Genomic DNA, 54,129 nt, shown 5'->3' with positions numbered 1-54,129 from the left:
TTTCGAAGATTTCTTCAACAACTTCAACCACTTGCGCTTCCGATCTCTCGTTAGCGGGAGGCGAATTCTACAGCGTTACACGCTGCTGTCAACACCTCTTTTTCTCCGCTTTCGACCGAGAAGATCGAACCGTCAAAAGAGCCAAACATCACCGCTCTTTCAACTCCTTCCAGGCTTCGATGAGCTGAAGCAGGCCGCTGTCGAAAACCGCATAACTCATTGAATATCAAGGAGTTTTCCGTTTCGACTGCGCCGGAAGTGGGGCGAATTATAGACTTCCTGAATCTGCCGTCAACCGTTAATTTCAGTTTTATTGCAAAACCTGCTTTTTAGCCAATAAACGCGGGATTCGACGGGCAACCGCAGGTACACGCAGCAACAGGAGCACCGCTCCTATACAGGCATAGATCGCCCACTCCTTGAGATCGGCACGCACGATCCACAGCATATGCAGCAATCCCAACCCCAGAATCACGTATACCAACCGATGCAATTTCTTCCAGCGCACACCCAGGCGGCGCTGACTGTAGCGATTGGACGTAACCGCCAACGCCAACAGACCAAGAAAACCCAGCGTACCCACAATAATGTACGGCCGCTTACGCAACTCCACGCCCAACTGTGACCAGTCGAAACCAAGGATGAACGCCATATAGCTGAACAGGTGCAGAACCACATAAGCAAAACACCAGAGCCCCAACTGACGGCGCACAGCAATCCACCCTGTCCACCCCGTCAATTTCTGCAGCGGCGTCATGCTCAATGTAATCAACAGCAATACCAGCGTCCCCAGCCCCAAGCGATCAACCAGCACCTTGCCTGGATCCGGGCCGAGCAAATCGGCAAACGCCTGATAAAACCAAAGCGATGGCCAGATCGCCGCCGCAATGAAAACGCCTACACGCCAGAACGGATTTCGCATCAGTAGTTCTTCCGCAGATCGAGTCCGGTATATAAAGAAGCAACTTCATCCGCGTAGCCGTTGAACATCTGCGTATCACGCACATTCGGCTTGAACAGACTGTTCGGCAGACGCCGCTCCCGTGCCTGAGTCCAGCGCGGGTGATCGACCGTCGGATTCACATTGGCATAAAAACCGTATTCATCTGCCGCGATGCTCTGCCAAGTGGTCTTGGGCTGCTCGCTGACCAGACTGATCCGCACAATGGACTTCACACTTTTGAAGCCGTACTTCCACGGCACCACCAGGCGCAGCGGCGCACCGTTCTGATTCGGCAATTCGCGCCCATACATGCCAACCGCCAGAATCGCCAATGGATTCATCGCCTCGTCCAGACGCAAGCCTTCTACATAAGGCCAATCGATCAGGGCAAAACCTGAGCGCTGTCCTGGCATGCTCTTGGGATCCTGCAGGGTTTCGAAGCGAATGTATTTGGCCTTAGAGGTCGGTTCGACCTGCTTGAGCAACGCAGCAATAGGAAAACCAATCCAAGGGATGACCATCGACCACGCCTCAACGCAGCGAAGGCGATAGATACGCTCCTCCAACTGGTACGGCTTCATGAAGTCTTCCAGCGCGTAACGCCCGGGCTTACCCACCTCCCCGTCCACGACAACGCTCCACGGTTCGGTTTTCAGCGAACCGGCATTGGCCGCCGGATCCCCCTTGTCGGTGCCGAACTCATAGAAGTTGTTGTAATGGGTCGCGTCTTTATAAGGCGTGATCGCCTCATCCTTGACGTTGACGGCGCCCCATTTGGTAGAAGGGAGCTTCTCGGCAAACCAGGCAGGCGCCTTGCCCGGCTCGACATCGGCATAACGCGCCGCCTCTTCTGCGACAGCCCAACGCGGCAGGCTGCTCACGGCGATACCGGCCGCGGTAGCTCCGAGCAATTGGCGACGGGAGAGATAAATGGATTCAGGCGTGACATCCGACTCATGGCAGTCGGACGCTTTGGGGATTTTGATCAGCATGGCAACTCCGCAGCTTTGGAGGACAGATGCACCCATAGACTGCGGAGTATGCGGGAAATTACATCACTCGGCGTTTTTGTGCCGACGAAGATGCAACAGGTATTGCACAGGGCCGGAAGCCGCGTAGGCGAGGAACACCAGCAGCAGAATCCGTGGTGGATCACTGAAGACCACGGCGAACACCAGAACTACGGCGAGGATCGCCACGAAAGGTACGCGCCCCTTCAGATCCAGCTCCTTGAAGCTGTTGTACTTGATGTTGCTGACCATCAGCATGCCGGCAGCCGCGACCATCAAGGCGACCAGGAACGACATCTTCGAACCCTGAATACCGTAATCGCTGAACGCCCAGACGATCCCCGCGACCACACCGGCAGCTGCCGGGCTGGCCAGACCGATGAAGTAGCGTTTGTCAGCCGTACCGACCTGAGTATTGAAACGCGCCAGACGCAACGCCGCGCCAGCTACATAGATGAAGGCAACCATCCAGCCGACCTTGCCCATGTCACCCAACGCCCAGCCAAAGGCCAGTAGCGCCGGTGCGACACCGAAAGCGACCATGTCCGACAGCGAGTCATACTCGGCGCCGAAGGCACTTTGCGTATTGGTCATGCGCGCTACGCGACCATCAAGACCATCGAGCACCATGGCCACAAAAATCGCGATCGCGGCAAAGGCGAAATACTTGCTCGCATTCGCAGAGTCACCGGCGCTCAACGCAGCCTGGGCACTCATCGAGTTGATGATGGAATAAAACCCTGCGAACAGGTTCGCAGTGGTGAACAGGTTCGGCAGCAGATAGATACCACGATGCCGGACTTTACGACCTTCTGCGTCGTGCCCTTCCTCGACGTGTTCATCGATGGGCAGCAGGCTTTCGGCGTCAGAAGCCTGGTTCGGCTCTTCGGGACGTTCGCTCATGGACATTACCTTGCAACGGTTTGGAAAAATTCGACAGGTGCCTGTGACGACGGTTCGGCCACAAACGATGCAGCTTTATACCAGAACCATCGGTTTCAAACGAAAAAACGCGGCCGAGGCCGCGTTTTTCGTACAAGAATGACGACTTAGTTTTTGGCTTTGTCGACGATCTTGTTGGCACCGATCCACGGCATCATGGAGCGCAGTTGCTCGCCGATGATTTCGATACCGTGAGCGGCGTTGTTACGACGCTTGGCGGTCATCGAAGGGTAGCCGGTAGCGCCTTCGCTGATGAACATTTTGGCGTATTCGCCGTCCTGAATACGTTTCAGGGCATTGCGCATGGCCTGACGGGATTCGGCGTTGATCACTTCCGGACCGGTCACGTACTCGCCGTATTCAGCGTTGTTGGAGATCGAGTAGTTCATGTTGGCGATACCGCCTTCGTACATGAGGTCAACGATCAGCTTCAGTTCGTGCAGGCACTCGAAGTAGGCCATTTCCGGCGCGTAGCCAGCTTCAACCAGGGTTTCGAAACCGGCTTTCACCAGCTCAACGGTACCGCCGCACAGTACGGCTTGTTCGCCGAACAGGTCGGTTTCGGTCTCGTCCTTGAAGGTGGTTTCGATGATGCCGGTACGACCGCCACCCACGCCAGCTGCGTAGGACAGCGCAACGTTTTTTGCGTTGCCCGAGGCGTCCTGGTAGATCGCGATCAGGTCAGGGATACCACCGCCCTTCACGAACTCGGAACGTACGGTGTGGCCCGGGGCTTTCGGCGCGATCATGATCACGTCGAGGTCGGCACGCGGAACAACCTGGTTGTAGTGGATCGCGAAACCGTGGGAGAAGGCCAGGGTGGCGCCTTTCTTGATGTTCGGCTCGATTTCGTTCTTGTACAGCTGGGACTGGAATTCGTCCGGGGTCAGGATCATGACCAGGTCGGCGCCGGCAACAGCGGCGGCCACGTCGGTCACTTTCAGGCCGTGGGCTTCGGCTTTGGCAACGGTAGCCGAACCTTTACGCAGACCGACGGTAACGTCGACACCGGAATCTTTCAGGTTGCACGCCTGGGCGTGGCCCTGGGAACCGTAACCGATGATGGCAACTTTCTTGCCCTGGATGATCGACAGGTCGCAGTCTTTATCGTAGAAAACTTTCATGAATTTCCCCTATATATCTAGGCCGTTCAGGCCATTCGCTAATTTGGTTTAGATGCTGAGTACTTTGTCGCCGCGGGCAATGCCGGTCACGCCGCTACGGACGGTTTCCAGAATCGATGCGGTGCCGATGGACTGAATGAAGCTGTCGAGCTTGTCGCTGGTACCGGTCAATTGAACGGTATACACGCTGGCGCTGACGTCGACGATCTGTCCACGGTAAATATCGGTGGTGCGTTTGATCTCGGCGCGCTGGGCGCCAGTGGCCTTGACCTTGACCAGCATCAGCTCGCGCTCGATGTGAGCGCTTTCCGACAGGTCCACCAGCTTGACCACTTCGATCAGCTTGTTCAGGTTTTTGGTGATCTGCTCGATGATTTCATCGTGGCCAACGGTGGTCAGCGTCAGACGCGACAGCGTCGGGTCTTCGGTTGGCGCCACCGTCAGGCTTTCAATGTTGTAGTTGCGCTGCGAGAACAGGCCGACTACGCGAGACAAAGCGCCGGGTTCGTTTTCCAGAAGCAGGGAAATAATGTGCCGCATGATTAAGTACGCTCCGTCTTGCTCAGCCACATATCGCGCATGGAGCCGTCTTTGATCTGCATCGGATAGACGTGCTCGCTGGTATCGACCGAAATATCGATCACCACCAGACGGTCCTTCATGGCGAACGCTTCTTCCATCTTCGACTTCAAATCTTTCGAATCGGTGATGCGCACGCCGACGTGACCGTAGGCTTCAGCCAGTTTGACGAAGTCAGGCAGCGACTCCATATAAGAGTGCGAGTGACGGCTGCCGTAGCTCATGTCCTGCCACTGACGAACCATCCCCAGAACGCCGTTGTTCAGGATGACGATTTTCACCGGCAAACCGTATTGCAGGCAGGTCGACAGTTCCTGGATGTTCATCTGGATGCTGCCTTCGCCCGTGACGCAGGCAACGTCGTCATCCGGGAAGCTCAACTTGATGCCCATGGCCGCCGGGAAACCGAAGCCCATGGTGCCCAGACCACCGGAGTTGATCCAGCGGTTCGGCTTGTTGAACTTGTAGTACTGCGCAGCGAACATCTGGTGCTGGCCCACGTCGGAAGTGATGAAGGCATCGCCCTTGGTCACTTCGCACAGGGTCTCGATCACGGTCTGCGGCTTGATCAGGCTGCCGTCGCCCTTTTCATAAGGGAAAAGGCCGCGATCACCGCGCCATTCATCGACTTGCTTCCACCAGCTGGCGACGGACTCCTTGTTCGGGGTCTCGCCGATTTCCTTGAGGATCGCGACCATTTCGGTCAGGACGCTCTCCACCGGGCCAACGATTGGCACGTCGGCCTTGATGGTCTTGGAGATCGAAGCCGGATCGATGTCGATGTGGATGATCTTGGCGTTCGGGCAGAACTTCGCCGCGCCGTTGATCACACGGTCATCGAAACGCGCGCCGACAGCCAGGATCACATCGGCATGGTGCATCGCCAGGTTGGCGGTGTAGCTGCCGTGCATGCCGAGCATGCCGATGAACTGCCGATCAGTGCCAGGGAAACCGCCCAGGCCCATCAAGGTGTTGGTCACTGGCAGGTTGAGCATTTTCGCCAGTTCGGTCAGCGGTGCGGAACCGTTGCCGAGGATCACGCCGCCACCGGAATAGAGCACAGGACGCTTGGCCGCGAGGAGCATTTCTGCCGCCTTGCGGATTTGCCCGGAGTGGCCGCGAACGGCCGGGCTGTAGGAACGCAGCTTGGCTTTTTTCGGGAAGACGTATTCGAACTTCTCGGCCGGGTTGGTCATGTCTTTCGGGATATCGACCACGACCGGGCCCGGACGACCGGATTGCGCCAGGTAGAAAGCCTTCTTCATGACTTCCGGGATTTCCGAAGCGTGCTTGATCATGAAGCTGTGCTTCACGATCGGCCGGGAGATACCGATCATGTCGGTTTCCTGGAACGCGTCGGTGCCGACCATGGTGCTTGGCACCTGACCGGAAATGATCACCATTGGAATCGAATCCATATAGGCGGTGGCGATACCGGTGATGGCGTTTGTGGCGCCAGGACCGGAAGTTACCAATACCACGCCGGCTTTACCGGTGGCACGGGCGTAGCCGTCAGCCATATGGGTAGCCGCTTGTTCATGACGAACCAGGATGTGGGTCACTTCCGGTTCTTTGAACAGGGCATCGTAAACATGAAGGAGAGCACCACCCGGGTACCCGTAGATATATTTGACGCCTTCGTCACGCAAGAAGCGGACGAGCATCTCACCGCCAGATAAAAGCTCCACGTTGTTCACCTCTAAAACGCCAGAATACCGTCCACACAAAAGGGGCGGGTCTTAATAGGTTTACTTCTCGGCAGAGCATGAGCGACGGTGGTCGCCGACTACGTCAGCACTGACTGAGCAAGTATTGGGATCGTCCCAAGTGTTGCGGGCCTTTCCCACCCAGCGCGAGGTAACGCGTTGCGGGTGTAACAGGTCGACGCGGATATGCGCCTCATGATCTACCGAGTGGGTCTGCTTCTGGCAGTCCCTCTACAGCGGACTTTGGATTCTTCTGTTTCGCCCTCTCCAAGTCAAGCCGTCAATGTGCTTAATTGTGGGTAAGCACATGAGAACGCAAGAAAAAACCTGAAAACAGCTACTCTGTTAGCGTCAATTGCGCAATTTTGCCAAGGAATCAGCATGCGAACGCTTCTGTTAACTCTGCTGATCGGCCTCAGCCCATGGTGCATGGCCGGTCAGATCTACAAATGGGTCGATGCCCAAGGCGTCACTCACTTCGATGCGCAGCCACCGCAAGGTCTGCCGGCGACGACCGTGCAGACGCCCTCCTCACCCCCACCGAAACCTGCCGCCATGCCTGGCAGCGGTGCGCTGGGCGATCAGAAAGCCATCGACGACAAGGTGAAGAAACAGGTAACCGAGCAGCAGGCGCAGCTCAAGGCGTTTTGCGAACAGGCGCGGACGAACCTGGCGCAATTGCAGAACAATCCGCGTTTGCGGGAGGAAGTGGAGGGAGAACTGAGGCGGCTCGACGATGCACAACGGCAAGAGCGCATTATCGAAGCGCGGAAGCAGATCGCGCAGAACTGCGAATAGACACCTGTAGGAGCTGCCGCAGGCTCGGGCCGCGACAGCTCCTACAGAGGCTTAGCGGGAGGCGGTGATCAGCAGGTCGAACTCTTTGAGCAGGACCTGCAGCTGTCGATCCTTGCCCTGCAGATTGCGCTGGGCGAAGACCATTTCGGCCATTTCCTGAATGCCCGAGGCATTGGGCAACGGCAAGTCCTGCTCAAGGATCATCTTCATCCGCGGCAGGAAGATCCATTGCAGCCACTGCTCGAAATCCAGCGTGTCGACCGAAAACGGTTCGACACTGCTCAGGGCTTCGGCCGATGGCGGGATCTCATCCCACCAACCCTGCGTGCGCAGTTCGCGCTCGATCAGCAGCAATTGATCGGCGATTTTCGGGAAACGGGAATCCATCACAGCGAAACCTTGGCCTTCTGACGAGCCAGTGCTGCGCCGGCGGAATCGCCTTGTTTCTCACGGGACTGAGCAATGATTTCCCACAGACTGGCCTGCAAGTCCGGACGACCGTTGGCCATGGTCAGTGCACGACGGGCGAACTGCTCCGCCTGTGGCGCGTCGCCTTGAGCCATGCGTACTTGCGCCAGACGATAAAGCACTTGGGGCTCACGCGGGGCAACGCGTTGAGCGCGCTCCAGACTGGAAGACGCACCGTTGAGGTCGCCACCGGCCTGCTGCTGTTGCGCAGTGGTCAGCAAGGCGAGCACCGGGCCATCCAGTTGCTCGTCCGCCGACAGACCACCGCCACTGCTGGCCGAAGGAATACCGCTTGGCGTCGAAGGCATGCTGTAGCTGCCGGAGTTGATCGGTGCCGACTCGACCGGTGACGGATTGTACGGCCCTGCGGTGATACCGCCGGAAGCCGGGCCTGGAACGATCGGCGAGGAGCTGATCGGTGCCGATGTCGTGGCGCCACCACCCGGCACCATCACCACCACGCCGGTATCGCCTTGCGGGATGGCCTGGGATTGCGCCTGGCCCTGAACCGGGCGTTTGACTGTCGTCTTGCGGAAACCACCGTTGGCCGACAGGCGCTCGCTGTTGGACACAGTCGTGCTGGAATCCACCACCGGGATCGAACCACGCTGTACGGTAGAGCAGCCGCTGAGCAAAGCCACGGCGGTCACCGCTGGAATCAACCACTTGTTCACTTGAAACCCTCTTTGCTTAATTCATCCAGCCCTTGACCCAATCCATCACCGACTCCGGCGAGGCAGGCGTTTCGCTTGCACACGCGGCGCCGGGTGGCGGTTCGCTGCCGCGAATATACGGCATCTGCACCGCCCCCGGACAGTTGGCATCGGAGCCTTGCCCGGTACGCGAATCGACCCACGCCTGCACGATGTTGTCCGGCTGAGGCATATCCAGCGGCAGCGGATCGGCCTTGCGCATGAAACTGGTCCAGACCTGCAATGCACCGGTCGCCCCGGTGAACGGGGTCTTGCCGTTGTCGTCACGACCCAGCCAGACCACCGCCAGCAGATCCTGACTGAAACCGGCGAACCAGCTGTCACGCGAATCGTTACTGGTACCGGTCTTGCCGGCCAGCGTCAGGGTCTTGGGCAGCACGTTGTAAACCGAGCTGCCGGTACCTTCACGCATTACCCGCTGCATGGCGTTCTGGATCAGGTAGATGGACGCCGGATCGAAACGCTGCTCGATCTGGAACGGATAACGCTTGAGTGGCTCGCCATCGGCAGTCAACACGCTGCGAATCCCGCGCATCGGCGTGTTGAAACCACCGTTGGCGAGGGTCTGATACATGGTCGCCACTTCGATCGGGGTCATGCCGCCAGCCCCGAGCAACATCGACGGGAACGCCGGGAATTCCCGGGTCACACCCAGACGCGCAAGAGTCTTGAGCACATTCGGCACACCGACTTCCAGACCCAGGCGGGAGGTCGACAGGTTGTACGAATGCGCCAGCCCTTGATAGAGGAAGACTGTGCCATGGGAGCGACGGTCGTAGTTCTGCGGCTTCCATACCTGGCCGTCCGCGCCCTTGATCGACAGCGGATCATCCGACAGCCAACTGGTCAGCGTGTAATGGCTCGGTTTTTCCAGTGCGGTCAGATACACCGCTGGCTTGACCAGTGAGCCGATCGGCCGCACGGCGTCCAGCGCTCGGTTGAAACCGGCGTAACTGGCCTGACGGCTACCGATCATCGCCTGCACTTCGCCGGTTTCCGGATTGGTCACGACCATCGCCGCTTCCACGTCATCGGAGCCCTTGCGTCCAGCCAGGCGTTTAAACGTGTCATTCACCGATGCTTCGGCCTTCATCTGCAGTATCGGATCGAAACTGGTGAAGATCCGCAGGCCTTCTTCGGTCAAGTCTTCGTCGCGATAGTCTTCGCGCAACTGGCGTTTGACCAGATCGATAAAGCCCGGGAACGAGCTGTCGGCGAGCTTGCCGCGGGTGGTTACACCCAATGGCATTTTCTTCGCGGCGGCAACTTGCTCGGCAGAAGCCACGCCCTGCTGCTCAAGCACATCGAGCACCAGGTTGCGGCGTTCCAGCGCACGCTCGGGATTGCGCCGCGGGTTGTAATAAGACGGGCCCTTGACCATGCCGACCAGCAAGGCGACCTGATGCAGCTTCAGCTCGGACAATGGCTGGCCGAAGAAGAACTGGCTGGCCAGACCGAAGCCGTGCACCGCACGCTGACCGTCCTGCCCGACAAAGACCTCGTTGAGGTACGCCTCAAGAATTTCCTTTTTGTCGTAGTGCAGCTCCAGCAGCATCGCCATCATCGCTTCGGTGAGCTTGCGGCTCAGGCTGCGCTCGTTGGTGAGGTAGAAGTTCTTCACCAACTGCTGGGTCAGCGTACTGCCGCCCTGGGTCATCTTGCCGCCAGAGGTGTTGACCCAGATGGCCCGGGCAATCGATTTCGGCGACACGCCCCAGTGGCTGTAATAGTCGCGGTCTTCCACCGCTACCAGGGTTTCCAGCAGGTACGGCGGCACCTGATCAAGCTTGATCAGGATGCGGTCTTCAAGGTTTTTCGGGTAGATGCCGCCGATCATCAGCGGCTCAAGCCGCACCACGGACAATTTCCCGCCATTGAGCCCCGAGAGCTCGGCCACATAGTCGCCAGAGAAACGCACGCGCACCGGCTGGGCTTTTTCCAGGCCTTCATAGAACTGGAAGCCGCGGGTATTCAGATCAACGGTATTGCCGCTGACGGCGGCAGCGCCGGGGCCATTGCTCACGGCTTCGCGGCGATAGCCCAAGGCATCGAGTTCGGTGAGGAAATCGTCCTTGCTCAGCTTTTGTCCGACGAACAGCTCGAGCGGACGCGCGTATACCTTGGCCGGGATGGTCCAGCGCTTGCCGGAGAACTTCTCCTGCACCACGGCATCGAGGTAAACGGCGAAGCCGGCCAGCACCACAAGGCCGACCAGGCTGAGTTTAATGGCCCAGCTCAACCATGGGCTAAGGCCCTTGGAGACTGGTTTTTTCTTGGTACGGGGGGATCGAGTTCGAGTCATGGCGGCGGATTATACGCACTTTATTCATCCTCAACAGGAGCGCTCCGAGGTTTGCGTCAGGCTGGCGAGCGGCCATAATGGCGACCTCGAATTTCCCAGTCTCTGAAGGATCGCCCGTGAGCCAGTCCCTGATCGCTGCCCTGCAAAACCCGGCCCTCTACCCGCACCCCGTCGAAGGGTTTCAGGTCATCGAAACCCATATCTCGTGGGTGATCCTCACCGGCCCGTTTGCTTATAAAGTGAAGAAGCCAGTGAATTTCGGCTTCCTCGACTTCACCAGCCTCGAAGCGCGCGAGCACTTCTGCGCTGAAGAACTGCGTCTCAACCAACGCCTGACCGAAGATTTGTATCTGGACGTGTTGCCTGTGACCGGCAGCGTCGAAGCACCGCAACTGGGCGGCGACGGCCCGGTGATCGAATATGTGCTGAAGATGCGTCAATTCCCGCAGACCGGCCTGCTCAGCACCCTGCAAGCCAACGGTGAACTGACCACCCAACACATCGATGAGATGGCCGAGCAGATCGCCAAATTCCACCTCAGCGCGCCAAAAGTCCCGGCCGAACACGACGCAGGTACACCGGACAGCGTAATGGCCCCGGTGCGTCAGAACTTCGAACAGATTCTGCCGTTCCTCAGCGACAAAAACGATCTGCTGCAACTTGAGGCCCTGCAAGCCTGGGCCGAGAGCAGCTTCGATCGTCTCAAGGCACTGTTCAGCCAGCGCAAGGCCGAGGGTTTCACTCGCGAATGCCACGGTGACATTCACCTGGGCAACGCCACTGTCATCAATGGCAAAGTGGTGATCTTCGACTGCATCGAGTTCAACGAACCGTTCCGCTTCACTGACGTCTGGGCCGATACCGGCTTCCTGGCGATGGACCTGGAAGACCGAGGCCTGAAATCCCTCGCCCGCCGCTTCATCAGCCAGTACCTGGAGCTGACCGGCGACTATCAAGGCCTGGAAGTGCTGAACTTCTACAAAGCCTACCGCGCGCTGGTTCGCGCCAAAGTTGCGCTGTTCAGCATGCCGGCGGACGCCACCCCGGTGCAGCGCGCCACTACCCTGCGCCAGTACCGCAACTACGCCAACCTCGCAGAAAGCTACAGCACCATTCCTTCGCGCTTCATGGCGATCACTCACGGCGTATCGGCTGTCGGCAAGAGCCACGTGGCAATGCGTCTGGTCGAAGCGCTGGGCGCGATTCGCCTGCGTTCCGACGTCGAGCGCAAGCGTCTGTTCGGCGAGCAGACCGTAGCCAACGACGTGCAGGCCGGGATTTACAGTGCAGATGCCAGCGTTGCCACCTATGCCCGTCTGCATGAGATTGCCGGAGTGATCCTGCACGCCGGTTTCCCGGTGGTGATCGATGCGACCTACCTCAAGCGCGAGCAGCGCGACAGCGCGGCGAAAATCGCCGAAGCCACTGGCACGCCGTTCCTGATCCTCGACTGCAACGCACCGCAAGCCGTCATCGAAAGCTGGCTGGCGATTCGTCAGGCCGACAAGAAGGATCCTTCCGACGCCACGCTGGCGGTAATCGAGGCCCAGCAGGCCAGCCGCGAAGCCCTGACGCCAGAAGAGATTCTGCGCAGCAAGCGCGTGCAGACCAATGAAAGCGGGACCCTCGACACCGTAGTCGCACAGATCCGTCAGCGCCTGCCAGGCCTGTAAGAAACTATTTCGGCCGTGAAGCCCTCGCTTGCTTCACGGCCGCCAAATAGTGGCACTATACTGGCGTCATAAAACCAACAGGTGATGTGACATGAGCCAGCCGAAACTTCTAGACACCCCGCTTTATGCCTTGCTGCACAAAGACGACATCACAGGCTTCAACAATGAACGTCCGAAAGACGGTCCGATCGACATGATCGGCGGCGACTTTCGTGGCCTCGATCTGCGTGAACTGAACGCCGATGGTGTGGATTTCCGGGACGCGTACTTCCGCTCTGCCGATTTGCGTGGCATCGATTTCCGTAATTCATCGCTCGAAGGCGCAAGCCTGGCGCATGCACAGATTTCCGGAGCGTACTTCCCGCCAGAGCTGAGTGCTGACGAGATTTTGATGTCGATGAATTTTGGTACGCGGTTGCGTTATCGCACACGCTGAGCACCATCGGCAGCCCCTGACACAACACCCTCCCCTTGTAGGAGTGAGCCTGCTCGCGATAGCCGACTGACATTCAAAATGGATGTCGGCTGTTACGCCGCTATCGCGAGCAGGCTCACTCCTACAGTTGTATGCGTCACATTCCTTACTAATGCATTCGCCAGATCTCATCGCCTTTCTTAGAAGCGTTTGCGTCTAATCCGACCAAACAACCACGCTTTTCCTACTGATGGCTACACTCCTGAGAAGATCGCCCACGCACCATTCGGCCGTCGCAAGGAGGCTTGATGAATGATGAACTGCAACACCTGAAGAATCTTGGCAAGACGTCGGCGCAGTGGCTGCATGCCGTGGGCATCCACAGCGCCTCGGACTTGCGTCGCCTGGGGGCGGTGGACGCCTATCGGGCCGTGCGTACCCGCGGGTTTCGCGCATCAAAGGTGTTGTTGTACGCGATCGAAGGGGCGCTGATGGATGTGCACTGGAACGACATCCCGGCCGAACGCAAAGACGCCTTGAACAAGCAGCTCGAAGCCATCTCCTCGCGTCACAAGAACTGAACAGGCGCTGACTGCCATGTATCTGCTCGGGGAACAATCGGCACCGGTCGATGCACTGATCAATCGTTTACAGAGCTTGCCCGCACGCTGGCTGGAGGGGCTTGCGCCGTGCGGGCCGGCCCTTGAGCCAGAAATCTCTGACGACCTGATGGCCCAGCTCCCACGTGATCAGCTGTTTCTGCTGACAGAAGGCGTAATCAACGGCTACATCGGTGGCCGTGCGCTGTTTTACTGGCAGGAAGGCGATCTGATCGGTCTGCAGCAAGGTGACGCTTGGGTCGATTGCCAACTGCGCAGCGACGGGCCATTGCGCTTGCTGCCCTATCGACGAACCGAACTGTTCCAGCATTTGTATGCCGAGCCGGGGCGGGCCGAGCAATGGCTTGAGTATCTGCTGGGGCAGATGGCGCTACTGGCTCATGCGGTGGCCGAACTGAAGCCACGGGAATTTCGCAGTACCAACGGCTTCAAACGGGTCGAGAGCGGTGAGGTGTTGATCCAGCAGGGCGATACCGCCGATCACGTCTTCGTGATCATCGATGGGCATGCCGAAGCGTTTGTTGACGGGAACAAGGTCGGCGAAGTGCCCAAGGACGAGATTTTCGGCGCCATGGCCGTGTTCACCGGTGAGCCACGTAACGCTACGGTCATCGCTCGCGAGCCGAGCACCGTGATGCTGATTCCCGGCGAGCAGTTTCTGAGCATGACCCGCAACAATCCGAAGATTGCCCATAGCCTGATTGAGAGCATGGCCCGGCGCATTGGCCAGCTCAATCAACAGATCACGCAACTGAGTGCCGTCAAACCTCCACATTGAGCCCCGTGTTTCCGGGACATTCCGGCCATTTACACGACTAAATCAAGCAAATGGAAAAACAGTGGTTGACTCGCTAATGAGAATCGCTATGATTATCACAACTGGTCGCGAGATCAGTCGATATTCTGAAAAGCCCTTGGTTCGGACTCTCAGATTATCTCCTCATCAGGCTAATCACGGTTATTTGACCCGGTTTTTACCGGGTCTTTTTTTGCCTGTGGAAAAGTCATTGACCGAACTGTTTGCGCATCTGTGCGCAGTAATCCTGCGCGGGCGTGGCCGGGGTGTACCAGACGTAATCGGCCATCACCGCAGTCACCTCGGCGCCTTGCCCGGCCAGCATCAGCACCGTTGGCGCCTGGGCTGCGCCCAGATCCAGAACATGCAGCGGCACGCCAGCATCCTTGCGCGCATGCCAGGCACCCGCCAGCAGCAAGGCCGGCGTCGGCGCTGCCAGCAAACGTTCGGCCATGCGTCGATCACGCTGTTGCTGAACCGCGAGCATCGCCGGCATCTGTGATTTGGGCAGCAAGCCGCAATGTGAATCGCTGATCTGCTCAAGCAGCCTGGCTTTCACCGAGGCCGCATTGCTGCGAACACCGCTCAGGGCTGGCGGCTGACGATAGGCAGCACGGATTTCACTGTCGTCCAGATTGGCCGCCAACAGCGGATAGGGCTGCGTGAAGGTAAACCGAACAATCGGTCCATAAAGATTCCAGTCCCAACCGTCCTGCCAGGCCAACGCGGCGGGAAGATCGGTGGGCGGCGTAGCAGCATGGCGAACCTGATCAACTTTCGGTTGTTGATCAGGCGTGAGCATCTCCAGCAACAGGCTGCCCTGGGGACGCTGCTCGCCAAGCGACCGCAACAGCCATAACTGCGCAGCGTGATGATCGGCATTGTCATGCTGCTCGCCAATGATCACGTGTTGCGCAGCGGCCAGACGCGTCAGCAGTTCCTGCGCCGTCAGCACCTGGCCGCTGCGCAGATCGCGAATCTCGCCGTTGACCGGTGGCGGCGCAGCAACATGCTGACACCCCGCAAGCAACAATACGGCTAACAACCAGATCCCGCGCATACCAACACCTCGATGAGAAATCAGCGGGCGATGATCAGCGGATGCCCACGCTCCGGGTGCGGCTGCACCAATACCTCAAGGCCGAACACGGCCTTGAGCGTATCCGGTCGCAAGACCTGCTGCGGCGTATCCAGCGCCACCGGGCGCCCACCCTCAAGCAGCAACACCCGGTCACAATAGCGCGCCGCCAGATTCAGATCATGCAGGATGACCAGCACTGCCGCGCCACGATCGGCAAATTCGCGCACCGACTGCAGCGTGGTGTGTTGATGCAAGGGATCGAGCATCGAGGTCGGCTCGTCCAGCAACAAGGTTTGCCCGGCCTGCCCCGGCCATAATTGCGCCAGCACTCGCGCCAGATGTACACGCTGGCGCTCGCCACCCGACAGCGCCAGGTAACTGCGCCCGCTCAGATGCCCGGCATCCGCAGCGTCCAGTGCTGCCACAATAATCTCGTCGTCGCGCACTCGACCGCTTTGATAAGGCAAGCGGCCCATGCCGACCACTTCTTCCACGCGAAAGGCAAAATCCAGCGTCGACACCTGCGGCAACACCGCCAGGCGCTGGGCGCGCTGCGTACCTGTCCAGTGATTCAGCGCTTTGTCGTCGAGCAACACCTCACCGTCACTGGCCGTCAGCTCACCGCACAAGGCACCGAGCAAGGTGCTTTTGCCGGCACCGTTCGGTCCGAGCACACCCAGCACTTCTCCGGGTTCAAGTTGCAGGGTGACGTCACTGAGGACGGTCTTGCGCCCGCGACGGATGTGCAGATTGTGCGCACGCAACATCAGGCACGTCCTCGCAACAGCAGGTAAAGAAAGAACGGCGCACCGATAAATGCGGTAACAATGCCGATCGGCAATTCCGCCGGTGCCAGCGCCAGCCGCGCCACCAGATCCGCCAGCAACAGCAGACTGGCCCCGGCCAATACCGAGGCGGGCAACAGCACGCGATGATCCGGCCCGGCCAGCAAGCGCACCAGATGCGGCACCACCAGCCCGACGAAACCGATCATTCCCGCCGCCGCCACCGCTGCGCCTACACCCAACGCCGTGCAGAACACCAATTCACGCTTTAGCCGTTCGACATCAATCCCCAAGTGCCCGGCTTCGGACTCTCCGAGCAACAACGCATTCAGTGCCTTGGCGCGGCGCGGCAACCACAGCGCAACGCCGGTGCTGATGATCAGCAACGGCCACAAACGCGCATAACTCGCACCATTGAGGCTGCCCAGATTCCAGAAAGTCAGCGTGCGCAAAGTCGCATCATCCGCCAGATAGGTGAACAGCCCCACCGCCGAACTTGCCAGCGCCGTCAGGGCGATCCCTGCCAGCAACATGGTCGCGACGTTGGTCTGACCGTTGCGCCGTCCAAGCCGATAGACCAGCGCCGTCACCCCCAGGCCACCGAGAAACGCGCACGCCGACAACAGATATGGCCCGAACCACTCCGGCAACCCGCCAAAAAACGAACCGCCGACAATCGCTACAGCCGCGCCCAACGCCGCACCGCTGGACACCCCGACCAATCCCGGATCGGCCAATGGATTGCGAAACAAACCCTGCATCGCCACACCGGACAGCGCCAGCACACCGCCGACGGCCAAACCGAGCAAGGTGCGCGGCAGACGAATCTGCCCGAGGATCAGTTCAGCCTGCTCCAGACCGTCCGGCGCCAGCGGCACACCGAGCATGCGCAAGGCCGCGCGCAACGTATCGAACAGCGGCAGGCTCACCGGTCCCATCGCCAACGATAACCAGATCGCCAGCAAACACAGGAACGTCAGGCCAATAAACAGGCTTCGTGGTTTGACCAGTACGGTCATTGGCTGCTCGCGGTCGGGTAGAAGCCGTCAGACAAATTCTTCAACGCCGCCGGCAAACGCGGCCCGAGCCCACCGACCAGCAGCGTCGGATCCAGCTCCAGTACCCGTCCGGTTTTGGCCGCGGGGCTTGATTGAAGAATCGGATTTTCCTTGAACAACGCCGCCTTCGCCGCATCGCCGCTTAACGCGCGATCAGCAAACACCAGCACCTCAGGATCGAGCCCGGCCAGCGATTCCACGGCGAACGGCTTGTAACCGGTATGCGTCGCCAGGTTGTGTCCACCAGCCCGTTGCAGCAGCCAGTCGGCGGCAGTGTCCTTGCCGGCAATCAACGGTTTGCCGCCGGCATGCCCGATCAGCACCAGCACACCAGGCGCTTTGTGTTGAGCCTGCAACTCGGCGACTCGAGCTTTCTGCGCGGTGAGTTGCTGTTGATAACTTTCCAGCAACCGAGTCGCCTGCGCTTGCGCGCCCAGCAACTGCCCGAGATGCGTGAGATTTTTTTCCAGAGTCGGCAGATCCGGCTGTGCCGAGAACAGTTCGACCTGTACCTTGGCGTTCCTCACTTGAGCGATAACCGGTGGCGGGCCCATTTCTTCGCTGCCGATGAGGATGTCCGGGCGCAGGCTGAGAATGCCTTCTGCCGAGAGACTGCGTTGATAGCCGATGCTGGGCAGCTTTTTCAGCGATTCAGGATGCTGGCTGGTGGTGTCGACGCCAACCAGCTTGGATTCGCCACCCAACGCGCTCACCCACTCCGATAGCGCGCCACCGGCACTGACCCAACGTTGTGGCAAATCGGCAGCCAGCACCTGAAGGCTGGCGAGCAGTCCGACACACAGCACGGCAACGCGGGTAATCAGGCGCATACGCAGCTTTCCTTGAACAGGTTTCCCGGGCAGCGAACCGGCAGGCCAAGTATTCTTGGCGGCGGTTGCGCACAGTGGGCGAAGGCGGCCATTTGATAATTGTTTGCATTTAAACGTCAAGCTCGGACATTTCCTGAAACGAGCCGACACTTGAGGATAGCCATGAAGTTTTTGTGCGCCGGCACCGATCTCACTGAGGCCGGCAGCCGTGGGTTCGACATCGACGGCAACAAACTGTTTGCCGTACGCCGCAATGGACAGGCCTATGTTTATCTCAACCGTTGCCCGCATCGTGGTGTCGGCCTGGAATGGCAGCCCGACCAGTTTCTCGACCCGAGCAACAGCCTGATCCAGTGCGCCACCCACGGCGCACTGTTTCTGATCGAGGACGGCGAATGCGTCGCCGGGCCCTGTGCCGGGCAATCCCTGACCGCCATCCCCTGCCGTGAAGACGCACAGGGGCTGTGGATAGATGTTTAACCGTTGAGCAAAACGTCCAGCCGCCGATCGATCACCATCTCTTCGTGGTTCAAGCGCACGCCGTAGGCCAGCACCTCGACCCCGCATGCAACGGCCTCGCGCAGAGCATCCGCGTAAGCCGAATCGATTTCCTCGGCCGGCCGCACCGCCTCGATCCCGCTGAGATTGACGCAATACAACTGCACCGCCCGAATACCGTCGCGGGCCAGATGCGCCAGTTCACGCAGGTGCTTGGCGCCGCGCTGGGTGACCGCGTCAGGAAACGCCGCCACGCTGGTTCCATCGAAGCCTAACGTGACGCTTTTTACTTCCACGTAGGCCGGACCACTCGGGTATTCGAGGCGGAAATCGATGCGGCTCTTTTCCTGGCCGTACGCCACTTCGCGCTTAAGCGCCGTGAAGCCGTTCAACTCGCTGATGACTCCAGCCTGCAGTGCCTCTTCAACCAGGGCGTTGGCGCGGCCGGTATTCACGCAAAACAGCCGTCCCTGCGGGGTTTCACCGATTTCCCAGGTGCCGGGCAGCTTGCGCTTCGGGTCGTTTGAGCGACTGAACCACACCTGCCCGCCCTCGACCTGGCAGTTGAGCATCGAACCGGTATTCGGGCAGTGCAGGGTCAACAACTCGCCATTGACCGTTTCGACATCCGCCAGAAAACGTTTGTAGCGGCGAATCAAGCGCGCCTCTTCCAGAGCCGGATAAAAGCGCATCAGCCTTGCCAACTCTTCAAGCCGCGAGCGATGCGCTCCACCGCTTCCTGTAAGCGAGGGAGGTTTTGCGTGTAGGCAAAACGCACATGGTGACCGGCCTGATAACGGCCGAAATCCAACCCCGGAGTGAAGGCAACGTGCTCGGTTTCGAGGAAATGTCGGCAGAACGCGAAGGCATCACCGCCGAACTGGCTGATATCGGCATACAAGTAGAACGCACCTTCCGGCTCGACGGCGATGTTGAAACCCAACTCGCGCAACGCCGGCAGAAGGAAGTCGCGGCGGCGGCCAAATTCGGCACGGCGCTCTTCGAGAATGCTGATGGTGTCCGGCTCGAAACAGGCTAGTGCAGCGTACTGCGCCATGCTCGGGGCGCTGATGTAGAGATTCTGTGCGAGTTTTTCCAGCTCACTGACCGCCGCATCCGGCGCCACCAGCCAGCCGAGACGCCAACCGGTCATGCCGAAATATTTGGAAAAACTGTTGAGGACAAACGCGCTGTCATCGACTTCCAGCACGCTGGCGGCATCGGTGCCGTAGGTCAGGCCGTGGTAGATCTCATCCACCACCAGATGCCCGTGGCGCGCCTTGATCGCAGTGGATAACCTGGCCAGTTCATCGCGGGTCAGGATGGTGCCGGTGGGGTTGGCTGGCGACGCCACCAACGCACCAACGCTGTCGTGATCCCAGTGGCGCGCCACCAGATCCGGGGTCAGCTGGTAACGCACGTCCGGCCCGACTGGAACCAGTTGCGCCGCGCCTTCGACCAGACGCAGGAAGTGCCGGTTGCACGGGTAGCCCGGATCCGCCAGCAGCCAGTGTTTGCCCGGATCGACCAGCAAGGCACTGGCCAGCAACAGCGCACCGGAGCCCCCCGGCGTGATCAGGATCCGCCGCGGATCGATGTTCAAACCGTAACGCGATTGATAGAACCCGGAAATTGCCTCGCGCAGTTCAGGAATGCCGCGCGCGGCGGTGTAGCGGGTCTTGCCCGCCGTCAGCGCCGCTTGCCCGGCGCGGATGATCGGCTCGGCCGTGGTGAAGTCCGGCTCGCCGATTTCCAGGTGGATCACGTCGTGACCTTCGGCCTGCAGTTCGTTGGCGCGCGCCAGCAACGCCATCACATGGAACGGTTCGATCGCACGACTGCGCGCACTGTAGGGCTGAGCCATTGACCTTCCTTCGACGGGGAAAAAGAAACGATTCTACCCATCTGCCGGAACGAGCGAGAACTCATCGCGGTCACAGCCTCAAGAACGCTGGACTGTAACGATATGAGCGTACGCTCCAGGATTGACTAAAATCAGTGATTGAACAGGCTTTCAACAGCGCCAGACACAGCTTGCCAGACTTCTGCAAGCGCCACCCGCCGGGGCCTCGACATCCGGGAGTAGCGCAGGCCGAATTGATCTGGTAAGTTCGCCCGCTTGCAGCCGCAGGGCCGGCAGGTGTCGGTGATGGAGCAATCCTGCGCAATGGATTACAAGAGTAGAGGCGGTCCATTTCATGCCCACCCAAGCAAAGCAACAGCAGCAAGCGACGATCAGCGGCTTCGAACCCTACGTTCCGAAGGCCGGCGAAGAGTACATGGGCGCCCCCATGCGCGCGCACTTCACCAAGATCCTGAACAAGTGGAAACAGGACTTGATGCAGGAAGTCGACCGTACTGTTGATCACATGAAAGACGAAGCGGCCAACTTCCCTGACCCGGCCGACCGTGCCAGCCAGGAAGAAGAATTCGCCCTCGAGCTGCGCGCCCGCGACCGCGAGCGCAAGTTGATCAAGAAGATCGACAAGACCCTCGAACTGATCCAGGACGAAGAGTACGGCTGGTGCGAGTCCTGCGGCATCGAGATCGGCGTCAAGCGCCTCGAGGCCCGTCCTACCGCCGATCTGTGCATCGACTGCAAGACCCTGGCGGAAATCAAGGAAAAGCAGGTCGGCAAGTAATCTCGACCTGAACGAAAAACGGAGCGTGCGAACGCTCCGTTTTTGTTTGTGCCTTTTGCCTTTTGCCTTTTGCCTTTTGCCTTTTGCCTTTTGCCTTTGTGGGAGCGAGCCTGCTCGCGAAAGCGGTGTGTCATTCAACATTTAATAGTCTGACACTAAGCTTTCGCGAGCAGGCTCGCTCCCACAAGTTGACCTGCGCACGCCCTGAAAAGTAGTTTGCCCCATGACTGCCAAAACCGCCCCCGCCTACATCGGCCGCTTCGCCCCCACTCCCAGTGGCCACCTGCACTTCGGTTCGCTGGTCGCCGCCCTCGCCTCTTATCTCGACGCGCGCGCGGTCGGCGGGCGCTGGCTGGTGCGCATGGAAGATCTCGATCCGCCCCGGGAAGAACCCGGCGCGCAGGCGGCGATTCTCAAAGCGCTGGAAAGCTACGGTTTCGAATGGGACGGCGAGATGGTGCGCCAGAGTGACCGGCACGACGCCTACGCCGAAGTTCTCAACAGCCTGTTCAACCACGGCCTGGCCTACGCCTGCACCTGTTCGCGCAAGCAGCTGGAGCCGTACCACGGGATTTATCCGGGACTGTGCCGCAATGCCGGCCATGAACAGCAAGACGCGGCGATCCGCCTGCGCGTGCCGGAGCTGGAATACCACTTCATCGACCGCGTACAGGGCGAGTTCCGCCAGCATCTGGGGCGCGATGTCGGCGATTTCGTGATTCGCCGCCGCGACGGCCTCTACGCCTATCAATTGGCCGTGGTGCTGGATGACGCCTGGCAAGGCATCACCGACATCGTGCGCGGCGCCGACCTGCTCGACTCCACGCCGCGCCAGCTCTACCTGCAAGAACTGTTGGGCCTGCGTCAGCCCCGCTATCTGCACCTGCCATTGATCACGCAGCCGGACGGCAACAAGCTCGGCAAGTCCTACCGTTCGCCGCCCCTTGAGGCCGATCAAGCCACGCCGCTGCTGTTGCGAGCCTTGCGTGCGCTGGGGCAAAACCCCGGTGCCGAGCTGGCGCATGCCACACCCGAGGAATTGCTCAAATGGGGCGCAGCCCACTGGGATGCATCGAAGATCCCGCGCACACTGAGCCTGCCCGAGGCGCAACTGCAATGACGACACTTGCAGTCGCGCCGCCATCCGTTACCATCGCCGCACGTTTTCGGGCACGCGCATAAAAAAGAGAGGCCGGGATGTACATCTATCGCTTGGTCCTGCTTCTGGTCGTGGGAATCTATCTGTTTTCGCCAGCCATCATGGATTGGTGGATCGACGCCACGGGCGCCTGGTATCGGCCGTATCTGCTCTGGTTGATCCTGATTGTCGTGACCTTCATCCTGCAGAGCCAAAAAGATGCCGATGAGCTTTAGCCTGACCCAGATGATCCTGATCAGTGCCGCGTACCTGGCGGTGCTGTTCGGCGTTGCCTGGATCAGTGAACGGGGCATGATCCCGCGGGCGATCATTCGCCACCCGCTGACCTACACCCTGTCGCTGGGGGTCTATGCCAGTGCCTGGGCGTTTTACGGCACGGTGGGCCTGGCCTATCAGTACGGCTACGGTTTTCTCTCCAGTTACCTCGGGGTGTCCGGCGCGTTTCTGCTGGCGCCGGTGCTGCTGTATCCGATCCTGAAAATCACCCGCACCTATCAACTGTCGTCGCTGGCGGATCTGTTCGCCTTCCGTTTTCGCAGCACCTGGGCCGGTGCGCTGACCACCATCTTCATGCTGATCGGCGTACTGCCGCTGCTGGCGTTGCAGATTCAGGCGGTCGCCGACTCCATCGGCATTCTCACCGGCGAGCCGATCCAGAGCCGCGTCGCGCTGGCGTTCTGTGCGCTGATCATCCTGTTCACGATTTTCTTCGGTTCCCGGCATATCGCCACCCGCGAGAAACACGAAGGGCTGGTGTTCGCGATTGCCTTCGAATCGGTGATCAAACTGATCGCCCTCGGCGGCGTCGGCCTGTATGCGTTGTACGGCGTGTTCGACGGCCCGCAACAGCTTGAACTGTGGCTGCTGCAAAACCAGACCGCCCTCGCCGCTCTGCACACGCCGCTGCAGGAAGGGCCGTGGCGCACGCTGTTGCTGGTGTTCTTCGCCTCGGCGATCGTGATGCCGCACATGTATCACATGACCTTCACCGAAAACCTCAATCCGCGCTCGCTGGTCAGTGCCAGCTGGGGCCTGCCGCTGTTCCTGCTGCTGATGAGCCTGGCGGTGCCGCTGATTCTCTGGGCCGGCCTGAAACTCGGCGCCACCACCGACCCGGAGTACTTCACTCTCGGCATCGGCATTGCCGCCAACAGCAAACCGCTGGCCCTGCTGGCGTATGTCGGCGGATTGTCGGCCGCCAGCGGCCTGATCATCGTCACCACCCTGGCACTGTCGGGCATGGCGCTGAACCACCTGGTGCTGCCGCTCTATCAGCCGCCGGCCGAAGGCAACATCTATCGCTGGCTGAAGTGGACCCGCAGGGCGCTGATCGTCGCGATCATCATGGCCGGTTTCTGCTTCTATCTGATGCTCGGCGCCGGACAGGATCTGGCCAACCTCGGCATCGTCGCTTTCGTCGCGACCCTGCAATTCCTGCCCGGCGTGCTCTCGGTGCTGTACTGGCCGACCGCCAACCGTCGCGGCTTCATCGCCGGCTTGCTGGCGGGGATTCTGGTGTGGGTGGTGACCATGCTGTTGCCGCTGGTCGGCAACCTGCAGGGTTTCTACATTCCCCTGTTGAACATGATTTACGTGCTGGACGACACCAGTTGGCACATGGCAGCCATCGCCTCGCTGGCAGCCAACGTATTGATGTTCACTCTGATCTCGCTGTTCACCAACGCCAGCCCCGAAGAGGCCAGCGCCGCCGAAGCCTGCGCAGTGGATAACGTGCGTCGCCCGCAACGCCGCGAACTGCACGCTGCCTCACCTCAGGAATTCGCCACGCAACTGGCCAAACCCTTGGGCGCAAAAGCCGCGCAGAAAGAAGTCGAGCAGGCCCTGCGCGACCTCTATCTGCCGTTCGACGAACGCCGCCCTTATGCGCTGCGCCGCTTGCGCGACCGGATCGAAGCCAACCTCTCTGGCCTGATGGGCCCGAGCGTGGCGCAGGACATGGTCGAAACCTTCCTGCCGTACAAGGCCGGCGGCGAAAACTATGTGACCGAAGACATCCACTTCATCGAAAGCCGGCTCGAGGATTACCACTCGCGCCTCACCGGGCTGGCCGCCGAACTCGACGCCTTGCGCCGCTACCACCGCCAGACCCTGCAGGAGCTGCCCATGGGCGTCTGCTCGCTGGCCAAGGATCAAGAGATCCTGATGTGGAACAAGGCCATGGAAGAACTCACCGGCATCGCCGCGCAACGCGTGGTCGGCTCGCGCCTGAGCACCATCGCCAATCCGTGGAAGCAATTGCTGCAAGGCTTCATCAACCTGCCCGACGAACATTTGCACAAACAGCACCTGGCCCTCGACGGCCAGACCCGCTGGCTCAATCTGCACAAAGCGGCGATCGATGAGCCATTGGCCCCGGGTAACAGCGGCCTGGTGCTGCTGGTGGAAGACCTGACCGAAACGCAGATGCTCGAAGACAAACTGGTGCACTCCGAGCGTCTGGCGAGCATCGGCCGACTGGCGGCGGGTGTAGCCCATGAAATCGGCAATCCGATCACCGGCATCGCCTGTCTGGCGCAGAACCTGCGCGAAGAGCGTGAAGAAGATGGCGAACTGACAGAAATCAGCGGGCAGATCCTCGAACAGACCAAGCGCGTGTCGCGCATCGTGCAATCGCTGATGAGCTTCGCCCACGCCGGCAGCCACCAGCACAGCGACGAGCCCGTCTGTCTGGCCGAAGTCGCGCAGGACGCAATTGGCCTGCTGGCGCTGAACCGGCGCAACTTCGAAGTGCAGTTCTATAACCTGTGCGACCCCGATCACTGGGTCGAAGGCGATCCGCAGCGCCTCGCCCAGGTGCTGATCAATCTGCTCTCCAACGCCCGTGATGCCTCGCCTGCGGGCAGCGCGGTGCGGGTCAAGAGTGAAGCCGGCGAACACACGGTCGATCTGATCGTGGAAGACGAAGGCAGTGGTATTCCGCAGAACATCATGGACCGATTGTTCGAACCTTTCTTCACCACCAAGGACCCTGGTGAAGGCACCGGTCTGGGCCTTGCACTGGTCTATTCCATCGTTGAAGAGCATTATGGACAAATCACCATCGACAGCCCGGCTGATGTACAAAGCCAGCGCGGCACCCGTATCCGGGTGACCTTACCGCGTCATGTCGAAGCGACGTCCGCTGTGAACTGAGACCGTCGAGAGTATCGAATCAATGCCGCACATTTTGATCGTCGAAGACGAAACCATTATCCGCTCCGCCTTGCGCCGCCTGCTGGAACGCAACCAGTATCAGGTCAGCGAAGCCGGTTCTGTGCAGGAAGCACAAGAACGCTTCAGTATTCCCACATTCGATCTGATCGTCAGCGATCTGCGCCTGCCTGGCGCCCCCGGCACCGAGCTGATCAAGCTTGGCCAGGGCAAGCCGGTACTGATCATGACCAGCTACGCCAGCCTGCGCTCGGCGGTCGACTCGATGAAGATGGGCGCGGTCGACTACATCGCCAAGCCTTTCGATCACGATGAAATGCTTCAGGCCGTCGCGCGGATCCTGCGTGATCACCAGTCGGCGCCTGCCGCTGCCGAAGCGGTTGCCGGCAAAGCGAGCAATGGCAGCGGCAAACCGTCTGTCGACAACAGCAACGGCGAGATCGGCATCATTGGCTCGTGCCCACCGATGCAGGATCTGTACAGCAAGATCCGCAAAGTCGCGCCGACTGATTCCAATGTCCTGATCCAGGGCGAGTCCGGCACCGGTAAAGAGCTGGTGGCCCGCGCCCTGCACAACCTGTCCAAGCGCGCCAAGGCGCCGATGATTTCGGTGAACTGCGCAGCCATTCCGGAAAGCCTGATCGAGTCCGAACTGTTCGGCCACGAAAAAGGCGCGTTCACTGGCGCCAGCGCCGGTCGCGCCGGTCTGGTGGAAGCGGCGGATGGCGGCACGCTGTTCCTCGACGAGATCGGTGAACTGCCGCTGGAAGCCCAAGCGCGTCTGCTGCGCGTGCTGCAGGAAGGCGAGATTCGCCGCGTGGGTTCGGTGCAGTCGCAAAAGGTCGATGTGCGCTTGATCGCCGCGACCCACCGCGACCTCAAGAGCCTGGCGAAAATCGGCCAGTTCCGTGAAGACCTGTATTACCGCCTGCACGTGATTGCCCTGAAACTGCCGGCGTTGCGCGAGCGTGGCGCCGACGTCAACGAAATCGCCACGGCGTTCCTCGCCCGTCAAAGTGCGCGTATCAATCGTACCGACCTGAAATTTGCCGCCGATGCCGAACAGGCGATCCGGCATTATTCCTGGCCGGGTAACGTGCGTGAGCTGGAAAACGCGGTCGAGCGCGCGGTGATCCTGAGCGAAAGCCCGGAAATCTCCGCGGACCTGCTGGGCATAGACATCGAGCTGAGCGACCTGGAAGACGACGAGTTCATCGGCTTGCCCGCGCAAACCGCGGGTAGCACCAGCAACAGCAGCCATGAGCCGACTGAAGACCTGTCGCTGGAAGACTACTTCCAGCACTTCGTTCTCGAGCATCAGGACCACATGACCGAAACCGAATTGGCGCGCAAACTGGGCGTCAGCCGCAAATGCCTGTGGGAACGCCGTCAGCGCCTGGGCATTCCACGGCGCAAGACCGGGGTTACCAGCGAGAGCTGAACGTTACCTGTCGAATGTGCGGGTAACGCTTGAAGACGTGAGAAAACTGTTACCTCAGTCCTTTCACGTAACAGAAGCCGGGGTTATCGGTAACGAAACCCCGGCTTTTTTTCGCCCCGAGAAAACCGTCATATCGATCTAACCCCTTGTTTTATTGGGCTTCGCAAAAGTTGGCACGGCACCTGCTATATGTTTGGTACAAGAACAATAACAAGCAATGCACAAGACAATAAAAATAAGACGAATCGACTCACGCACAATAAAAACAAGACGGCGAGAGGCGCAGCTAACTGATTCTTTTGGAGAGGCGTTGTATTTGGGGCTAGCCCCACGACCAGGCCGAGAACAACAAAAACTGTCCTAAGACAGAGCCTGTACTGGTTGGATCGCAAGATCACTGCAACACAGCGACCAAAGCAATCCGTTTGCTCTTGGCTCCCGATTGGGAGGGTCATGAAGGAAAAGCTTCATGGCGAGGGCACTCAACAAAAACAAGAAGCCCGAATCAATAATAAAAAGAGCACGCAACTACTTCTGGGGGAGCTTCGGCTCCCCTTGTAGTTTCTCCCGTCTGGCAAAAACCCTCTTTTCACCCTCGCCGACCCCTTGCAGCTTGCGGCTTACAGCTCAAATCTGCCGTGTCCTACACCATCCCCCGACTAAATGCTAGAATCTGCGCCCATCATGCGGTCATTCTTTGGTATGGCCGAACATTCCTTCAAACAGTGCATCCCATGCTGAAGAAGTTGTTCCAGTCATTCCGAACACCCGTGCGTCGTACGCAACACATCCGCAGCACCCCTGAAGTGCTCAACAGCGGGCAACATTCGCTGCAGAAGGGGCAATTCAGCCGCTATGCGGTCAATATCGTCGAACGCTTGCAGGGCGCCGGCTACCAGGCCTATCTGGTCGGCGGTTGCGTGCGTGACATGCTCCTGGGCATCACGCCCAAAGACTTCGACGTCGCCACCAGTGCTACCCCCGAGCAAGTCCGTGCCGAATTCCGCAATGCGCGGATCATCGGCCGCCGCTTCAAACTGGTGCATATCCATTTCGGTCGCGAAATCATTGAAGTCGCGACCTTCCGCGCCAATCACCCGGTCAATGAAGACGACGAAGACAGCAACCAGTCTTCGCGCAACGAGAGCGGGCGGATTCTGCGCGACAACGTTTACGGCACTCTGGAAGAAGACGCGCAACGCCGCGACTTCACCATCAACGCCCTGTATTACGATCCGGTCAGTGAGCGCATTCTCGATTACGCCAACGGCGTACACGACATCCGCAATCACCTGATCCGGCTGATCGGCGATCCGAAGCAGCGTTACCAGGAAGACCCGGTGCGCATGCTGCGTGCCGTGCGTTTCGCCGCCAAGCTGAATTTCGGCATCGAGAAACACACCGTGCAGCCAATCCGCGAACTGGCGCCGATGCTGCGCGAGATCCCGTCGGCCCGCCTGTTCGAGGAAGTGCTCAAGCTGTTCCTCTCCGGCCATGGCGCGATCACTTTCGAGATGCTGGTCGATCTGCAACTGTTCGCCCCGCTGTTCCCGGCCAGTGCCGACGCACTGGAGCACAACCCGGAATACACCCACACGCTGATCAGTGAAGCGCTGACCAACACCGACCTGCGCATCAAGCAGAACAAACCGGTGACCCCGGCGTTCCTGTTTGCCGCGCTGCTGTGGCCTGCCCTGCCGGCCCGCGTGTTGCGTCTGCAGGAACGTGGCATGCCGCCGATTCCGGCGATGCAGGAGGGGGCGCACGAACTGATCGCCGAACAGTGCCAGCGCATCGCCATTCCGAAGCGCTTCACCATGCCGATCCGCGAGATCTGGGACATGCAGGAACGCCTGCCACGCCGCAGCGGCAAACGCGCCGACCTGCTGCTGGACAATCCACGCTTCCGCGCCGGTTACGACTTCCTGCTGCTGCGTGAAAGCGCTGGCGAGCAAACCGACGGCCTGGGCGAATGGTGGACGGACTATCAGGACGCCAACGACAGCGAACGTCGCGACATGATCCGTGACCTCAGCGGCAAGGGTGATGACGCCAGCGGCGCGCCGCGCAAACGTCGTCGCAGCAGCGGTTCCAAGCGCAAGCGCGCCGGGGCTCCGAGCGCATCGGGCGAATAAGGCATGGAACGCATCTATATCGGCCTGGGCAGCAACCTCGCTGACCCGGCCGAACAATTGCGCAGCGCGCTCACCGCACTGGGGCAATTGCCGCAGACCACCCTCGCCGGCGTCTCGGCGTTCTATCAGAGCGATTCACTGCTGCCGGGGCAACCGCGTTACACCAACGCGGTCGCCGCCCTCGACAGTGATCTCGCACCGCTGGATCTGCTCGATTCGCTGCAAGCCATCGAGAACGATCAGGGCCGCGAGCGTCTGGAACGTTGGGGGCCGCGCACCCTGGATCTGGACATCCTGTTGTTCGGTGACCGCCTGATCGACGAGCCGCGCCTGAAAGTCCCGCATTATCAGCTTCAGGAACGTGCGTTCGTGCTCTATCCCCTGGCCGAACTGGTTCCCGAGGATCTGCGCCTGGCCGATGGCCGCGCCCTCGCCGATCTGCTCGCCGCCTGCCCGTTCGTCGGCCTCGAGCGCCTCGCCCACGCCTGACGCAAATCTCCCCTGCAGGAGTTGCCGAAGGTTCGGGCCGCGTTCGGACCTTCGGCAGCTCCTACACAGAGAGCGTGCAGCATTGCCATTTTTGTCGGACAAAAAACCCGCCAAGCAGCCCCGCCGCACCGCTGAATCGCATCAGTAACGCCGGTAACACTCCCCTCGTAACAATGCGGTAACACACGCAATTGACTTCCGCTTGGCTCCTCACGACTATAGGCGTCCCGCTGCCGCCAACCCGGCACATACGGGCGCAATCCAGGCCTTATAAGCACGACAAAAGAGCGTGCGCCTGAGTAGACGAAGAATCACGCGCGTTACTCGCAGTAGTTTCCAGAGCGCCTGAACGAGGATTTTTTACATGCCAGCCATCACCCTGACCACGCTCCAGAGCCTCAAGCAGAAAGGTGAAAAGATCACCATGCTGACCTGCTATGACGCGACCTTCGCCCACGCCTGCAACGAGGCCGGTGTCGAAGTGCTGCTGGTGGGCGACTCCCTCGGCATGGTTCTGCAAGGGCACGACAGTACCTTGCCGGTGACCACCGCAGAAATGGCCTATCACACCGCTTGCGTCAAACGCGGCAACACCGACGCCCTGATCCTGGCCGACCTGCCGTTCATGGCCAACGCCACCCTCGAACAAACCATGACCAACAGCGCCATGCTGATGCAGGCCGGTGCGCACATGGTCAAGGTCGAGGGTGCGCTGTGGCTGGCGGAATCGATCCGCCTGCTGGCCGAGCGCGGTGTGCCAGTCTGCGCGCACATGGGCCTGACTCCACAGGCCGTGAACATTCTCGGCGGCTATAAAGTGCAGGGCCGCAACGAGAACCAGGCGCGGCAGATGCGTGCCGACGCAATCTCGCTGGAACAGGCCGGGGCTTCGATGCTGCTGCTCGAATGCGTGCCAAGCGAACTGGCTGCGGAAATCAGCCAGGCCGTGAAGATTCCGGTCATCGGCATCGGCGCCGGTAGCGATACCGACGGGCAGGTACTGGTGCTGCACGACATGCTCGGCCTGTCGATCACCGGCCGCGTACCGAAATTCGTCAAGAACTTCATGCAGGGTCAGGACAGCATCCAGTCCGCACTGAAGGCCTACGTCAACGAAGTCAAAGGCGTTACTTTCCCTGGGATCGAACACGGATTCTCTGCATGAACACCGTTAAAACCGTACGCGAATTGCGCGCCGCCGTGGCCCGCGCCCGCAGTGAAGGCAAGCGCATCGGCTTCGTGCCGACCATGGGCAACCTGCATAGCGGCCACATTGCGCTGATCACCAAAGCCACTCAGCGCGTGGATTTCGTGGTCGCGAGCATTTTCGTCAACCCGCTGCAGTTCGGCGCCGGCGAAGACCTCGACAAGTACCCGCGTACCCTGGCGGCGGATCAGGAGAAACTGCTGCAAGCCGGCTGTCATCTGCTGTTCGCTCCGACCGTCGAAGAGATGTACCCCGACGGCATGGCCGGGCAGACCCGAGTCAGCGTGCCGCAACTGTCTGAAGGCCTCTGTGGCGCCAGCCGTCCGGGGCACTTCGAAGGCGTGGCGACGGTGGTCAGCAAGCTGTTCAACATGGTCCAGCCGGATCTGGCGATCTTCGGCCAGAAAGACTTCCAGCAACTGGCGGTGATCCGCGCGCTGGTGCATGACCTGAACATGCCGATCCAGATCATCGGCGAACCAACCGTGCGCGCGGCCGACGGCCTGGCGCTGTCGTCGCGCAACGGCTTCCTCAGCGAAGATCAACGTGCGGTGGCCCCGGTGGTCTATCGCACCCTGAGCACGATTGCCGAGTCGATCAAGCACGGTGAGCGCGACTACCCGGCACTGATCGCCGCCCAAGTGCAACAGCTGGAAGCCGCCGGCCTGCGTCCGGATTACCTGGAAATCCGCCACGCCCTGACCTTGCGCCCGGCAACGGCTGAAGACCGCGACCTGGTGATTCTGGTGGCCGCGTTCCTCGGCACCACGCGGTTGATCGACAACCTGCACCTGAACCTCGATACCCCCGTTTAAAGCAAGATCAAAAGATCGCAGCCTGCGGCAGCTCCTACACATGAGTCCATGTAGGAGCTGCCGCAGGCTGCGATCTTTTGCGTTGTATTGCCGCCTTAAAAGCCTTCGGGCACACTGCCCGACGTTTGCTTCCAACCCGGGAAATCCCTCATGCACGCCATCATGCTCAAGGCCAAGCTGCACCGCGCCGAAGTCACTCACGCGGTACTCGATTACGAAGGTTCCTGCGCCATTGATGGCGAATGGCTGGACTTGTCCGGCATCCGTGAGTACGAGCAGATCCAGATCTATAACGTCGACAACGGCGAGCGTTTCACCACCTATGCGATTCGTGGCGAAGAAGGTTCGCGGATGATTTCGGTCAATGGCGCAGCCGCGCATAAAGCCAAGGTCGGCGACCGCGTGATCATTTGTGCCTACGCCCATTACAGCGAAGCGGAACTGCTCAATTTCAAGCCGCGCATGCTGTACATGGCGCCGGGCAACGAGCTTAGCCACACCAGCAACGCCATTCCGGTTCAGCTGGCCTGAGCCGCTTCGAGGCGCCACTCCCCCTTCCGTTGGTCGGCCCGTTCCCGGTATTGATGTTAAAAAAGTACAGGGAACAGGTCAGAAGAAGTCAAGACAGATCGCAGCGCGAGGTTTACTGTATTCGCCCTGCGTTGAAAAATCGTGTCGACGCATTTGACCCTCGCCCAAACATGGCGTATCGGTCTGTTCTGTGTTCAAAAGGCCGTTCAAGTAAAAAGGAAAACCGCAGCGATGGCGTACTACCGCACTCCTCATGACGTTACCGCTCTGCCTGCCTGGCAGGCGTTGAAAGATCACCGCCAAGCCATGCAGGATTTCAGCATGCGCGAAGCCTTCAACGCCGATCCGCAGCGCTTCAATCAGTTCACTCTCAGCAGCTGCGGACTGTTTCTCGATTATTCGAAGAACCTGATCAACGCCCAGACCCGCAACCTGCTGGTGGGCCTGGCCAATGAAGTCGATCTGAAAGGCGCGATCAAAGCGCTGTTCGACGGCGAAATCGTCAACGCCTCCGAAGGCCGCCCGGCGCTGCATACCGCCCTGCGCCGTCCGGTGGGCGACAAGCTGTCGGTCAACGGCGTCAACGTGATGCCGGAAGTGCACAAGGTGCTGAACCAGATCACGGATCTGGTCGGCCGCATCCACGATGGTCTGTGGCGTGGTTACACCGAGAAGCCGATCACTGACGTGGTCAACATCGGCATCGGTGGTTCGTTCCTCGGCCCGGAGCTGGTCTCCGAAGCGCTGCTGTCCTACGCGCAGAAAGGCGTGCGTTGCCATTACCTGGCGAACATCGACGGCAGTGAGTTCCATGAACTGACGCAAAAGCTGCGCGCCGAAACCACGCTGTTCATCGTTTCGTCGAAATCCTTCAACACCCTCGAAACCCTGAAGAACGCTCAGGCCGCCCGCGCCTGGTACCTGGCTCAGGGCGGTTCGGAAGCCGAGCTGTATCGCCACTTCATCGCGGTATCGAGCAACAACGCTGCGGCAGTCGCGTTCGGCATCCGTGAAGAAAACATCTTCCCGATGTGGGACTGGGTCGGCGGTCGTTACTCGCTGTGGTCGGCCATCGGTCTGCCGATTGCCCTGGCCATCGGCATGTCCAACTTCAAGGAACTGCTGTCCGGTGCCTACACCATGGACCAGCATTTCCAGAGCGCACCGTTCGAACAGAACATGCCGGTGCTGCTGGCCCTGCTCGGCGTGTGGTACGGCAACTTCTGGGGCGCGCAAAGCCACGCGATCCTGCCGTACGACCACTACCTGCGTAACATCACCAAGCACTTGCAACAGCTGGACATGGAATCCAACGGCAAGAGCGTGCGTCAGGACGGCACCTCGGTGTCGACCGATACCGGCCCGGTGATCTGGGGCGGCGTCGGCTGCAACGGTCAACACGCCTATCACCAGTTGCTGCACCAGGGCACCCAACTGATCCCGGCCGATTTCATCGTGCCGATCGTCAGCTTCAATCCGGTCTCCGATCACCATCAGTGGCTGTACGCCAACTGCCTGTCGCAGAGCCAGGCGCTGATGCTCGGCAAGACCCTGCCGGAAGCCGAGGCCGAACTGCGCGAAAAAGGCATGAGCGAAGAGCAGGTGCACAAACTCGCACCGCACAAGGTGATCCCGGGCAACCGTCCGAGCAACACCCTTGTGGTCGAGCGCATCAGCCCGCGTCGTCTCGGCGCGCTGGTCGCCATGTATGAGCACAAAGTGTTCGTGCAGAGCGTGGTCTGGGGCATCAACGCCTTCGACCAGTGGGGCGTGGAACTGGGCAAGGAATTGGGCAAAGGCGTTTACAACCGTCTGGTCGGCAGCGATGAAACCGTTGCTGACGATGCTTCTACCCAGGGCCTGATCAACTACTTCCGCGGCCGTCACCGCGGGTGATGTGAATGGGTTGCCCACAATTCCTGTGGGCAACCCATTTCCAATGTGGGAGCGAGCCTGCTCGCGAATTCGGTGTGTCATTCAGCATCTTTGTGACTGATACACCGCATTCGCGAGCAGGCTCGCTCCCACAGTTGTTTTAGGGATGACTTGAACCTCCGGGCCGCTCGGCGCATCTTTATTCCTGTCGCACAACAAGAATAAGGAACCGTCATGTTCGATATCAGCACGTTCCCCAAAGCCGATGCCGTCCGCCGGGCTGCGCAGTTGAGTCAGGACGACTATAAGCGCCTGTACCGCGAATCCATTGAACACCCCAGCACCTTCTGGGCCGAACAGGCCACGCGCTTCCTCGACTGGAGCACACCGTGGCAGACCGTCCAGCGCTATGACCTGAAAACCGGTGAAGCGTCCTGGTTTACCGGCGGCCAACTGAACGTCAGCTACAACTGCATCGACCGCCATCTGGCACAGCGCGGCGAGCAGACCGCGATTCTCTGGGAAGGCGACGACCCGGCCGAATCAGCGCAGATCACCTACAAAAAACTCCACCATCACGTCTGCCGCCTGGCCAATGTGCTGAAAAGCCGTGGGGTGAAAAAAGGCGATCGGGTGTGCATCTACATGCCGATGATCCCCGAGGCGGCCTACGCCATGCTCGCCTGCGCGCGGATCGGCGCGATTCACTCGGTAGTGTTCGGCGGTTTCTCCCCGGACTCATTGCGTGACCGCATCCTCGATGCAGATTGCCGCACGGTGATCACTGCCGATGAAGGCGTACGCGGCGGCAAGTTCGTGCCGCTCAAGCAGAATGTCGACAAGGCTCTGCAAAGTTGCCCGGACGTCAGCACCGTCATCGTCGTCGAACGCAGCCAAGGCAAGGTCGATTGGGTCGAGGGCCGTGACCTCTGGTATCACCAGGCCGTGCGTGACGTCAGCGACGATTGCCCGCCAGAACCGATGGACGCCGAAGATCCGCTGTTCATCCTCTACACCTCCGGCAGCACCGGCAAACCCAAGGGCGTGCTGCACACCACTGGCGGCTACCTGCTGCAGGCGGCGATGACCTTCAAATACGTGCTCGATTATCGCGATGGCGAAGTGTTCTGGTGCACCGCCGACGTCGGCTGGGTGACCGGTCACAGTTACATCGTCTACGGCCCGCTGGCCAACGGCGCGACCACGCTGATCTTCGAAGGCGTGCCGAGTTATCCGAGCACTTCGCGCTTCTGGCAGGTGATCGACAAACACCACGTCAACATCTTCTACACCGCGCCGACCGCCCTGCGCGCGCTGATGCGCGAAGGTGCCGGGCCGCTGCAGGAAACGTCGCGCGCAAGCCTCAGATTACTCGGCAGTGTCGGTGAGCCGATCAACCCGGAAGCGTGGGAATGGTATTTCAACGTGGTCGGCGAGCAGCGCTGCCCGATTGTCGATACCTGGTGGCAGACCGAAACCGGCGGCATCATGCTCAGCCCGCTGGTCAGTGCGCAACGAATCAAACCGGGTTGCGCCACACAGCCGATGTTCGGCGTGCAACCGGTGCTGCTTGACGAACACGGCAAGGAAATCAAGGGCGCGGGCAGTGGCGTGCTGGCGATCAAATCCAGCTGGCCGGCGCAGATCCGCAGCGTCTACGGCGACCCGCAACGGATGGTCGACACCTATTTCAAACCCTACCCCGGCTATTACTTCACCGGCGACGGTGCACGCCGCGACGAGGACGGCGACTACTGGATCACCGGGCGCATCGATGACGTGATCAACGTCTCCGGCCACCGCATCGGCACCGCCGAAGTGGAAAGCGCGCTGGTGCTGCACGACAGCATCGCCGAAGCCGCCGTGGTCGGTTACCCGCACGACGTCAAAGGCCAGGGCATCTATGCCTTCGTCACCCCCATGAACGGCGTCGAGCCGAGCGACGAGCTGAAGAAGGAACTGCTGGCCCACGTCAGCAAGGAAATCGGCAGCTTCGCCAAACCGGACCTGATCCAGTGGGCGCCGGCCTTGCCGAAAACCCGCTCAGGCAAGATCATGCGGCGGATCCTGCGCAAGATCGCCTGCAACGAACTCGACAGCCTCGGCGACACTTCGACCCTGGCCGATCCGAGCGTGGTCCAGGGCCTGATCGAAAAGCGTCTGAATCAGTAACGTCCGTGGCGCGGTCAACCGGCCGCGCCCGTCCACCACCAATGAGTTGTCATGGAATTCATCCGCAGCCGTATCGAAAACCAACTCATGAGCCTGACTGGTCTGTCCCTCGGTCAGCTCGATCTGGAAAACCCCAAGGGCGATCCCGGACTGTTCGGGCCGGACTCGGTCAGTTGGCAGGTGCATGGCGATTTCAGCAGCATGCTGATCGGCGGCATCAGCGCTTTGTTGCTGCAGGCCCTGCATCCGCTGGCACTGGCCGGGGTCTGGGATCATTCGAATTTTCGCCAGGACATGCTCGGGCGTTTGCGCCGCACCAGTCAGTTTGTCTCCGGCACCACCTTCGGCTCGCGCCGCGACGCCGAATGGCTGATCGACAAAGTGCGCACCATTCACCTGCAAGTGGTCGGTACCGCGCCGGACGGCCGGCCGTATGCCGCCAGCGATCCGGACCTGCTGACCTGGGTGCATATGGCCGAGGTCAGCAACTTCCTCGCCGCGCATTTGCGTTACCGCAACCCGCAATTGTCGGGGACGGATCAGGATCGTTACTACGCGGAAATCGCCGTGGTCGCCGAGCGTCTGGGTGCGCGGAATGTGCCGAAATCGCGGCAGGCCGTGGCCGACTATCTGCAGCGCATGCGCCCGCAATTGCTGTGTGATGAACGCAGTCGCGAAGTCCTGCGCCTGCTGCTCGACGCCCCGGCCCCGAGCGTCCTGGCCCGCCCCTTTGGCGACCTGATGATGAAGGCCGGCATCGATCTGCTGCCGGACTGGGCCAGCGCCATGTTCGATGTCCGTCAGAATCCGCTGCAACGCCAGTTGATCCGCGCCAGCGTCAGGCGCAGTGCGCCGATGCTGCGCTGGGCAATGCGCAATGGCTCGGTACAACGAGCGAAACGACGGATGGGACTGCTGACCTGATCCATATACAGAACCCTGTGGCGAGGGAGCTTGCTCCCGCTGGGTTGCGCAGCGACCCTCGGAATGTTGCGAGCGCTTCGCACTCGAGCGGGAGCAAGCTCCCTCGCCACAGATCTGCGCAATGTCTCAGGGCATCGGTAACTGCTAAACTCCCGCGCCCCCATTCTCACCAGCAAGGCGCACGCATGTCTTCCTTGAATCAGGCGCTGCGCGCCGCCCTCGACCAACGCCAGGATCTGCTCGCCGAGCTGCACAGCCAGGGCACTGATTGCTATCGGCTGTTCCACGGCAGCCAAGAAGGTGCCGGTGGCCTGACCGTCGACCGCTACGGCCCGCAATTGCTGGTGCAGAGTTTTCACCAGACCCTGGAGCGTGACGACCTGCTGCAACTGCACGCCATGGTCAATCAGACCCTGGGCTTCGAAACCCTGCTGGTCTACAACGACCGCTCCCGTGGCAACTCGCGGATCGACCGCGAAGACAGCGTCTACAAAGCCGACGACGCCGCGCTGGCGGATCTGGTCGGTCACGAATGGAGCCTGAACTATCGCGTGCGCGGGCGGCATGCCGGGCAGGATCCGCTGCTGTTTCTCGACCTGCGCAACACCCGCGGCTGGGTCAAGGAACACGCCAAGGGCAAAAGCGTGCTCAACCTCTTTGCCTACACCTGTGGCGTCGGCCTGAGTGCCGCTGCCGGTGGCGCGCGCGAGGTGTGTAACCTCGACTTCGCCGAAGGCAATCTGGCGGTCGGCCGCGAAAACGGTCTGCTCAACCCACAATTGCCCGAGATGCAATTCATCCAGTCCGATTACTTCCCGGCGATCCGTCAGCTCGCCGGACTGCCGATCAGTCAGCGGCGCGGGCAGAAACTGCCGAGCTATCAGCGCCTCGACCCGCGTCAATACGATCTGGTGCTGCTCGACCCACCGGCCTGGGCCAAGAGCGCCTTCGGCACCGTCGACCTGCTGCGCGACTATCAGAGCCTGCTCAAGCCGGCGCTGCTGACCACCGCTGACAACGGCGTGCTGATCTGCTGCAACAACCTGGCAAAAGTCAGCATGGACGACTGGCGCGAACAGGTCCTGCGTTGTGCCGAGAAGGCCGGGCGACCGGTTCGCGAATGGAGCGTGATGACGCCGGGCGCGGACTTCCCGTCGCTGGATCAACAGCCACCGCTGAAAACCCTGATCCTGCAGCTGTAACCGCACTCCGGTAGGAGCTGCCGCAGGCTGCGATCTTTTGATCCTGATGCTGAAAATCAACAGCAAAAGATCGCAGGCTGCGGCAGTTCCTACATGTATTGCTGAAAAATCTGAACAATCCTGCGCCCCACGAGGTACTTCGGAACCAGAATCGCGTGCCATACTCCAAGGCACTCCGATTCAGAGATGAAGCCGCACATGCCCAAAGGATTGATTCGCGCGATTGGCGCCTTGTTGACTGCTCTGGCCCTCTACAGCCTGCTGGGGTTTCTGATTTTGCCGGGCATCGCACTGCGTATCGCCAACCAGCAACTGGCGAACTACGCCACGGTGCCTGCGCATATCCAGCGCATCGAACTCAATCCGTTCAGCCTTGAAGTCACCCTGTGGGGGCTGGTCGTCGGTGAGCCGGGCAAGGAGCAGGTCGGCTTCGAGCGGCTGTACGCCAACCTGCAACTCGACAGCCTATGGACCAAAGCCCTGCATCTGGCCGATATCGAGCTGGACAAGCCGAAGACCGAAATCCTCTTCGCCAAGGACGGCCAGCTCAATCTGCTGGGCCTGTTCAAGATTCCCGCCAGCGAACCGACCCCGGCCGATCCGAATGCCAAACCGTTCCCGCTGCGCATCGATCGCATCCAGCTGGCCGCTGGCAACGTACATTTCCAGGACGCCCGGCCGAGTGAACCGATCGAGTTCATCTACGACAAACTCGACTTCGAGCTGAAAAACCTCAGCACCCTCCCCGACGATAACGCCGACATGACCTTGGTCGCCGCCGGCCCGGCCGGTGGGCAGATCGACTGGAAAGGCAATTTCAGCCTGATCCCGTTCACCTCCGAGGGGACGTTGAAAGTCACCGACGGCAAGATGAAATCCTTCTGGCCTTACGTGCGTGACGCGCTGCCGCTGGTACTCGAAGACGGCGTGCTGAATCTCAGCACCGAGTACAAACTCAATCTGTCGAAAGAAACCGAACTGCTGTTGAACAACGTCGCGGTAAGCATTGCGCCGTTCGCGATCAAGGCGCCGGACGGACGCCCATTGGCGAAACTTGAACGCCTCGACGTCAGCGAGACCTCACTGGACCTGGCCAAACAGCAAGTGGTGGTTGGCAAGATCCGCAGCAACAAACTGGAAACCTGGGCCGCGCTCGAAGCCGACGGCCAGCTCGACTGGCAGAAACTGTTCGCCAGCCAGCCATCGAAACCTGCCGCCAAGGCCGCCGCCGAACCCAAGACCACTCCGGCCGCCGCCGATTCGCCGAAAGAGCCGACCGCTCCGAGCAAGCCCTGGCAAGTGCTGCTCAAAGACGTCCAGCTACGCAACTACACCGTGCATCTCGCCGACCGTTCGGCCAACCCGCCGGTGGCACTGGATGTCACTCCGCTGAATATCGACCTGCAGGATTTCGACAGCCTCAACGGTTCGCCCTTCAAGGTCAGGCTCGACAGCGGCCTGGGCAAGCAAGGCAAGATCAACGCCGACGGGGTGGTCAACCTCGCGCCGGTCACCGCCCAGCTCAATGTGAAAACCCAGGACATCGATCTGCGTGTCGCGCAGTCCTACATCAATCCGTTCATTCGCCTGGAGCTGCGCAGCGGCATGCTCGGCAGCGACCTCAAGGTCAACCTCAAGAGCACCGCCCCTCTGGCACTCGGCGTGACCGGGCGTGCGCAGATCGATCAACTGCACACCCTCGATACCCTGAAAACCCGCGACTTCCTCAAGTGGCAGCAAGTGGTGGTTGAAGGCATCAACTATCAACACGGTGACAGCCTGTCGATCGACAAGGTCAACCTGTTCCAGCCTTACGTGCGCTTCATGATCAACGATGACCGCACCACCAACATCGACGATCTGCTGATCCCGCAGCCTGCCGACAATGGTGCGAAAAACGCAGCGGCGAAACCGGCCAGCAAAGACAAACCACTGGGTATTCACATCGGCGCGATTGCGATCAACGACGGCTCGGCCAACTTCGCCGACTTCAGCCTGACGCCGAATTTCGCTACGGCAGTGCAACAGCTCAACGGCCAGATCGGCACCATCGACAGTCGTCAGGCGAAACCAGCCAGCGTCGACATCAAGGGCAAGGTTGATCGCTATGCCCCGGTGACCATCAAAGGTGCGGTCAATCCGTTCGACCCGATGGCCAGCCTCGACATCGCCACCAGTTTCAAACGCGTCGAGCTGACCACCCTGACCCCGTATTCCGGCAAGTTCGCCGGTTACCGAATCCGCAAGGGCCGGCTCAACCTCGACCTGCACTACCTGATCACCAAGGGCCAGTTGAAGGCTGAAAACAAAGTGGTGGTCGAGCAGTTGCAACTCGGTGAAAAAGTCGACAGCCCGGATGCCGTGAGCCTGCCGCTGAAACTGGCGATAGCCCTGCTCAAGGACGTCGATGGCAAGATCTCCATCGAACTGCCGGTGACCGGCGACCTCAACAACCCGCAGTTCAGCGTGATGCCGATTGTCTGGCAGACCCTGCGCAACCTGATCGTCAAAGCGGCTGCCGCGCCGTTCAAGCTGATTGGCGGACTGGTCAGCGGCGGCGGATCCGAGGATCTCGGCACCGTGTCCTTTGCCCCGGGGTCAAGCGATCTGAGCAAGGACGCCGAATCAGCACTGGACAAACTGTCCCAAGCCCTCAAGGAACGTCCGGCCCTGCGTCTGGAAATCGAAGGCACTGCCGCACAAAGCAGCGACGGTCCGTTGATTGCCGAGCAGCGTCTGGAGCGCGAATACCAGTACAACTACTACAAGATGCTCCAGCGTCGGGGCGACAAAGTGCCGGCCCAGGCTTCCCTGCTGCAAGTGCCGGAAAGCGAGAAAGGCCCGTTGCTTGAAGGCATCTACCGTACCCGTCTGAAAACCCAGCCACCGGCCGAATGGAAGGATCTGGGCAAGGAAGAACGCACAGCGAAAATGCGTGATGGCGTGATCAAGTTCTGGAGTTCCAGCGATGTGCTGCTGCGGCAGTTGGGTCAGGAACGCGCCAGCAGCATCAAGGACTATCTGGTCGACAAAGGCCAGTTGGCGGATGACCGGGTGTACTTCATCGACGCCAACCTTGGCGAGGCCGAAAGCGATGGTCGGGTCGTGACGCAAATGCACCTGGACGCCGAATGATGAGTCACAAATGGCGGGTTGCGCTGACGCTGCTGCTCGTCGCCAGCCCGGTTCTGGCCTCCGACACGCTGCGTTGTGGCAGCCAACTGGTCAGTCTCGGTGACCGCGCCAGCGAAGTGCTGCAAAAGTGTGGCGAACCGGTCAGCCGCGATGTCCTCGGCTACAAGCGCAGCGCCAACCGCCGCGAAGAGTTTCAGGTCGAGGAATGGACCTACGGTCCGAGCAACGGCATGTACCAGTACCTGCGCTTTGAAGGCAATCGTCTGCGGCAGATCAACAGCAAGCGCGGTAACTGAAAGATCTTTGCTTCTACCAAATAGAACAGGCCCCGACACAAGTGCCGGGGCCTGTAATGGTCACATCCGTGTGACCGTTCGCATGAACTCTAAAGTTGCGGCAGACGTATTGCTCGGCCCGTCTGTCGCGTCTTCTCCCGGTTCAGGCGAGAAGTCATGCCTTACTCGGCTTTCAGGCCGTCAGCGGAGACCGCTTTGACGCCTTTGATTTTCTTGGCGATCGCAACAGCTACGTCTTTCTGCGATTCAGTTACAGCAGTAGTCGACGAAAGCGATACAACGCCTTTGTTGGTTTCTACTTTGATGTCGGTACCTGGAATGCCTTTTTCGGTGACCAGGTCAGCTTTGACTTTGGTGGTGATCCAAGTGTCAGAAGTAGCTTCTTTAGCCTGGGTGACTTCACCGGCAGCCAGAGTCATTGGAGCCTGAGTAGCCTGGGTGGATTGTGCGAAAGCACCGGAAGCCATGGTCAGGGTCAGCGCGGTAGCAGCAGCGGCAGTGATAGCGAACTTCTTCATACGAGTAACTCCTGTTTTTCTGGAAAGTCTGCTGGATTACTTGTCAGCAGGGTTACCGAGGTAGTTGCGAACGTTGTGCCAACTTTTTGAAAGACATAAAACCCATATAAATCAACAGCTTATAGATAATGGAAAATTCCGGATTCATGCAAAATGCATGACTCGGGGAAATTTCACATGCAAGTTGCGGTTTTTTGGAAAGTTCCTAAGGCGCTGAAATTATGGAGACTTTTATTTTCACCGAGCAAAGAAAAATGCCCTGCGTGGCAGGGCATTCGGTCGTCACGCGCTAGCGATCACGTACCGCTGGCGGTACAGCCTTTTGGCGAATAATCCGGGTTAACAGTAGTGGCACAGGTCCACACACCAGAGGTATTACCGGTAGCAGCGCCCGAACGAGTGAGCGTGATGGTTTTGCCCAGTACCGGTCCCGGAGCGTTGAGCAGCGTGCAGCTGATGCTGCCCGCCCCCGTCGCCGCTGTGCCTGTAACCGCCACCGTACAGTTGGAGGTGGTGGTTGTACCGCCATTCACAGTGGTTATGTCCGGAGCGGTACCTTGATTGATGGTGTCCTCGAACGGCACCTTCATCGCACTGATCTCCGCCAGCCCCGCAGTCACTTTTGATCGCGCCTGATACTTCGAATACTGCGGCAGGGCAATCGTCGCCAGAATCCCGATGATTGCCACCACGATCAGCAGCTCGATCAGAGTAAAACCTTGTTGTTTTTTCATAGACACGCTCCATGCATGAGTCGAAATCTCATGATCTGAAAGGGACGCAGCATAGGCCATGCCAATGCCTTCCAGGCCCCGCCCATTGGGCGCAAAGCGCGTGTGATGTCATTTCCTACAACCTGCAACCGCACTATCTGACACTTTTTGTCACCTGTACCGGGCGTGTTTGGCGCTGTCACTTGACTAGGCTATAAGTCATGAACTGTCAGCATCCGGAATCCCCATGAATGACATCGCTCTGAGCGGTCTGGCCAAGCAATTGGTACAGGCCGAACTGCTTACGGAAAAAAGCGCCCAGCAGGCCTGGCAACAGGCGCAGCGCAATCGGCTGTCGCTGGTCAGCTATCTGGTGCAGAACAAACTGGTGAAGAGCTCACAAGTCGCAGAGATCGCTTCCGAGCATTTCGGCATGGCCTTCATGGACCTCAATTGCCTGGACAAGGAAACCCAGCCCAAAGGCCTGGTCAGTGAAAAACTGGTTCGCCAGCACCACGCACTGCCCTTGTGGCGCCGCGGCAACAAACTGTTCGTCGGCATTTCCGACCCGAGCAATCAACAGGCGATCAATGACATTCAGTTCAGCACCGGGCTGAGCACCGAAGCCATTCTGGTGGAGGACGACAAGCTCACCGAGGCCATCGAGAAATTCTTCGACACCCACGCCAGCGGCCTCGAAGAAATGGCCGACGTCGATCTCGACGGCGTGGATGTCGAGTCCGTCGACGACAGCCGCCAGGACGCCATCGGCGGTCTCGACGCCGACGACGCGCCGGTCGTGCGTTTCGTGCACAAGATGCTGCTCGACGCGATCAAGAGTGGTTCATCCGACCTGCACTTCGAACCCTACGAGAAAACCTTCCGGGTGCGAGTACGCACCGACGGCATCCTGCGCGAGGTGGCCAAACCGCCGATCCAGTTGGCTGGGCGAATCGCCGCACGCCTGAAGGTCATGGCCAGCCTGGACATCTCGGAACGGCGCAAACCGCAGGACGGGCGGATCAAGATGCGCCTGTCGAAGACCAAGTCGATCGACTTCCGGGTCAACACTCTGCCGACCCTGTGGGGCGAAAAAGTGGTGATCCGGATTCTCGACCCGTCCAGCGCGCAGATCGGCATCGATGCATTGGGTTACGAGCCGGCGCAGAAAGACCTGTACATGGCCGCGCTCAAGCAGCCGCAGGGGATGATTCTGGTAACCGGGCCTACGGGGTCGGGGAAAACCGTGTCGCTGTACACCGGCCTCAATATCCTCAACACCGTCGACATCAATATTTCCACCGCCGAAGACCCGGTGGAAATCAACATGGAAGGCATCAACCAGGTCAACGTCAATCCCAAGCAGGGGCTGGATTTTGCTCAGGCTCTGCGCTCATTTCTGCGTCAGGACCCGGACGTGATCATGGTCGGGGAAATCCGCGACCTGGAAACCGCCGAAATCGCGATCAAGGCTGCGCAGACCGGTCACCTGGTGCTGTCCACGCTGCACACCAACAGCGCCGCCGAAACCCTGACCCGCCTGCACAACATGGGCATCCCCGGGTTCAACATCGCCACCTCGGTCAGTCTGATCATCGCCCAGCGCCTGGCGCGCAAGCTCTGCAGCCACTGCAAGAAGCCGATCGAGATCCCCCGCGAAACGCTGATCAAGGAAGGTTTCCCGCCGGAACAGATCGGCAGTTTCACGATCTATGAGCCGGTCGGTTGCGACCTCTGCAACGGCGGCTACAAGGGACGCGTGGGGATTTACGAAGTGGTGAAAAACACCCCTGATCTGCAACGGCTGATCATGGCCGAAGGCAACTCGCTGGAAATCGATAGCCAGATGCGTCGCGATGGCTTCGACGACCTGCGCACCTCTGGCCTGCGCAAGGCCATGCAAGGCATCACCAGCCTGGAAGAAATCAACCGGGTCACCAAGGACTGAACATGGCGGTCAAGGCAGCGAAAATCAGTATCTACGCCTGGGAAGGCACGGATCGCAAAGGCAGCAAGGTCACGGGCGAGTTGAGCGGGCAGAACCCCGCGCTGATCAAGGCCCAGCTACGCAAACAGGGGATCAACCCGGGCAAGGTGCGCAAGAAATCCACCTCCTTGCTCAGCCTCGGCAAACGCATCAAGGCCCAGGACATCGCCCTGTTCACCCGGCAGATGGCAACCATGATGAAGGCCGGCGTACCGCTGTTGCAGTCGTTCGACATCATTGGCGAAGGCTTCGATAACCCGGCAATGCGCAAACTGGTGGACGAGGTGAAGCAGGAAGTGGCCGCCGGCAACAGCTTCGCCGCGGCCCTGCGCAAGAAACCGCAGTATTTCGATGAGCTGTATTGCAACCTGGTGGATGCCGGCGAGCAATCCGGTGCACTCGATACGTTGCTCGAACGGGTCGCGACGTATAAGGAAAAAAGCGAAGCACTCAAGGCCAAAATCAAGAAAGCCCTGACCTACCCCAGCGCCGTGGTGCTGGTGGCAATGGTCGTCACCGGGATTCTGCTGGTAAAAGTGGTACCGCAGTTTCAGTCGGTATTTTCCGGCTTCGGCGCCGAATTGCCGGCCTTCACCCTGATGGTGATCAGCATCTCGGAGTTCATGCAGCAATGGTGGTGGGTGGTGCTTGGCGCTCTGATCGCGGCGGTGTTCGGCATCCGTCATGCGCTGAAGAAATCCCAGGCATTGCGCGACCGCAAGGACACCTGGCTGCTGAAGCTGCCGCTGGTGGGCACGCTGATGTACAAATCGGCAGTGGCGCGATTCGCCCGCACCCTGTCGACCACCTTCGCCGCCGGCGTTCCGTTGGTGGAGGCACTGGATTCGGTGGCCGGCGCCACCGGCAACGTGGTGTTCAAACGCGCGGTGTTGCGCATCCGCCAGGACGTTGCCACCGGCATGCAGCTGAATTTCTCGATGCGCAGCACCGGAGTCTTCCCCAACATGGCGGTGCAGATGACTGCCATCGGTGAGGAATCGGGCGCACTGGATGACATGCTCGACAAGGTCGCCGGTTTTTATGAAGAGGAAGTGGATAACATGGTCGACAACCTCACCAGCCTGATGGAGCCGTTCGTCATGGTGGTGCTCGGGGTCATCGTCGGCGGGCTGGTCGTGGCCATGTACCTGCCGATTTTCCAGCTCGGCTCAGCGATCTGACATGCCTATCGACGAACTCTTCAGTCTGTATCCGCTGGCCTTTGTGTGCACCGCCCTGCTGCTGGGTCTGGTGGTCGGCAGCTTTCTCAACGTGCTGGTCTGGCGTCTGCCGAAAATGCTCGAGCGCGACTGGCGCCAGCAGGCCCAGGACGTCCTCGGCCTGCCGAGCGAAACCCCACTGCCAATCTACAACCTGATGCTGCCGCACTCCCAGTGCCCGCATTGCGGCCACCGGATTCGAGCATGGGAAAATATTCCGCTGCTCAGCTATCTGCTTCTACGGGGGCGCTGCTCCGCGTGTGCCGCACCGATCAGCAAACGTTATCCCCTGACCGAACTGGCCTGCGGCCTGCTCTCGGCATTCGTCGCCTGGCATCTGGGTTTCGGCTGGGCGGCCGGCCTGTTGATCGTCCTCACCTGGGGCTTGCTGGCAATGAGTCTGATCGACACCGAACATCAACTGCTGCCCGATGTATTGGTGTTGCCATTGTTGTGGCTGGGACTGATCGTCAACAGTTTCGGGCTGTTCGTCTCGCTGCACGCGGCACTGTGGGGCGCGGTGGCCGGCTACATGGCGCTGTGGTCGGTGTTCTGGCTGTTCAAGCTGCTGACCGGCAAGGACGGCATCGGCCACGGGGATTTCAAGCTGCTGGCGCTGCTCGGGGCCTGGGGCGGCTGGCAGATTCTGCCGCTGACGATCCTGTTGTCGTCGCTGGTGGGGGCGATCGTCGGGGTGATTCTGCTGCGTCTGCGTGAGCAGAAAACCTCGACGCCGATCCCCTTTGGCCCGTATCTGGCAATTGCCGGCTGGATTGCCTTGCTCTGGGGTGGTCAAATAACCGACTTCTATTGGCAGTTTGTCGGTTTGAAATGAATACCCCTGTGGAAAAACCCTGGATTCTCGGCCTGACCGGCGGCATCGGCAGCGGTAAAAGCGCCGCTGCCCAGCATTTCATCGACCTCGGAGTCCATGTGGTCGACGCCGATCACGCAGCGCGCTGGGTGGTCGAGCCGGGGCGTCCGGCACTGGCGAAAATTGCCGAACACTTCGGCCCGGGCGTGCTGCAGGCCGATGGCACGCTGGACCGTGCGGCCCTGCGCAAACTGATTTTTGAAGTGCCGGAAGAGCGCCGCTGGCTCGAAGCCCTGCTGCATCCGTTGATCGCCGAGGAAATCGCGCATCATCTGGGGCTGGCAAAATCGCCTTACGCGATTCTGGTTTCACCGTTGCTGATCGAGTCCGGGCAGTACGCGATGACCCAGCGCATCCTGGTGATCGACGCCCCGCAACAACTGCAGATCGAACGCACCTTGCAGCGCGACCAGACCAGCGAACAGCAGGTCCAGGCGATCCTCAAGGCCCAGTCGAGCCGCGAAGATCGCGTGAGCCGTGCCGACGATGTGGTGGTCAACGACCGCGACCTCGCCTGGCTGCACAGCGAAGTCGAGCGTCTGCATCACTTTTACCTGACTTTATCCGGAGGCCAGTCATGAGCCCTACAACCGTCGAATGCCCAACCTGCGGCGCCCCCGTGGAATTCACTCCAGAGAACAAATTCCGCCCGTTCTGCTCCGATCGCTGCAAGCTGATCGACCTCGGCGCCTGGGCGTCCGAAGAGCACAAGATTCCGGTCGCCCCGGATGCCGAAGACGAAATGTTCTCCGGCGATTTCGACCCGCGTCACTGATCGCGATCAGGGCCGCATGAAGCCGTAGTCCTGATCGTCGTCGAGGTTTTCCGCGAGAAAGCGCAACTCGTCGGCCAGGTCTTCGGCGTTGCGCACCGTCTTGCTCTGCTGCACCACCGCGCTGAGCAAGGCGCGCAAACTCAGGCCCGGATCGAAGCCCACCTCCAGCGCCATGTCCAGACTCTGCCGCGTCTCCTGCCTCGCCCACTCGTAAACACTCATGCCGCTGCTCCTGAAGGAATTTGGCCGAGCATGAAATGCCGCGCGGGGGGCGGATTTGATGTGGATCAAGACTTGGGATCGTCGTCCTTCCACGGTGCCGAAAGGTAGCGGGTACGGTTGAAGGTTTCCAGCCACTCGGGGCTGAACACCACCAGCGCGCTGATCACCATGCCGTTGATAAAGGCTTCCGGGAAAATCAGCAGCCACAGGTAGCCGATGAAATCTTCCAGCCATTCAGGCATGGCGAACAGGCCGTCGTACCACAGCAGGCCCAGACTCAGCGTCAGACACAGCAATGCGGACAACGCCGCGGCAAAGAACCCGGAACAGAAGATATACACAAACGGATTACGCGGCTGGGCACGCTCGACGAGGATCGCCACACACTCGGTGATCAACACCGGCAACAGGATCAACAATGTCCCGTTGACCCCGACCGCCGCCAGATCCTGACGTCCGAGCAACACCAGCCCGAGCTGTGCCACCAGCCCGCCGACGATCGCCAGCGGCCAGTCGAGCAACAGCGTCACGGCGGTCATGCCGATGAAGTGGTAAGAGACCCCGGTGTCGAAATCCCTGCGTACCATCCACAGCAGAAACAACGCGAACACCGTGCCGAACAGCAGATGCTGACGCCGACTGTCACTGAACAACTCGACCCACGGCGCACGGCAGATCGCCCACAACAGCACCGGCAGGTAAATCAGCCAGCCGAGTGTCAGGCTGGTCGAGGACAGCAGTTCGGCACCGATCATGTCTCCCTCACGCTATTCCCCCTGTAGGAGCTGCCGAAGGCTGCGATCTTTTGATTTTTCTCTTTGAAGTCAAAAGATCGCAGCCTTCGGCAGCTCCTACCGGATGTCGCAATCCATGTTGTCCAAGTCTACACCGCGGCATGGTGAGCATCAGCCAATGCAAAGCTATCTGCTTGTCGCATTTGAACGCTAAGCTTGGGCTATGGATGACTCAGATTACTTACGCCTGCTGACCATTGCGGCCGAGCAAGCCAACGCGTTCCTGTCCAATGCCCGCAAATGGGAGCGTGAGCGTTGGGTCTGCCAGCGCCTGCTGCAAGGCTTGAACATCCCTTATCGTGCCGATGAGTTCGCCCCCGCGGGCGAGCCGCCGGACGTGCTGTTTCGCGATGCCAATTTCGAAGTGTTCTTCGTTCTCGATGAAGGCCGCCGACTCAACGACGAATGGCGCGATGAGCTGCAACGCCGCCGCAGTGCGTTTTCCCTCAGCCAACTGGTGCGCCGTGAAGCCAAGCCGCGGCGGATCCCGGCCAATGAGTTCCTGTTGCGACTGGCACCGACCTTGCGCAAAAAAGCGCACAACTACAAGGAACGCGGCATGGATCTGGGCGAACTGGACATCATTGCCTTCGCCAGCCTCAAGCGCGAGGTGCTGGACCTGAACAGCCACTTTCCACCGCCGACCGAGTATCTGCGTCAGGGCTGGCGCTCGCTGTCGCTGGTCGGCCCGACCTTCGCCAGGGTGCTCTTTGCCCATCCCGATGCGCCGGACTTTCTGCGCAGCAACCTCGGTCGCAGCATCGTCTTCGATGTCGGGATCAGCCTGTGACGCCGCTGCAGCAGTTGATTGCCGACGTGCCGCAGAGCGGTCGCGTGCGCTGGATCGGCGTGCGCCCCGAGTCTCGCGGGCCGATGCTCGAACTCGACGCCGTGGAAGCGCGACTGGAGGCCGGACTGACCGGCGATCACGCCCGCCCCGGCGTGCGCAATGCTCGCCAGGTGACGTTGATCCAATTCGAACACCTCGCGGTCATCAGTGCGTTGATGGGCCGGCCTGCCGATCAACCCGTGAGGCCTGAAGATCTGCGACGCAATCTGGTAGTCAGCGGGATCAATCTGTTCAGTCTCAAGGGGCGGCGCTTTCGCATTGGCCAGGCGATTTTCGAGACCACGGGCTGGTGCCAGCCCTGCGCGCGCCTGCAAAACAACCTCGGCCCCGGCACCTTTCAAGCCGTGCGCGGGCATGGTGGAATTACCGCGCGGGTGTTACAAAGCGGGATCATTCGCCTCGACGACGGTGTGTCTGTCGAACCGGTTCCGGACAGCGGCTATGCTGCGTTCAACCCCGGTTGAAAACCGCTGTAGCTTCTGCACATCCAGCAACGTCTACCTGACGAGGCCTTTATGACCAGCCGCCTGAACCCCGAAGACCAAAAGCATGTCGAAGAGTACCTGCAGTTGTCCCAACACCGTGTCGAGCGCCGGCCTTTCCGGCCGTGGATGCTCCTGGTGCTGGTGCTGGCAGTGACCATTGGTCTGGGCCTGCTGAGCCGATTAATCAGTTACCTGACGCTATGAGCTGCCTCGCGCTCGCTCGGGTAACCGCACCGATTTCCTTTAAAAACCTTGCGAGTTATCCCTATGTCCCATCGTATTGTTATTGTCGGCGGCGGCGCCGGCGGTCTGGAGTTGGCTACCCGTCTGGGTAAGACCCTGGGCAAGCGCGGCACGGCCAGTGTGATGCTGGTCGACGCGAACCTCACGCACATCTGGAAACCCCTGCTGCACGAAGTGGCCGCCGGATCGCTGAACTCTTCCGAAGACGAACTCAACTATGTTGCCCAGGCGAAATGGAACCACTTCGAGTTCCAGCTGGGGCGCATGAGCGGGCTTGATCGCGCGCAGAAGAAAATCCAGCTGGCCGCCACCTACGACGAGAACGGCGTGGAACTGGTACCGGCGCGTGAAGTGGCCTACGACTCGCTGGTCATCAGTGTCGGCAGCACCACCAACGATTTCGGCACCCAGGGCGCAGCACAGCACTGCCTGTTCCTCGACACCCGCAAACAGGCCGAACGCTTTCACCAGCAATTGCTCAATCACTACCTGCGCGCGCATGCCGGGCAGACCGATGTGGTAGAACAGATCAGCGTGGCCATCGTCGGTGCCGGCGCTACGGGCGTCGAACTGGCGGCAGAACTGCACAACGCGGCGCATGAGCTGGCGGCTTATGGTCTGGACCGGATCAAACCGGAGAACATGCACATCACCCTGATCGAAGCCGGCCCACGGGTGTTGCCAGCCCTGCCGGAGCGCATCAGCGGCCCGGTGCACAAGACTCTGGAGAAACTCGGGGTCAATGTAATGACCAACGCCTCGGTCAGCGAAGTGACCGCCGACAGCCTGATCACCGCCGATGGCAACGTGATCAAGGCCAGCCTGAAAGTCTGGGCCGCCGGGATTCGCGCGCCGGGTTTCCTCAAGGACATCGACGGCCTGGAAACCAACCGCATCAACCAGCTGCAAGTGCTGCCGACACTGCAGACCACCCGCGACGAAAACATCTTCGCGTTTGGCGACTGCGCCGCCTGCCCGCAACCGGGTTCGGATCGCAACGTGCCGCCGCGAGCACAGGCCGCGCACCAACAAGCGTCGCTGCTGGCCAAATCACTGAAGCTGCGCATCGAGGGAAAAACCCTGCCGGAGTACAAGTACACCGACTACGGCTCGCTGATTTCGCTGTCGCGTTTTTCCGCTGTAGGTAACTTGATGGGCAACCTGACCGGCAGTGTGATGCTGGAGGGCTGGCTGGCGCGGATGTTCTACGTGTCGCTGTACCGCATGCACCAGATGGCGCTGTACGGACCGTTCCGCACGGCGATGCTGATGCTGGGCAGCAAGATCGGTCGCGGCACCGAGCCACGCCTGAAGCTGCACTAAAACAAAAAACTGTGGGAGCTGGCTTGCTCCCACATTGTTTTGTGCTGCACACAAAATTCGCAGGCAGCCGCAACAAATGCAGGAGTGAGCCTGCTCGCGATAGCGGTGGTTCAGGCAATGAAGCGGTGTATGACGGACCGCTATCGCGAGCAGGCTCACTCCTACAATCGATCTCTGCTCATCAGAGCTGGAAGCGGCGCACCATGCCTTGCAACGCGTTGGCCAGTTGCGACAGTTCATGACTCGATGCACTGGTCTGATCGGCACCCGCTGCCGAACGCACCGACAAGTCGCGAATGTTCACCAGATTACGATCCACTTCCCGGGCGACTTGCGCCTGCTCCTCCGCCGCACTGGCGATCACCAGATTGCGTTCATGGATCTCATGCACTGACGCAGTGATGGTTTCCAGCGCCTCCCCGGCGCGCTCGGCCAACGCCAGCGTGGTCGTGGCCCGGGCAGCGCTGGCCTGCATCGAATCCAGCGCCAGGCTTGAACCACTGCGCATGCCCTGCACCATCTGCTCGATCTCCTGCGTCGACTGCTGCGTACGATAGGCCAGCGCCCGCACTTCATCGGCGACCACCGCAAAACCGCGTCCGCTCTCCCCTGCACGGGCTGCCTCGATGGCGGCGTTGAGCGCAAGCAGGTTGGTCTGCTCGGCAATCGCACGGATGACATCCAGCACTTTGCCGATGTCCTGTGACTGGTTGGCCAGCGATTGCACCAACTCGCCGGTGTGCTGCACGTCGCTGGCCAGCGCATTGATGGCCGACGCGGTGTCACTGACCCGCGCCTGCCCCAGTTGTGCCGACTCACTGGATTGACGGGTGGCATCGGACGTCGACACGGCGTTGCGAGCGACTTCTTCAACGGCTGTGGTCATTTCATTGACCGCCGTGGCGGCCTGTTCGATTTCGTTGTTCTGCTGCTGCAGGCCTTGTGTGCTGTCGAGCGTCACCGCGTTGAGTTCATCAGCAGCGGTCGCCAGTTGCGTGGCCGAACCACTGATGCCTTGCAGCGTTTCCCGCAGATTCTGCTGCATGGTCGCCAGCGCCTTGAGCAATCGGCTGACTTCATCGTTACCGTGGGTTTCGATCGGTCGGGTCAGGTCGCCACGGGCCACGTTTTCGGCAGCACTGACAGCGGTGCTCAGCGGTCGGACAATGCTGCGGGTGAGCAACATCGCCAGCGCCACCGTGGCCAGCGCCGCCAGCGCGATGAACAGACTGACGATGGTGCGCGAGGTCTGATAGTGGTCAGCGGATTTCTGGCTTTCCGCGGCAACCTGCCTGGTGAACAGATCCGCCAGGTCATTGAGCTGCTTGCCGGAACCGTCGACCACGGTCTTCATATCAATCAGCAACAGTTTGGTCAGTTCGTCACGCTTGCCTTGATCGGCCAGGGTGAAGGATTGCGCGATGCCGGTGCGATACGCGGCGAAGGTTTTTTTGAACTGGTCATAGAGCTGCTGGCCTTCCGGCGTGGTGACCAGTTTGTCGTAGGCGGCGATCTTCTCGCTCAGCTCCTTGTCGCGGGTGTCCATCTGGCTGCGGTAAGTCGCGATGTTCTGCGGATCCTGATCAAGTGCCATGCGCAGGGAAATCGTGCGGATCCGCAACATCAACTCGCGAATCTCGTCACCGCCGCGAATGCTCGGCAGCCACTGGTTCTCTACCGCGACCTCACTGTCACGAATGCTCGACATCTGCCCCAAGGCAAATACGCCAAGCAGCGCCACCAAGACCGCGATCAGGGCAAAACCCAGTGCGGCACGGGGAGCAATATTCAACTGACGAAGCAACATGACGAACGCCCTTATTCTTGTATTGGCCAGATTGAAGGGGCGAACAGCGGCAGTCCCCTCTTGTTAGCGGGCTATCGGCACGTTGTACGATGGCTTGAAGGGAATTGTCTTTCGCAAGGACAAAAAAAATCCCCGTATCTTTCGATACGAGGATTTTTAATATGGTCGGGGTAAGGGGATTCGAACTCCTGACATCCTGCTCCCAAAGCAGGCGCGCTACCGGACTGCGCTATACCCCGGTAAAAAAAAGGCGACCTATCAAAGATCGCCTTCTTCGATCAGCGCTTTTGGCCTCTGATCTTAAGATTCGATCCCAGTGTTACCTGGTTTCAAAAATGGTGGGTCGTGTGGGATTCGAACCTACGACCAATTGGTTAAAAGCCAACTGCTCTACCAACTGAGCTAACGACCCAAAAATGGTCGGGGTAAGGGGATTCGAACTCCTGACATCCTGCTCCCAAAGCAGGCGCGCTACCGGACTGCGCTATACCCCGGTAAAAAAAAGGCGACCTATCAAAGATCGCCTTCTTCGATCAGCGCTTTTGGCCTCTGATCTTAAGATTCGATCCCAGTGTTACCTGGTTTCAAAAATGGTGGGTCGTGTGGGATTCGAACCTACGACCAATTGGTTAAAAGCCAACTGCTCTACCAACTGAGCTAACGACCCAAAAATGGTCGGGGTAAGGGGATTCGAACTCCTGACATCCTGCTCCCAAAGCAGGCGCGCTACCGGACTGCGCTATACCCCGGTTTGAAATTGGCTCCGTGACCAGGACTCGAACC

General features: G+C 60.0%; 53 protein-coding genes, 5 tRNA genes and 1 pseudogene. 33 read left to right on the top strand and 26 right to left on the bottom strand.

The genetic code is table 11. The features are described 5' to 3' along the window. Window positions 1-223, top strand: a 223-nt coding sequence (locus tag BW33_RS30255; RefSeq protein ID WP_236645226.1) for a hypothetical protein, incomplete at its 5' end; no start/stop codon positions are given. 87 nt (window positions 224-310) lie between these two features. On the opposite strand, the gene msrQ is transcribed toward BW33_RS30255, so the two are convergent. The 3 genes from msrQ to pssA form a co-directional block, all read right to left on the bottom strand. Beyond that, window positions 311-922 (bottom strand): protein-methionine-sulfoxide reductase heme-binding subunit MsrQ, encoded by a 612-nt coding sequence (gene msrQ / locus BW33_RS18185; RefSeq protein WP_047600312.1) that lies wholly within the window; start codon window positions 920-922, stop codon window positions 311-313. Then, window positions 922-1,935 carry a protein-methionine-sulfoxide reductase catalytic subunit MsrP gene (gene msrP / locus BW33_RS18180; RefSeq protein ID WP_047600311.1) on the bottom strand — a complete coding sequence of 338 codons (1,014 nt, stop codon included), beginning with the start codon at window positions 1,933-1,935 and terminating at the stop codon, window positions 922-924. Before msrP ends, msrQ begins: the two co-directional genes overlap by 1 nt. Before the next feature lie 63 nt (window positions 1,936-1,998). Beyond that, window positions 1,999-2,856: a CDP-diacylglycerol--serine O-phosphatidyltransferase gene (gene pssA / locus BW33_RS18175; RefSeq protein ID WP_003228213.1), complete on the bottom strand. Its 858-nt coding sequence runs from the start codon at window positions 2,854-2,856 to the stop codon at window positions 1,999-2,001. On the opposite strand from pssA, the gene BW33_RS29895 reads away from it, so the two are divergent. Next, window positions 2,855-2,998, top strand: a complete 144-nt coding sequence (locus BW33_RS29895) for a hypothetical protein (protein WP_160168821.1) — start codon at window positions 2,855-2,857, stop codon at window positions 2,996-2,998. The two genes, pssA and BW33_RS29895, sit on opposite strands and share 2 nt — an antisense overlap. Before the next feature lie 4 nt (window positions 2,999-3,002). Here BW33_RS29895 and ilvC read toward each other — a convergent pair whose 3' ends face one another. From ilvC to BW33_RS18160, 3 genes are read right to left on the bottom strand one after another with little or no spacing between them, the layout of a single operon-like run. Continuing rightward, entirely contained in the window at window positions 3,003-4,019 is a 1,017-nt protein-coding gene (gene ilvC, locus BW33_RS18170; RefSeq protein WP_007959661.1) for a ketol-acid reductoisomerase, read from the bottom strand. 48 nt (window positions 4,020-4,067) lie between these two features. Further along, entirely contained in the window at window positions 4,068-4,559 is a 492-nt protein-coding gene (ilvN, locus tag BW33_RS18165; RefSeq protein WP_003205610.1) for an acetolactate synthase small subunit, read from the bottom strand. 2 nt (window positions 4,560-4,561) lie between these two features. After that, window positions 4,562-6,286, bottom strand: coding sequence for an acetolactate synthase 3 large subunit (locus BW33_RS18160; protein WP_041065497.1), 1,725 nt, complete (start codon window positions 6,284-6,286; stop codon window positions 4,562-4,564). 399 nt (window positions 6,287-6,685) lie between these two features. Between BW33_RS18160 and BW33_RS18155 the strand changes: the two genes are divergently transcribed. Continuing rightward, complete coding sequence (locus BW33_RS18155) at window positions 6,686-7,102, top strand: DUF4124 domain-containing protein (protein ID WP_047600310.1); 417 nt, start codon at window positions 6,686-6,688, stop codon at window positions 7,100-7,102. A gap of 51 nt (window positions 7,103-7,153) precedes the next feature. Here BW33_RS18155 and BW33_RS18150 read toward each other — a convergent pair whose 3' ends face one another. From BW33_RS18150 to mrcB, 3 genes are read right to left on the bottom strand one after another with little or no spacing between them, the layout of a single operon-like run. Beyond that, complete coding sequence (locus tag BW33_RS18150; RefSeq protein WP_047600309.1) at window positions 7,154-7,489, bottom strand: YqcC family protein; 336 nt, start codon at window positions 7,487-7,489, stop codon at window positions 7,154-7,156. Continuing rightward, entirely contained in the window at window positions 7,489-8,244 is a 756-nt protein-coding gene (locus BW33_RS18145) for a tetratricopeptide repeat protein (RefSeq protein WP_047600308.1), read from the bottom strand. The genes BW33_RS18150 and BW33_RS18145 overlap by 1 nt, the downstream gene beginning before the upstream one ends. Window positions 8,245-8,260: 16 nt before the next feature. After that, the gene (gene mrcB / locus BW33_RS18140) at window positions 8,261-10,585 is read right to left on the bottom strand and encodes a penicillin-binding protein 1B (protein ID WP_047600307.1); all 2,325 of its coding nucleotides are present in this window, start codon (window positions 10,583-10,585) and stop codon (window positions 8,261-8,263) included. 116 nt (window positions 10,586-10,701) lie between these two features. On the opposite strand from mrcB, the gene BW33_RS18135 reads away from it, so the two are divergent. The 4 genes from BW33_RS18135 (at window position 10,702) to BW33_RS18120 (ending at window position 14,071) form a co-directional block, all read left to right on the top strand. Beyond that, the gene (locus BW33_RS18135) at window positions 10,702-12,258 is read left to right on the top strand and encodes a bifunctional aminoglycoside phosphotransferase/ATP-binding protein (protein WP_047600306.1); all 1,557 of its coding nucleotides are present in this window, start codon (window positions 10,702-10,704) and stop codon (window positions 12,256-12,258) included. Window positions 12,259-12,349: 91 nt separating this feature from the next. Further along, a complete protein-coding gene (locus tag BW33_RS18130) occupies window positions 12,350-12,694 on the top strand; it encodes a pentapeptide repeat-containing protein (protein WP_047600305.1) in 345 nt (114 codons plus the stop codon). A 287-nt stretch (window positions 12,695-12,981) separates the two neighbouring features. Then, entirely contained in the window at window positions 12,982-13,254 is a 273-nt protein-coding gene (locus BW33_RS18125; RefSeq protein WP_003228231.1) for a TfoX/Sxy family protein, read from the top strand. A gap of 16 nt (window positions 13,255-13,270) precedes the next feature. Continuing rightward, complete coding sequence (locus BW33_RS18120) at window positions 13,271-14,071, top strand: Crp/Fnr family transcriptional regulator (protein ID WP_047600304.1); 801 nt, start codon at window positions 13,271-13,273, stop codon at window positions 14,069-14,071. 226 nt (window positions 14,072-14,297) lie between these two features. Here BW33_RS18120 and BW33_RS18115 read toward each other — a convergent pair whose 3' ends face one another. From BW33_RS18115 to BW33_RS18100, 4 genes are read right to left on the bottom strand one after another with little or no spacing between them, the layout of a single operon-like run. Next, window positions 14,298-15,149: a ChaN family lipoprotein gene (locus tag BW33_RS18115; RefSeq protein ID WP_047600303.1), complete on the bottom strand. Its 852-nt coding sequence runs from the start codon at window positions 15,147-15,149 to the stop codon at window positions 14,298-14,300. A gap of 20 nt (window positions 15,150-15,169) precedes the next feature. Beyond that, the gene (locus tag BW33_RS18110) at window positions 15,170-15,937 is read right to left on the bottom strand and encodes a heme ABC transporter ATP-binding protein (protein WP_047600302.1); all 768 of its coding nucleotides are present in this window, start codon (window positions 15,935-15,937) and stop codon (window positions 15,170-15,172) included. Beyond that, window positions 15,937-16,920 (bottom strand): FecCD family ABC transporter permease, encoded by a 984-nt coding sequence (locus BW33_RS18105; protein WP_177327504.1) that lies wholly within the window; start codon window positions 16,918-16,920, stop codon window positions 15,937-15,939. The genes BW33_RS18110 and BW33_RS18105 overlap by 1 nt, the downstream gene beginning before the upstream one ends. 50 nt (window positions 16,921-16,970) lie before the next feature. Next, complete coding sequence (locus tag BW33_RS18100; protein WP_047600300.1) at window positions 16,971-17,843, bottom strand: heme/hemin ABC transporter substrate-binding protein; 873 nt, start codon at window positions 17,841-17,843, stop codon at window positions 16,971-16,973. A 162-nt stretch (window positions 17,844-18,005) separates the two neighbouring features. Between BW33_RS18100 and BW33_RS18095 the strand changes: the two genes are divergently transcribed. Further along, window positions 18,006-18,323, top strand: a complete 318-nt coding sequence (locus BW33_RS18095; RefSeq protein ID WP_047600299.1) for a Rieske (2Fe-2S) protein — start codon at window positions 18,006-18,008, stop codon at window positions 18,321-18,323. Here BW33_RS18095 and sfsA read toward each other — a convergent pair. Further along, complete coding sequence (gene sfsA, locus BW33_RS18090; RefSeq protein ID WP_047600298.1) at window positions 18,320-19,033, bottom strand: DNA/RNA nuclease SfsA; 714 nt, start codon at window positions 19,031-19,033, stop codon at window positions 18,320-18,322. The two genes, BW33_RS18095 and sfsA, sit on opposite strands and share 4 nt — an antisense overlap. Beyond that, complete coding sequence (locus tag BW33_RS18085) at window positions 19,033-20,205, bottom strand: pyridoxal phosphate-dependent aminotransferase (RefSeq protein ID WP_047600297.1); 1,173 nt, start codon at window positions 20,203-20,205, stop codon at window positions 19,033-19,035. Before BW33_RS18085 ends, sfsA begins: the two co-directional genes overlap by 1 nt. 334 nt (window positions 20,206-20,539) lie before the next feature. Here BW33_RS18085 and dksA point away from each other — a divergent pair, with 334 nt between their 5' ends. The 16 genes from dksA to BW33_RS18005 all read left to right on the top strand — a co-directional run bounded on the left by dksA (window position 20,540) and on the right by BW33_RS18005 (window position 41,535). After that, window positions 20,540-20,983: an RNA polymerase-binding protein DksA gene (gene dksA / locus BW33_RS18080; RefSeq protein WP_003228250.1), complete on the top strand. Its 444-nt coding sequence runs from the start codon at window positions 20,540-20,542 to the stop codon at window positions 20,981-20,983. 223 nt (window positions 20,984-21,206) lie between these two features. Then, window positions 21,207-22,103 (top strand): tRNA glutamyl-Q(34) synthetase GluQRS, encoded by an 897-nt coding sequence (gene gluQRS / locus BW33_RS18075; RefSeq protein WP_047600296.1) that lies wholly within the window; start codon window positions 21,207-21,209, stop codon window positions 22,101-22,103. A 77-nt stretch (window positions 22,104-22,180) separates the two neighbouring features. Beyond that, window positions 22,181-22,357: a hypothetical protein gene (locus BW33_RS29475; RefSeq protein WP_003176118.1), complete on the top strand. Its 177-nt coding sequence runs from the start codon at window positions 22,181-22,183 to the stop codon at window positions 22,355-22,357. After that, window positions 22,341-25,295, top strand: a complete 2,955-nt coding sequence (locus BW33_RS18065) for a sensor histidine kinase (RefSeq protein ID WP_007963899.1) — start codon at window positions 22,341-22,343, stop codon at window positions 25,293-25,295. The genes BW33_RS29475 and BW33_RS18065 overlap by 17 nt, the downstream gene beginning before the upstream one ends. 22 nt (window positions 25,296-25,317) lie before the next feature. Further along, window positions 25,318-26,754, top strand: a complete 1,437-nt coding sequence (locus BW33_RS18060) for a sigma-54-dependent transcriptional regulator (RefSeq protein ID WP_047600295.1) — start codon at window positions 25,318-25,320, stop codon at window positions 26,752-26,754. 734 nt (window positions 26,755-27,488) lie between these two features. Further along, window positions 27,489-28,889, top strand: coding sequence for a polynucleotide adenylyltransferase PcnB (locus BW33_RS18055; RefSeq protein WP_047600294.1), 1,401 nt, complete (start codon window positions 27,489-27,491; stop codon window positions 28,887-28,889). A gap of 3 nt (window positions 28,890-28,892) precedes the next feature. Then, complete coding sequence (gene folK, locus BW33_RS18050) at window positions 28,893-29,378, top strand: 2-amino-4-hydroxy-6-hydroxymethyldihydropteridine diphosphokinase (protein ID WP_047600293.1); 486 nt, start codon at window positions 28,893-28,895, stop codon at window positions 29,376-29,378. Window positions 29,379-29,742: 364 nt separating this feature from the next. Continuing rightward, window positions 29,743-30,543 carry a 3-methyl-2-oxobutanoate hydroxymethyltransferase gene (panB, locus tag BW33_RS18045; RefSeq protein ID WP_027614100.1) on the top strand — a complete coding sequence of 267 codons (801 nt, stop codon included), beginning with the start codon at window positions 29,743-29,745 and terminating at the stop codon, window positions 30,541-30,543. Then, a complete protein-coding gene (panC, locus tag BW33_RS18040; protein ID WP_047600292.1) occupies window positions 30,540-31,400 on the top strand; it encodes a pantoate--beta-alanine ligase in 861 nt (286 codons plus the stop codon). The genes panB and panC overlap by 4 nt, the downstream gene beginning before the upstream one ends. Window positions 31,401-31,550: 150 nt before the next feature. Further along, window positions 31,551-31,931 (top strand): aspartate 1-decarboxylase, encoded by a 381-nt coding sequence (panD, locus tag BW33_RS18035; protein ID WP_030140244.1) that lies wholly within the window; start codon window positions 31,551-31,553, stop codon window positions 31,929-31,931. A gap of 231 nt (window positions 31,932-32,162) precedes the next feature. Continuing rightward, window positions 32,163-33,827 (top strand): glucose-6-phosphate isomerase, encoded by a 1,665-nt coding sequence (gene pgi, locus BW33_RS18030; protein ID WP_047600291.1) that lies wholly within the window; start codon window positions 32,163-32,165, stop codon window positions 33,825-33,827. 213 nt (window positions 33,828-34,040) lie between these two features. Further along, window positions 34,041-35,978: an acetate--CoA ligase gene (acs, locus tag BW33_RS18025; RefSeq protein ID WP_047600290.1), complete on the top strand. Its 1,938-nt coding sequence runs from the start codon at window positions 34,041-34,043 to the stop codon at window positions 35,976-35,978. 51 nt (window positions 35,979-36,029) lie between these two features. Then, window positions 36,030-36,902, top strand: a complete 873-nt coding sequence (locus tag BW33_RS18020) for an oxygenase MpaB family protein (protein ID WP_047600289.1) — start codon at window positions 36,030-36,032, stop codon at window positions 36,900-36,902. Window positions 36,903-37,087: 185 nt separating this feature from the next. Continuing rightward, window positions 37,088-38,104 carry a class I SAM-dependent rRNA methyltransferase gene (locus BW33_RS18015; RefSeq protein WP_047600288.1) on the top strand — a complete coding sequence of 339 codons (1,017 nt, stop codon included), beginning with the start codon at window positions 37,088-37,090 and terminating at the stop codon, window positions 38,102-38,104. 186 nt (window positions 38,105-38,290) lie between these two features. Continuing rightward, entirely contained in the window at window positions 38,291-41,239 is a 2,949-nt protein-coding gene (locus BW33_RS18010) for a DUF748 domain-containing protein (protein WP_047600287.1), read from the top strand. After that, window positions 41,239-41,535: a DUF2845 domain-containing protein gene (locus tag BW33_RS18005; protein ID WP_047600286.1), complete on the top strand. Its 297-nt coding sequence runs from the start codon at window positions 41,239-41,241 to the stop codon at window positions 41,533-41,535. Before BW33_RS18010 ends, BW33_RS18005 begins: the two co-directional genes overlap by 1 nt. A 161-nt stretch (window positions 41,536-41,696) precedes the next feature. Here BW33_RS18005 and BW33_RS18000 read toward each other — a convergent pair whose 3' ends face one another. Both BW33_RS18000 and BW33_RS17995 read right to left on the bottom strand, forming a co-directional pair. After that, a complete protein-coding gene (locus tag BW33_RS18000) occupies window positions 41,697-42,053 on the bottom strand; it encodes a BON domain-containing protein (protein ID WP_047600285.1) in 357 nt (118 codons plus the stop codon). A gap of 296 nt (window positions 42,054-42,349) precedes the next feature. Continuing rightward, entirely contained in the window at window positions 42,350-42,787 is a 438-nt protein-coding gene (locus BW33_RS17995) for a pilin (RefSeq protein ID WP_047600284.1), read from the bottom strand. 226 nt (window positions 42,788-43,013) lie between these two features. On the opposite strand from BW33_RS17995, the gene pilB reads away from it, so the two are divergent. From pilB to yacG, 5 genes are read left to right on the top strand one after another with little or no spacing between them, the layout of a single operon-like run. Continuing rightward, entirely contained in the window at window positions 43,014-44,714 is a 1,701-nt protein-coding gene (gene pilB / locus BW33_RS17990; RefSeq protein ID WP_047600283.1) for a type IV-A pilus assembly ATPase PilB, read from the top strand. A gap of 2 nt (window positions 44,715-44,716) precedes the next feature. Further along, window positions 44,717-45,934: a type II secretion system F family protein gene (locus tag BW33_RS17985; RefSeq protein WP_047600282.1), complete on the top strand. Its 1,218-nt coding sequence runs from the start codon at window positions 44,717-44,719 to the stop codon at window positions 45,932-45,934. 1 nt (window position 45,935) lies between these two features. Next, window positions 45,936-46,808, top strand: a complete 873-nt coding sequence (locus tag BW33_RS17980; RefSeq protein WP_047600281.1) for a prepilin peptidase — start codon at window positions 45,936-45,938, stop codon at window positions 46,806-46,808. Beyond that, a complete protein-coding gene (coaE, locus tag BW33_RS17975) occupies window positions 46,805-47,428 on the top strand; it encodes a dephospho-CoA kinase (RefSeq protein WP_047600280.1) in 624 nt (207 codons plus the stop codon). The genes BW33_RS17980 and coaE overlap by 4 nt, the downstream gene beginning before the upstream one ends. Beyond that, a complete protein-coding gene (yacG, locus tag BW33_RS17970; RefSeq protein ID WP_003228296.1) occupies window positions 47,425-47,622 on the top strand; it encodes a DNA gyrase inhibitor YacG in 198 nt (65 codons plus the stop codon). The genes coaE and yacG overlap by 4 nt, the downstream gene beginning before the upstream one ends. A 6-nt stretch (window positions 47,623-47,628) precedes the next feature. On the opposite strand, the gene BW33_RS17965 is transcribed toward yacG, so the two are convergent. Both BW33_RS17965 and BW33_RS17960 read right to left on the bottom strand, forming a co-directional pair. After that, complete coding sequence (locus BW33_RS17965; RefSeq protein ID WP_003228298.1) at window positions 47,629-47,844, bottom strand: hypothetical protein; 216 nt, start codon at window positions 47,842-47,844, stop codon at window positions 47,629-47,631. A gap of 65 nt (window positions 47,845-47,909) precedes the next feature. Beyond that, a complete protein-coding gene (locus BW33_RS17960) occupies window positions 47,910-48,599 on the bottom strand; it encodes an energy-coupling factor ABC transporter permease (protein WP_047600279.1) in 690 nt (229 codons plus the stop codon). Window positions 48,600-48,801: 202 nt separating this feature from the next. On the opposite strand from BW33_RS17960, the gene BW33_RS17955 reads away from it, so the two are divergent. The 4 genes from BW33_RS17955 (at window position 48,802) to BW33_RS17940 (ending at window position 51,539) form a co-directional block, all read left to right on the top strand. Continuing rightward, window positions 48,802-49,428, top strand: coding sequence for a DUF1780 domain-containing protein (locus tag BW33_RS17955; RefSeq protein WP_003228301.1), 627 nt, complete (start codon window positions 48,802-48,804; stop codon window positions 49,426-49,428). Continuing rightward, window positions 49,425-49,952: an MOSC domain-containing protein gene (locus tag BW33_RS17950; protein ID WP_047600278.1), complete on the top strand. Its 528-nt coding sequence runs from the start codon at window positions 49,425-49,427 to the stop codon at window positions 49,950-49,952. The genes BW33_RS17955 and BW33_RS17950 overlap by 4 nt, the downstream gene beginning before the upstream one ends. Before the next feature lie 51 nt (window positions 49,953-50,003). Further along, window positions 50,004-50,177 carry a DUF3094 family protein gene (locus BW33_RS17945; protein ID WP_003228304.1) on the top strand — a complete coding sequence of 58 codons (174 nt, stop codon included), beginning with the start codon at window positions 50,004-50,006 and terminating at the stop codon, window positions 50,175-50,177. A gap of 63 nt (window positions 50,178-50,240) precedes the next feature. Beyond that, window positions 50,241-51,539 (top strand): NAD(P)/FAD-dependent oxidoreductase, encoded by a 1,299-nt coding sequence (locus BW33_RS17940; RefSeq protein WP_047600277.1) that lies wholly within the window; start codon window positions 50,241-50,243, stop codon window positions 51,537-51,539. 181 nt (window positions 51,540-51,720) lie between these two features. Here BW33_RS17940 and BW33_RS30535 read toward each other — a convergent pair whose 3' ends face one another. The 7 genes and pseudogenes from BW33_RS30535 to BW33_RS17910 all read right to left on the bottom strand — a co-directional run bounded on the left by BW33_RS30535 (window position 51,721) and on the right by BW33_RS17910 (window position 54,095). Next, complete coding sequence (locus BW33_RS30535) at window positions 51,721-52,584, bottom strand: methyl-accepting chemotaxis protein (protein WP_410017547.1); 864 nt, start codon at window positions 52,582-52,584, stop codon at window positions 51,721-51,723. Then, window positions 52,576-53,346 (bottom strand): annotated as a pseudogene (locus tag BW33_RS30530) (MCP four helix bundle domain-containing protein); the annotation flags it as partial. The gene BW33_RS30535 and the pseudogene BW33_RS30530, both read right to left, overlap by 9 nt. A 162-nt stretch (window positions 53,347-53,508) precedes the next feature. Beyond that, window positions 53,509-53,585, bottom strand: a tRNA-Pro gene (locus BW33_RS17930). Window positions 53,586-53,682: 97 nt separating this feature from the next. Then, a tRNA-Lys gene (locus tag BW33_RS17925) sits at window positions 53,683-53,758 on the bottom strand. A gap of 5 nt (window positions 53,759-53,763) precedes the next feature. Continuing rightward, a tRNA-Pro gene (locus BW33_RS17920) sits at window positions 53,764-53,840 on the bottom strand. A gap of 97 nt (window positions 53,841-53,937) precedes the next feature. Continuing rightward, window positions 53,938-54,013 (bottom strand) — tRNA-Lys (locus BW33_RS17915). Window positions 54,014-54,018: 5 nt separating this feature from the next. Beyond that, window positions 54,019-54,095, bottom strand: a tRNA-Pro gene (locus tag BW33_RS17910). Between the last annotated feature and the right edge of the window lie 34 nt (window positions 54,096-54,129).

Source organism: Pseudomonas sp. RIT288 (genome assembly GCF_000631985.1).
In the GTDB taxonomy this organism is placed as follows: Bacteria; Pseudomonadota; Gammaproteobacteria; order Pseudomonadales; family Pseudomonadaceae; genus Aquipseudomonas.
The sequence above is the reverse complement of the archived record's forward strand: the minus strand, read 5'-3'. Positions and strand labels throughout refer to the sequence as shown.

What these genes read in the sequence shown, in the direction of transcription:
- msrQ (WP_047600312.1), bottom strand. Translation starts at nt 922, where the DNA reads ATGCGAAATCCGTTCTGGCGTGTAGGCGTTTTCATTGCGGCGGCGATC.
- msrP (WP_047600311.1), bottom strand. Translation starts at nt 1,935, where the DNA reads ATGCTGATCAAAATCCCCAAAGCGTCCGACTGCCATGAGTCGGATGTC.
- BW33_RS29895 (WP_160168821.1), top strand. Translation starts at nt 2,855, where the DNA reads ATGGACATTACCTTGCAACGGTTTGGAAAAATTCGACAGGTGCCTGTG.
- pssA (WP_003228213.1), bottom strand. Translation starts at nt 2,856, where the DNA reads ATGAGCGAACGTCCCGAAGAGCCGAACCAGGCTTCTGACGCCGAAAGC.
- ilvC (WP_007959661.1), bottom strand. Translation starts at nt 4,019, where the DNA reads ATGAAAGTTTTCTACGATAAAGACTGCGACCTGTCGATCATCCAGGGC.
- ilvN (WP_003205610.1), bottom strand. Translation starts at nt 4,559, where the DNA reads ATGCGGCACATTATTTCCCTGCTTCTGGAAAACGAACCCGGCGCTTTG.
- BW33_RS18155 (WP_047600310.1), top strand. Translation starts at nt 6,686, where the DNA reads ATGCGAACGCTTCTGTTAACTCTGCTGATCGGCCTCAGCCCATGGTGC.
- BW33_RS18150 (WP_047600309.1), bottom strand. Translation starts at nt 7,489, where the DNA reads ATGGATTCCCGTTTCCCGAAAATCGCCGATCAATTGCTGCTGATCGAG.
- mrcB (WP_047600307.1), bottom strand. Translation starts at nt 10,585, where the DNA reads ATGACTCGAACTCGATCCCCCCGTACCAAGAAAAAACCAGTCTCCAAG.
- BW33_RS18130 (WP_047600305.1), top strand. Translation starts at nt 12,350, where the DNA reads ATGAGCCAGCCGAAACTTCTAGACACCCCGCTTTATGCCTTGCTGCAC.
- BW33_RS18125 (WP_003228231.1), top strand. Translation starts at nt 12,982, where the DNA reads ATGAATGATGAACTGCAACACCTGAAGAATCTTGGCAAGACGTCGGCG.
- BW33_RS18120 (WP_047600304.1), top strand. Translation starts at nt 13,271, where the DNA reads ATGTATCTGCTCGGGGAACAATCGGCACCGGTCGATGCACTGATCAAT.
- BW33_RS18115 (WP_047600303.1), bottom strand. Translation starts at nt 15,149, where the DNA reads ATGCGCGGGATCTGGTTGTTAGCCGTATTGTTGCTTGCGGGGTGTCAG.
- BW33_RS18110 (WP_047600302.1), bottom strand. Translation starts at nt 15,937, where the DNA reads ATGTTGCGTGCGCACAATCTGCACATCCGTCGCGGGCGCAAGACCGTC.
- BW33_RS18100 (WP_047600300.1), bottom strand. Translation starts at nt 17,843, where the DNA reads ATGCGCCTGATTACCCGCGTTGCCGTGCTGTGTGTCGGACTGCTCGCC.
- BW33_RS18095 (WP_047600299.1), top strand. Translation starts at nt 18,006, where the DNA reads ATGAAGTTTTTGTGCGCCGGCACCGATCTCACTGAGGCCGGCAGCCGT.
- sfsA (WP_047600298.1), bottom strand. Translation starts at nt 19,033, where the DNA reads ATGCGCTTTTATCCGGCTCTGGAAGAGGCGCGCTTGATTCGCCGCTAC.
- BW33_RS18085 (WP_047600297.1), bottom strand. Translation starts at nt 20,205, where the DNA reads ATGGCTCAGCCCTACAGTGCGCGCAGTCGTGCGATCGAACCGTTCCAT.
- dksA (WP_003228250.1), top strand. Translation starts at nt 20,540, where the DNA reads ATGCCCACCCAAGCAAAGCAACAGCAGCAAGCGACGATCAGCGGCTTC.
- gluQRS (WP_047600296.1), top strand. Translation starts at nt 21,207, where the DNA reads ATGACTGCCAAAACCGCCCCCGCCTACATCGGCCGCTTCGCCCCCACT.
- BW33_RS29475 (WP_003176118.1), top strand. Translation starts at nt 22,181, where the DNA reads ATGTACATCTATCGCTTGGTCCTGCTTCTGGTCGTGGGAATCTATCTG.
- BW33_RS18065 (WP_007963899.1), top strand. Translation starts at nt 22,341, where the DNA reads ATGCCGATGAGCTTTAGCCTGACCCAGATGATCCTGATCAGTGCCGCG.
- BW33_RS18060 (WP_047600295.1), top strand. Translation starts at nt 25,318, where the DNA reads ATGCCGCACATTTTGATCGTCGAAGACGAAACCATTATCCGCTCCGCC.
- BW33_RS18055 (WP_047600294.1), top strand. Translation starts at nt 27,489, where the DNA reads ATGCTGAAGAAGTTGTTCCAGTCATTCCGAACACCCGTGCGTCGTACG.
- folK (WP_047600293.1), top strand. Translation starts at nt 28,893, where the DNA reads ATGGAACGCATCTATATCGGCCTGGGCAGCAACCTCGCTGACCCGGCC.
- panB (WP_027614100.1), top strand. Translation starts at nt 29,743, where the DNA reads ATGCCAGCCATCACCCTGACCACGCTCCAGAGCCTCAAGCAGAAAGGT.
- panC (WP_047600292.1), top strand. Translation starts at nt 30,540, where the DNA reads ATGAACACCGTTAAAACCGTACGCGAATTGCGCGCCGCCGTGGCCCGC.
- panD (WP_030140244.1), top strand. Translation starts at nt 31,551, where the DNA reads ATGCACGCCATCATGCTCAAGGCCAAGCTGCACCGCGCCGAAGTCACT.
- pgi (WP_047600291.1), top strand. Translation starts at nt 32,163, where the DNA reads ATGGCGTACTACCGCACTCCTCATGACGTTACCGCTCTGCCTGCCTGG.
- acs (WP_047600290.1), top strand. Translation starts at nt 34,041, where the DNA reads ATGTTCGATATCAGCACGTTCCCCAAAGCCGATGCCGTCCGCCGGGCT.
- BW33_RS18020 (WP_047600289.1), top strand. Translation starts at nt 36,030, where the DNA reads ATGGAATTCATCCGCAGCCGTATCGAAAACCAACTCATGAGCCTGACT.
- BW33_RS18015 (WP_047600288.1), top strand. Translation starts at nt 37,088, where the DNA reads ATGTCTTCCTTGAATCAGGCGCTGCGCGCCGCCCTCGACCAACGCCAG.
- BW33_RS18010 (WP_047600287.1), top strand. Translation starts at nt 38,291, where the DNA reads ATGAAGCCGCACATGCCCAAAGGATTGATTCGCGCGATTGGCGCCTTG.
- BW33_RS18005 (WP_047600286.1), top strand. Translation starts at nt 41,239, where the DNA reads ATGAGTCACAAATGGCGGGTTGCGCTGACGCTGCTGCTCGTCGCCAGC.
- BW33_RS18000 (WP_047600285.1), bottom strand. Translation starts at nt 42,053, where the DNA reads ATGAAGAAGTTCGCTATCACTGCCGCTGCTGCTACCGCGCTGACCCTG.
- BW33_RS17995 (WP_047600284.1), bottom strand. Translation starts at nt 42,787, where the DNA reads ATGAAAAAACAACAAGGTTTTACTCTGATCGAGCTGCTGATCGTGGTG.
- pilB (WP_047600283.1), top strand. Translation starts at nt 43,014, where the DNA reads ATGAATGACATCGCTCTGAGCGGTCTGGCCAAGCAATTGGTACAGGCC.
- BW33_RS17985 (WP_047600282.1), top strand. Translation starts at nt 44,717, where the DNA reads ATGGCGGTCAAGGCAGCGAAAATCAGTATCTACGCCTGGGAAGGCACG.
- BW33_RS17980 (WP_047600281.1), top strand. Translation starts at nt 45,936, where the DNA reads ATGCCTATCGACGAACTCTTCAGTCTGTATCCGCTGGCCTTTGTGTGC.
- coaE (WP_047600280.1), top strand. Translation starts at nt 46,805, where the DNA reads ATGAATACCCCTGTGGAAAAACCCTGGATTCTCGGCCTGACCGGCGGC.
- yacG (WP_003228296.1), top strand. Translation starts at nt 47,425, where the DNA reads ATGAGCCCTACAACCGTCGAATGCCCAACCTGCGGCGCCCCCGTGGAA.
- BW33_RS17965 (WP_003228298.1), bottom strand. Translation starts at nt 47,844, where the DNA reads ATGAGTGTTTACGAGTGGGCGAGGCAGGAGACGCGGCAGAGTCTGGAC.
- BW33_RS17960 (WP_047600279.1), bottom strand. Translation starts at nt 48,599, where the DNA reads ATGATCGGTGCCGAACTGCTGTCCTCGACCAGCCTGACACTCGGCTGG.
- BW33_RS17955 (WP_003228301.1), top strand. Translation starts at nt 48,802, where the DNA reads ATGGATGACTCAGATTACTTACGCCTGCTGACCATTGCGGCCGAGCAA.
- BW33_RS17945 (WP_003228304.1), top strand. Translation starts at nt 50,004, where the DNA reads ATGACCAGCCGCCTGAACCCCGAAGACCAAAAGCATGTCGAAGAGTAC.
- BW33_RS17940 (WP_047600277.1), top strand. Translation starts at nt 50,241, where the DNA reads ATGTCCCATCGTATTGTTATTGTCGGCGGCGGCGCCGGCGGTCTGGAG.
- BW33_RS30535 (WP_410017547.1), bottom strand. Translation starts at nt 52,584, where the DNA reads ATGCAGCAGAATCTGCGGGAAACGCTGCAAGGCATCAGTGGTTCGGCC.